This is a genomic window from Pseudomonas sp. ADAK18 (genome assembly GCF_012935695.1).
Lineage (GTDB): Bacteria > Pseudomonadota > Gammaproteobacteria > Pseudomonadales > Pseudomonadaceae > Aquipseudomonas.
Window position 1 is genome coordinate 6,182,064 of sequence record NZ_CP052859.1, and the last position, 57,671, is coordinate 6,239,734.

General features: G+C 59.9%; 43 protein-coding genes and 1 pseudogene (2 of these 44 cut by a window edge). 25 read left to right on the forward strand and 19 right to left on the reverse strand.

Annotated elements, in window-relative coordinates; all coding sequences use genetic code 11:
- The 6 genes in view from HKK55_RS27915 to HKK55_RS27940 are tightly spaced (at most 9 nt apart) and all read right to left on the reverse strand, a layout consistent with a single transcriptional unit that may run on beyond the window.
- A protein-coding gene (locus tag HKK55_RS27915) for an AMP-binding protein (RefSeq protein ID WP_169357528.1) crosses the window boundary here: on the reverse strand, positions 1-1,163 show its 5' portion. Its footprint begins 508 nt before the window's first position; 1,163 of the gene's 1,671 nt are visible here — the first part of the coding sequence; the start codon lies at positions 1,161-1,163; the stop codon falls past the left edge of the window.
- Positions 1,160-1,705, reverse strand: coding sequence for a hypothetical protein (locus tag HKK55_RS27920; RefSeq protein WP_169357529.1), 546 nt, complete (start codon positions 1,703-1,705; stop codon positions 1,160-1,162). Before HKK55_RS27920 ends, HKK55_RS27915 begins: the two co-directional genes overlap by 4 nt.
- Positions 1,702-1,956 (reverse strand): acyl carrier protein, encoded by a 255-nt coding sequence (locus HKK55_RS27925; RefSeq protein WP_003209389.1) that lies wholly within the window; start codon positions 1,954-1,956, stop codon positions 1,702-1,704. The genes HKK55_RS27920 and HKK55_RS27925 overlap by 4 nt, the downstream gene beginning before the upstream one ends.
- Before the next feature lie 9 nt (positions 1,957-1,965).
- A complete protein-coding gene (locus tag HKK55_RS27930; protein ID WP_169357530.1) occupies positions 1,966-2,235 on the reverse strand; it encodes a phosphopantetheine-binding protein in 270 nt (89 codons plus the stop codon).
- Positions 2,213-3,025 carry a 1-acyl-sn-glycerol-3-phosphate acyltransferase gene (locus HKK55_RS27935; protein WP_169357531.1) on the reverse strand — a complete coding sequence of 271 codons (813 nt, stop codon included), beginning with the start codon at positions 3,023-3,025 and terminating at the stop codon, positions 2,213-2,215. The genes HKK55_RS27930 and HKK55_RS27935 overlap by 23 nt, the downstream gene beginning before the upstream one ends.
- Positions 3,001-3,723, reverse strand: coding sequence for a beta-ketoacyl synthase chain length factor (locus HKK55_RS27940; protein ID WP_169357532.1), 723 nt, complete (start codon positions 3,721-3,723; stop codon positions 3,001-3,003). Before HKK55_RS27940 ends, HKK55_RS27935 begins: the two co-directional genes overlap by 25 nt.
- A 347-nt stretch (positions 3,724-4,070) precedes the next feature.
- Between HKK55_RS27940 and HKK55_RS27945 the strand changes: the two genes are divergently transcribed.
- Both HKK55_RS27945 and HKK55_RS27950 read left to right on the forward strand, forming a co-directional pair.
- Positions 4,071-4,841: a ParA family protein gene (locus tag HKK55_RS27945; RefSeq protein WP_169357533.1), complete on the forward strand. Its 771-nt coding sequence runs from the start codon at positions 4,071-4,073 to the stop codon at positions 4,839-4,841.
- A 460-nt stretch (positions 4,842-5,301) separates the two neighbouring features.
- Positions 5,302-5,565 carry a DUF6124 family protein gene (locus tag HKK55_RS27950; protein WP_169357534.1) on the forward strand — a complete coding sequence of 88 codons (264 nt, stop codon included), beginning with the start codon at positions 5,302-5,304 and terminating at the stop codon, positions 5,563-5,565.
- Here the strand turns inward: HKK55_RS27950 and trxC are convergent.
- Positions 5,553-5,987, reverse strand: a complete 435-nt coding sequence (gene trxC / locus HKK55_RS27955) for a thioredoxin TrxC (RefSeq protein ID WP_169357535.1) — start codon at positions 5,985-5,987, stop codon at positions 5,553-5,555. The two genes, HKK55_RS27950 and trxC, sit on opposite strands and share 13 nt — an antisense overlap.
- Before the next feature lie 84 nt (positions 5,988-6,071).
- Here trxC and HKK55_RS27960 point away from each other — a divergent pair.
- Positions 6,072-6,287 (forward strand): annotated as a pseudogene (locus HKK55_RS27960) (transcriptional regulator); the annotation flags it as partial.
- A gap of 21 nt (positions 6,288-6,308) precedes the next feature.
- Here HKK55_RS27960 and selO read toward each other — a convergent pair.
- The 4 genes from selO to HKK55_RS27980 all read right to left on the reverse strand — a co-directional run bounded on the left by selO (position 6,309) and on the right by HKK55_RS27980 (position 14,895).
- Positions 6,309-7,772, reverse strand: coding sequence for a protein adenylyltransferase SelO (selO, locus tag HKK55_RS27965; RefSeq protein ID WP_169357537.1), 1,464 nt, complete (start codon positions 7,770-7,772; stop codon positions 6,309-6,311).
- A 49-nt stretch (positions 7,773-7,821) separates the two neighbouring features.
- A complete protein-coding gene (mscK, locus tag HKK55_RS27970) occupies positions 7,822-11,160 on the reverse strand; it encodes a mechanosensitive channel MscK (protein ID WP_169357538.1) in 3,339 nt (1,112 codons plus the stop codon).
- Between the two features lie 68 nt (positions 11,161-11,228).
- The gene (locus tag HKK55_RS27975; protein ID WP_169357539.1) at positions 11,229-12,971 is read right to left on the reverse strand and encodes a potassium/proton antiporter; all 1,743 of its coding nucleotides are present in this window, start codon (positions 12,969-12,971) and stop codon (positions 11,229-11,231) included.
- Positions 12,972-13,269: 298 nt separating this feature from the next.
- Positions 13,270-14,895 (reverse strand): methyl-accepting chemotaxis protein, encoded by a 1,626-nt coding sequence (locus HKK55_RS27980; RefSeq protein ID WP_169357540.1) that lies wholly within the window; start codon positions 14,893-14,895, stop codon positions 13,270-13,272.
- 276 nt (positions 14,896-15,171) lie between these two features.
- Here HKK55_RS27980 and HKK55_RS27985 point away from each other — a divergent pair, with 276 nt between their 5' ends.
- Both HKK55_RS27985 and HKK55_RS27990 read left to right on the forward strand, forming a co-directional pair.
- Positions 15,172-15,402 (forward strand): hypothetical protein, encoded by a 231-nt coding sequence (locus HKK55_RS27985; protein ID WP_169357541.1) that lies wholly within the window; start codon positions 15,172-15,174, stop codon positions 15,400-15,402.
- Positions 15,399-15,701 (forward strand): cell division protein ZapA, encoded by a 303-nt coding sequence (locus tag HKK55_RS27990; RefSeq protein ID WP_155582855.1) that lies wholly within the window; start codon positions 15,399-15,401, stop codon positions 15,699-15,701. The genes HKK55_RS27985 and HKK55_RS27990 overlap by 4 nt, the downstream gene beginning before the upstream one ends.
- Here the strand turns inward: HKK55_RS27990 and HKK55_RS27995 are convergent, their stop codons facing one another.
- Positions 15,702-17,504: an acyl-CoA dehydrogenase gene (locus HKK55_RS27995; RefSeq protein ID WP_169357542.1), complete on the reverse strand. Its 1,803-nt coding sequence runs from the start codon at positions 17,502-17,504 to the stop codon at positions 15,702-15,704.
- A 278-nt stretch (positions 17,505-17,782) separates the two neighbouring features.
- Positions 17,783-21,736, reverse strand: a complete 3,954-nt coding sequence (gene putA, locus HKK55_RS28000; RefSeq protein WP_169357543.1) for a trifunctional transcriptional regulator/proline dehydrogenase/L-glutamate gamma-semialdehyde dehydrogenase — start codon at positions 21,734-21,736, stop codon at positions 17,783-17,785.
- A 458-nt stretch (positions 21,737-22,194) separates the two neighbouring features.
- Here putA and putP point away from each other — a divergent pair, with 458 nt between their 5' ends.
- A complete protein-coding gene (gene putP, locus HKK55_RS28005; protein ID WP_169357544.1) occupies positions 22,195-23,679 on the forward strand; it encodes a sodium/proline symporter PutP in 1,485 nt (494 codons plus the stop codon).
- An 80-nt stretch (positions 23,680-23,759) separates the two neighbouring features.
- On the opposite strand, the gene HKK55_RS28010 is transcribed toward putP, so the two are convergent.
- Positions 23,760-24,254: a DUF2165 family protein gene (locus HKK55_RS28010; protein WP_169357545.1), complete on the reverse strand. Its 495-nt coding sequence runs from the start codon at positions 24,252-24,254 to the stop codon at positions 23,760-23,762.
- A 189-nt stretch (positions 24,255-24,443) separates the two neighbouring features.
- On the opposite strand from HKK55_RS28010, the gene tssI reads away from it, so the two are divergent.
- The 3 genes from tssI to HKK55_RS28025 are packed head-to-tail and all read left to right on the forward strand — an operon-like array spanning position 24,444 to position 28,006.
- Complete coding sequence (gene tssI / locus HKK55_RS28015; protein ID WP_169357546.1) at positions 24,444-26,390, forward strand: type VI secretion system tip protein TssI/VgrG; 1,947 nt, start codon at positions 24,444-24,446, stop codon at positions 26,388-26,390.
- Complete coding sequence (locus tag HKK55_RS28020) at positions 26,387-27,136, forward strand: DUF4123 domain-containing protein (RefSeq protein ID WP_169357547.1); 750 nt, start codon at positions 26,387-26,389, stop codon at positions 27,134-27,136. Before tssI ends, HKK55_RS28020 begins: the two co-directional genes overlap by 4 nt.
- Before the next feature lie 33 nt (positions 27,137-27,169).
- Positions 27,170-28,006 carry a 23S rRNA (adenine(2030)-N(6))-methyltransferase RlmJ gene (locus tag HKK55_RS28025; RefSeq protein ID WP_169357548.1) on the forward strand — a complete coding sequence of 279 codons (837 nt, stop codon included), beginning with the start codon at positions 27,170-27,172 and terminating at the stop codon, positions 28,004-28,006.
- Positions 28,007-28,206: 200 nt separating this feature from the next.
- Here the strand turns inward: HKK55_RS28025 and msrA are convergent, their stop codons facing one another.
- The 4 genes from msrA to aceE form a co-directional block, all read right to left on the reverse strand.
- Positions 28,207-28,854 carry a peptide-methionine (S)-S-oxide reductase MsrA gene (msrA, locus tag HKK55_RS28030; protein WP_169357549.1) on the reverse strand — a complete coding sequence of 216 codons (648 nt, stop codon included), beginning with the start codon at positions 28,852-28,854 and terminating at the stop codon, positions 28,207-28,209.
- Between the two features lie 73 nt (positions 28,855-28,927).
- Positions 28,928-31,621, reverse strand: coding sequence for a bifunctional diguanylate cyclase/phosphodiesterase (locus HKK55_RS28035; RefSeq protein ID WP_169357550.1), 2,694 nt, complete (start codon positions 31,619-31,621; stop codon positions 28,928-28,930).
- 399 nt (positions 31,622-32,020) lie between these two features.
- On the reverse strand, positions 32,021-33,667 hold the full coding sequence (gene aceF / locus HKK55_RS28040; RefSeq protein WP_169357551.1) for a dihydrolipoyllysine-residue acetyltransferase: 1,647 nt from the start codon (positions 33,665-33,667) through the stop codon (positions 32,021-32,023).
- An 11-nt stretch (positions 33,668-33,678) separates the two neighbouring features.
- Positions 33,679-36,324, reverse strand: a complete 2,646-nt coding sequence (aceE, locus tag HKK55_RS28045; RefSeq protein WP_169357552.1) for a pyruvate dehydrogenase (acetyl-transferring), homodimeric type — start codon at positions 36,322-36,324, stop codon at positions 33,679-33,681.
- Positions 36,325-36,706: 382 nt separating this feature from the next.
- Here aceE and glnE point away from each other — a divergent pair, with 382 nt between their 5' ends.
- From glnE to HKK55_RS28090, 9 genes are all read left to right on the forward strand, one after another.
- On the forward strand, positions 36,707-39,646 hold the full coding sequence (glnE, locus tag HKK55_RS28050; protein WP_169357553.1) for a bifunctional [glutamate--ammonia ligase]-adenylyl-L-tyrosine phosphorylase/[glutamate--ammonia-ligase] adenylyltransferase: 2,940 nt from the start codon (positions 36,707-36,709) through the stop codon (positions 39,644-39,646).
- Between the two features lie 93 nt (positions 39,647-39,739).
- Positions 39,740-40,774 (forward strand): lipopolysaccharide heptosyltransferase II, encoded by a 1,035-nt coding sequence (gene waaF / locus HKK55_RS28055; protein ID WP_169357554.1) that lies wholly within the window; start codon positions 39,740-39,742, stop codon positions 40,772-40,774.
- 1 nt (position 40,775) lies between these two features.
- On the forward strand, positions 40,776-41,837 hold the full coding sequence (gene waaC / locus HKK55_RS28060; protein WP_169357555.1) for a lipopolysaccharide heptosyltransferase I: 1,062 nt from the start codon (positions 40,776-40,778) through the stop codon (positions 41,835-41,837).
- Entirely contained in the window at positions 41,837-42,958 is a 1,122-nt protein-coding gene (locus HKK55_RS28065; protein ID WP_169357556.1) for a glycosyltransferase family 4 protein, read from the forward strand. The genes waaC and HKK55_RS28065 overlap by 1 nt, the downstream gene beginning before the upstream one ends.
- Complete coding sequence (rfaP, locus tag HKK55_RS28070; protein ID WP_169357557.1) at positions 42,958-43,764, forward strand: lipopolysaccharide core heptose(I) kinase RfaP; 807 nt, start codon at positions 42,958-42,960, stop codon at positions 43,762-43,764. Before HKK55_RS28065 ends, rfaP begins: the two co-directional genes overlap by 1 nt.
- Complete coding sequence (locus HKK55_RS28075) at positions 43,764-44,498, forward strand: lipopolysaccharide kinase InaA family protein (protein ID WP_169357558.1); 735 nt, start codon at positions 43,764-43,766, stop codon at positions 44,496-44,498. The genes rfaP and HKK55_RS28075 overlap by 1 nt, the downstream gene beginning before the upstream one ends.
- Entirely contained in the window at positions 44,495-45,247 is a 753-nt protein-coding gene (locus HKK55_RS28080) for a lipopolysaccharide kinase InaA family protein (RefSeq protein ID WP_169357559.1), read from the forward strand. The genes HKK55_RS28075 and HKK55_RS28080 overlap by 4 nt, the downstream gene beginning before the upstream one ends.
- Positions 45,247-46,698 carry a lipopolysaccharide kinase InaA family protein gene (locus HKK55_RS28085; RefSeq protein ID WP_169357560.1) on the forward strand — a complete coding sequence of 484 codons (1,452 nt, stop codon included), beginning with the start codon at positions 45,247-45,249 and terminating at the stop codon, positions 46,696-46,698. The genes HKK55_RS28080 and HKK55_RS28085 overlap by 1 nt, the downstream gene beginning before the upstream one ends.
- Positions 46,699-47,163: 465 nt before the next feature.
- Positions 47,164-47,964, forward strand: a complete 801-nt coding sequence (locus tag HKK55_RS28090) for a hypothetical protein (RefSeq protein WP_169357561.1) — start codon at positions 47,164-47,166, stop codon at positions 47,962-47,964.
- 54 nt (positions 47,965-48,018) lie between these two features.
- Here HKK55_RS28090 and HKK55_RS28095 read toward each other — a convergent pair whose 3' ends face one another.
- Positions 48,019-50,106 carry a TonB-dependent receptor gene (locus HKK55_RS28095; RefSeq protein WP_178128866.1) on the reverse strand — a complete coding sequence of 696 codons (2,088 nt, stop codon included), beginning with the start codon at positions 50,104-50,106 and terminating at the stop codon, positions 48,019-48,021.
- Positions 50,107-50,266: 160 nt separating this feature from the next.
- On the opposite strand from HKK55_RS28095, the gene HKK55_RS28100 reads away from it, so the two are divergent.
- The 7 genes from HKK55_RS28100 to HKK55_RS28130 form a co-directional block, all read left to right on the forward strand.
- Positions 50,267-50,608 carry a YceK/YidQ family lipoprotein gene (locus HKK55_RS28100; RefSeq protein WP_169357563.1) on the forward strand — a complete coding sequence of 114 codons (342 nt, stop codon included), beginning with the start codon at positions 50,267-50,269 and terminating at the stop codon, positions 50,606-50,608.
- A gap of 153 nt (positions 50,609-50,761) precedes the next feature.
- Complete coding sequence (locus HKK55_RS28105) at positions 50,762-52,519, forward strand: carbamoyltransferase (RefSeq protein ID WP_169357564.1); 1,758 nt, start codon at positions 50,762-50,764, stop codon at positions 52,517-52,519.
- Positions 52,503-53,633, forward strand: coding sequence for a glycosyltransferase (locus HKK55_RS28110; RefSeq protein WP_169357970.1), 1,131 nt, complete (start codon positions 52,503-52,505; stop codon positions 53,631-53,633). Before HKK55_RS28105 ends, HKK55_RS28110 begins: the two co-directional genes overlap by 17 nt.
- A complete protein-coding gene (locus HKK55_RS28115; RefSeq protein WP_169357565.1) occupies positions 53,633-54,529 on the forward strand; it encodes an antimicrobial resistance protein Mig-14 in 897 nt (298 codons plus the stop codon). Before HKK55_RS28110 ends, HKK55_RS28115 begins: the two co-directional genes overlap by 1 nt.
- Entirely contained in the window at positions 54,526-55,950 is a 1,425-nt protein-coding gene (locus tag HKK55_RS28120) for a PIG-L deacetylase family protein (protein ID WP_169357566.1), read from the forward strand. Before HKK55_RS28115 ends, HKK55_RS28120 begins: the two co-directional genes overlap by 4 nt.
- Positions 55,951-56,064: 114 nt before the next feature.
- Positions 56,065-57,219, forward strand: a complete 1,155-nt coding sequence (locus HKK55_RS28125; RefSeq protein ID WP_169357567.1) for a glycosyltransferase family 4 protein — start codon at positions 56,065-56,067, stop codon at positions 57,217-57,219.
- A protein-coding gene (locus HKK55_RS28130; RefSeq protein WP_169357568.1) for a glycosyltransferase crosses the window boundary here: on the forward strand, positions 57,216-57,671 show its 5' portion. 429 nt of this gene lie beyond the right edge of the window; the window shows 456 of its 885 coding nt (coding positions 1-456); the start codon lies at positions 57,216-57,218; its stop codon lies beyond the right edge, outside the window. Before HKK55_RS28125 ends, HKK55_RS28130 begins: the two co-directional genes overlap by 4 nt.

A 57,671-nucleotide genomic window follows, 5' to 3' on the forward strand; every position in this document is an offset into this window, starting at 1 on the left:
CCTTGATTGCGCAAGGCGTACAGGCCGGGTGCGCTGAGCACCACCAGGGCACCGAGGGAGGCGCGGTTTTCCTGGACTACCCCGAGGCGGGTTTCCGCGACCCAAGGGTGATCCATCAGTGCCTGTTCCAGCATCGGCAGGGAGATGCGTTTTTCTTCCAGCTTGACGATTCGGTCCAGGCGGCCCAACAGCTCGAAGCGACCATCGGCGTGGATTTTCGCAGCGTCGGCGGTTTGTTCGATGTGCCCGGTGGGCAAGTACGGCGAGGCGATGCGCAAGGCACCGTCGGCGTCCTGGCTCAACTGCACATCGGCAAACGGCTGCCAGGGTTGTTGGCCCTGGCGCCAGGCGATGCCGCCGGTTTCCGAGCTGCCGAGGATTTCCGTCGGCCATTGCTGCAGGCGTTGCTGCAGGCTGCTGGCGGCTTCCATCGGCAAGGCACCACCGGAGGAAAACACGCGCTTGACCGCACTCAATGCCGGCCAGTCGAGGTTATCGCCCATGCGTTTGAGTAGCGCCGGGCTGGCGATCCAGGCGAAGTATGGGTGTTCGCGGCTGGCCCGCTGCAGGTCTTCCGGAAAGGCCAGTTGCTGGCGCACAAAGGTCCGCCCGGCACACAGTGGCCACAACACCCGGAACAGCAAACCGTAGATATGTTGGGTGGCGACGCTGCCGATGATGCAGGCTTCACCGAGATCAGTGCCCCAGAGGGTTTCCAGTGCCCGGACCTCATTGGCCAGTTGCCGCAGGGTTTTGTCGATGCGCTTGGGTTCGCCACTGGAGCCGGAGGTACACAGGCTTAATTGGCAGCGATCCAGGTCGAGGGCGGCGGCGGCCAATGGTGCCTGGTAGAGCGCGTCGAGATCAGCGGCCTCTGTCAGCCAACCATCCACGTCATCTGCCCAGCGTTGGCGGGTTTGAGGTTGCAGGTCGGCCGGCAACAGCACGCTGACCCCGGCACGCCAGGCGCCCAGAAGCGCAATCGCCAACACGCCGGCATCTTCCAGATGCACGGCCAGCCGCTGGATGCCCCGGGCGTGCAGCCCGGCCGCCAGGCTCAGGGATTGCTCCCACAGCTGGGCATGATTCAACGCAGGCTCACGGGTAACCGGTCGCTGCGCCACAGGCTCAAGCAGCAAGTGCTCAAGATTCAACCAATTCATACGCGGCCTCGAATCCTTTGTCGTACCAGCCATTCCACGGCAAACAACAGCCCCATCAACCCGTAGGCGATCAGGCCGTTGTACAACGTCCACCAGCTCAGCGGCGCCCACAAGGTGAGGGCGGCGGCGAGCAGGCCGTTACACAGAAAAAACACACTCCAGACCACGGTGACCTGGCGGGTATATCGAATTGCCACGTCGGGCAATTGCGGCTCGGTCATGCGCGCCAGGCGCTCGACCATCGGCGGGCCGTATTTCAGGCTCAGGCCGAACAGCACCAGCATGAAGCCGCTGACCAGGCTGGGGTACCAGCGCAACAGCAGCGGGTTATCGAACCAGGCCAGCAGCAGGCAAAACACAATCGCCACGACGGCCATCCAGCGTGCGCCCGGGTTACGGGCGCCGGTCAGCGCCCGCAGTAGCCACAGACTGGCCAGCAGCAGGCCAAACTGCCACGGTGCAAAATGCTCCGTGCCGAAATACACCGCAAAAGGGTACACAAGCCCCGCCAGCAACAGGCCAAGGCCGATCAGCCGGCTCATGCGGCCGGCTGGACCAGGCGGTAGACCGCCTCGACCACGTCGTTCACGGTGCGCACTGCCTTGAACTCTTCGGCGGCGATTTTCTTGCCGGTCTGGCGCTTGATGTGGTCGATCAGGTCGACCGCATCGATGCTGTCGATTTCCAGGTCCTGGTACAGGTTGGCGTCGAGGGTGACGCGTTCAGGTTCCAGTTCAAACAGTTCCACCAAGGCGTCGCGCAAGGTGTTGAAAATATCGTCACGAGTTTGCATGGTACGGTCTCAAGCTGCCTGTCGGGCCGTGACGAACGCCGCGAGGCTGGCCACGTTGGTGAAGTGATTGCGAGTGTCCTTGGCGTCGGCATCGATCTTGATGCCGTACTTTTTCTGGATGGCCAGGCCCAATTCCAGGGCGTCGACTGAATCCAGGCCCAGGCCTTCGCCGAACAGGGTTTGCTCGTTGCCGATGTCGTCCACGCTGATATCTTCAAGGCCCAGGGCCTCGATGATCAGCGTTTTTATGTCGTGCTCAAGGCGGTGTTGGTCGCTCATCTTCGGCGAGCTCCTTAATAAAATACTGGTGCAGGTAATCGTTGAGCTTGCGTGAAGCCTGGGGCGCGGGCCCAAGAGCTGCAAACGCCTGTGGTTCTATATCGGCACCCACCCGCAAACTGAAGTGAAAACGGCATTTTGGGATGCGATACCAGGGTTCGGCCTTGGTCAGAGTGGTGGGGCTGACCTTGATCACCACGGGGGTGATGATTGTCGCACCCCGCAGGGCAATGGCGGCGCCACCGCGATGAAAGGCAGGCATCGCGCCCGGTGAGGTGCGGGTGCCTTCGGGAAATATGATCAGGGTCTGGCCTTCCCGCAGGGCATCGGCGGCGGCATCGAGCATGTCGGCGCTGCCGTCATTGCTGATGTAGCCTGCGTCGCTCACCGGCCCGCGCGTGAACGGGTTTTGCCACAGGCTTTGTTTGACCACGCAGTTGGTCTGGCGCATCAGGCCGATCAGGAACACCACGTCGATCAGCGACGGGTGGTTGGCGACGATCATCTGGCCTGGGCGGCCAAGCCTCTCGGCGCCTTCGACGCTGTAGGTGAGAATGCCCAAGCGCTGCATCATGCGAATAAAGCACCAGAACAACCAACTGATGGTGTGGCGGGCGCGTCTTTGATGCTGACTAGCATCACCTGGCAGGCAACTGAGCAGTGGAAACACGAGCAAGCGCAGGCACAGGCCGCCGAGGCCAAACAGGGTGAAGCTGACGGCGGTGGCGAACAGGCGCCAGTAGTAGGCCTGCCGAGGTTTTTCGGTCAAGGCTTGCGTTGCCAGTTCCATACTCGGTTCTTCCAGGCATGTTGGCAGGCACCCTGCTCATTGAGCAGGGTGCGCAGCAGGTTCAGGGCATGAGGCCACTGGGCGGTGGTGGAAGGTTGGACAGTGGCGGTGGTGAGTTCCAGCTGCCATTCGTCGCCCGGTGTCAGCAACAGCCCGAGGGCGTAGGGGAATGGCACGTCGTCGATCCAGCTGGCGTAGGCCTCGGGGGGCTGTTCTTCGCTGATTACCAGCAATACGGCGGGCGCGCCTTCGTTGAGCAGGGCGGCGGCTTCCAGCATGCCGTGCTCCAGGCCATCGCCTGCGGCGGCGAGGGCGGTCATTTCGCTGGTTTCATTGCGCAGGATCGACCACAGGCCAATCACCGCGTTATGCACCGACAGGCTGAACTGGGTGGGCGACAGCGGCTGGTCGTTGGCCAGGTCGCTGAGAATATCCAGGGTGCGCGGGGTTTCGCCGTGACGGGAAATAAACACCAGCGGCAGGCGTTGCAGGCCTTCGGCCAGCGGCCAGCCGACGCTGAACGCCATCCGCGCCAGGCGACTCAGGCGCCTGCGTTGCATGGCGGGCAGGAACGACACATCGGGGGCAACGTCGCTGCTGGCCAGCACCACCGGGGCTCGACACCAGGCGCGCCAGTCGTCCGCGCTTTCGAGCCCGGGGGCCCAGGCGCGCCATTGGGCGATGTTGAAATTGATCACTGAGAAGATTTCCCGCCCCTGCGGGCTTCCTTGTGCGGCGGTTGGCCCGGATTAACGGGACAGGGAGCAATAGCCGAGTGGGGCGCATTATCCCGGTGCGACTGGGTTCTAGCAAATTTTGGTAAAAAATTGTTCACAGATCATTACAACGTTGCTGGAATTGATTGCCGATTGTCAGCTATGGGGGATTGCCTGACTTGTCGGTCTTTTCCGGTTCGCACAGTGTTCGCGCACTGCTGTTATGCGGAATCAAACGGGTGCCTTTGTAGTACATGGATGAACAAGGTAGCTAACGGGCGCTTTTGCCCTCTACACTCGATCATTCATTGATACACGGAGGTTTTTCCATGCGGCGCGTGGTGTTCAATCAGAAAGGCGGTGTGGGCAAGTCCAGCATTGCCTGCAACCTGGCGGCGGTCAGCGCCAGTGAAGGCTATCGAACCCTGTTGGTGGACCTCGATGCCCAGGCCAACTCCACCCAGTACCTCACCGGGCTGACGGGCAATGACATCCCCATGGGCATTGCCGACTTCTTCAAGCAAACCCTGTCCTCCGGGCCGTTCTCGAAGAAAAACCAGGTGGATATCTACGAAACCCCGTTCGACAACCTGCATGTGATCACGGCCACGGCGGAACTGGCGGACTTACAGCCCAAGCTTGAGGCCAAACACAAGATCAACAAGCTGCGAAAGCTGCTGGATGAGTTGAGCGAGGATTACGACCGGATTTACCTGGACACGCCGCCGGCGCTGAATTTTTATGCGGTTTCAGCGCTGATTGCCGCTGATCGTGTACTGATCCCCTTTGATTGCGACAGTTTTTCGCGCCAGGCGCTGTACGGCCTGCTGGCTGAAATCGAAGAGCTGAAGGAAGACCACAACGAAGGCCTTGAGGTGGAAGGCATCGTGGTCAACCAGTTCCAGGCCCGGGCAAGCCTGCCGCAGCAGATGCTGGATGAACTGATCGCGGAAGGGTTGCCGGTATTGCCGGTGTACCTGGGCAGTTCGGTACGGATGCGTGAGTCGCACCAGGCGAACATGCCGCTGATCCACCTGGACCCACGGCATAAGCTGACGCAGCAGTTTGTGGAGCTGCATAACCTGCTGGAAAACGCGTGATCGTTGCGGGCAACACATAACCCATGTGGGAGCGGCGGTGCGACGATTCGACTTGCTCGCGAAAGCGGTGTGTCAGTTGGTACATATTTGACTGACCCACCGCTTTCGCGAGCAAGCCCGCTCCCACATTGGATCTTTGTTCCTACAGGGAAATCGCTGTCTTGCGTCGTTGCCTACAGTTACGCCAGAATCCGCCGGCTTGTGCGTCTGGATGGGCGTCTCTAAGGTTGCTCGGTCACTGAAATCTCAGTGATCGGGTTTAGTAGCCCAGTACAGACCAGAGCATGTGCAATCGCTTCAAAAGTCAGGCGTTTTGTTGCCTGTATTTGATGGTGGCTGTGCGTAGGGCACCTTCGGGTGCGCCGGTCTTTGCTTTGTTCTCCGGTCTACTAACCTGCGTACAGTCGCCACCCTTCGTTTAGTAGCGAGAAGGTGGCGGCCCTATCAGAGAACAAAGATCATGTTCAAGGTCACCCCTAATCCCCCAGCAACCCCCGCCTCATCTGCGCTGTTCACTGTTGCCCCCGGCATCGACAAAGAAACCCTGATCCTCAACAGCTACGAAACCTTCTCCTCAGTCATCACCCTCTTGCTCGATCTTTCCGACGACCTCACCGGCAAGCAGCGCGATGTCGTGCTCGCGATTCATCAGTTGAGCGAGTTGGGTGTCTTGCTGATGGGCCGGGTCATGGACCAAGAGTTCTCCTCGGCTCAGATACCCTGACTACGCAACCAGCTCATCAACTGCGGCAACGGAAACGCACCGCTCTGGCGCGCCACTTCCCGGCCATTCTTGAACAGAATCAAGCTGGGAATCGACCGAATACCCAGTTGCGCGGAAAGTTGCTGATTGGCCTCGCTATCGAGCTTGGCCAATCGGCATTTCCCCACCAGTTGCCCGGCCGCCTGTTCAAACACTGGCGCAAACGACTTGCATGGCCCACACCACTCGGCCCACACATCCACCAACAGCGGCAGATCACCTTTGATCTGGCTGGCGTAGTCGCCCTGTTTCAGGTCGAAGGGTTTGCTCAGCAACACCGGCTGCTTACAGCGCCCGCACTTCGGCGCATCGCCAAGGCGTTCGTTGGGGATACGGTTGAGGCCGTTGCAATGCGGGCAGGGGATTACCAGAGGATCGGACATGGTGGGCTCCGTTTAAATGGGCATTGGGATCTATTTGGAGCCAGCGCTACGATTTATCAAGGAACAACCGAAAGAGGATTAAGCATGAGCGAACTCGTCAAACAAGCCATCAAGCATTGGCCTTTTGTCTCACCCCTTTTGTGCAAACCTAAAACCGAGAGTGATTATGATGTTCTGATCCAGGCTCTTGATGAGTTACTGGACCTGATTGGAGAAGATGAGTCCAACCCCCTGATGAGTCTGGTGGACATCATCGGTGATTGGATCGAAGCCTATGATCTTGAGCACTGGCCAATGCCCGGCGATGTTGTCTGATCGTCTTTAAGAGGAACAACTAATCTCCAAATGCTTACCCCAATCCGGCGGCCGCTGGGCGTATTGTTCCATTCCAGCCTGTTCTTCAAACGGCTTTGTCAGCACTTCATGCAGCTGGCGCACCTCACTGTAATCCCCCAGCTCAGCCGCCTGGATAGCATTCTGCGCCAGGTAATTGCGCAGGATATAAAGCGGGTTCACCGCGTGCATCCGTTCACGCCGCTGCTCTTCACTGCTATTGGCTTCCCGTTCGACACGGGCTTTGTACAAGTCCGCCCAGTCATCAAATCCCTTGAGGTCGACAAAGTCATCGCGTAACCGCGCCACCGCCAGCGCTGCTGATTCATCTCCCAGCCGGCGGAAGAACAAGGTGTAGTCGACGCCGCTGTTCTGCATCAATTGCAGCAGTCGTTCCACTAGCTTCTGATCATCTTCTTCGGCAGTGGTGAAACCCAAGCGGCGACGCATCAGGTCAAGGTAATGGGCCTGGAACAGAGGCAGGTACAAGCCGAGGGTTTCGCGCAGCGCTTCGACGCTGATGAATGGCGTTAACGCCTGGGCCAAAGCACTGAGGTTCCACTGGCCAATCGGTACCTGGTTGCTGAACGAATAACGCCCTTGATCATCGGAATGGTTGCAGATGAACTGCGCGTCGAAGTCATCCAGAAACGCGAACGGCCCGAAGTCGAAGGTAATACCGAGGATCGACATATTGTCGGTGTTCATCACCCCGTGGCAGAAACCGTAGGCCTGCCATTTGGCGATCAACTCGGCGTTGCGCTCGACGATCTCGCGGAACATCGCCAGGTACGGCTCGGGCTGTTCCAGGCACTCGGGGAAGTGCAGCGACAAAACGTGTTCAGCCAGTTGCTTCTGCTGTTCGGGTTTTTTGGTGTAGTAGAAGTATTCGAAGTGGCCGAATCGCACGTGGCTCGGCGCCAGGCGCAGAACCATGGCGGCCCGCTCTTGTTTCTCGCGCCACACCGGAGTCGTCGAGCCAATCACGCACAGCGCACGGCTGCTGGGAATGTCCAGGGCGTGCAGGGCTTCAGACGCCAGAAATTCGCGAATCGAGGAGCGCAGCACCGCGCGACCATCGCCCATGCGCGAGTACGGCGTCTGCCCGGCGCCCTTGAGGTGCAGGTCCCAATGCTCGCCGGCTTGGTTATAGACCTCGCCCAGCAATAGGCCCCGACCATCACCCAACTGTGGGTTGTAGGAACCGAATTGATGCCCGGAATAGATCATCGCCCGCGGCTCAGCCTCGGCCCATAGCTTGTGCCCACTAAACAGTTCGGCGAATACCGGTGTTTCGGCGACGGCTGGGTCGAGGTCGAGCAGCCCCATGGCGGCCTCGCTCGCAACCACCAGGCGCGGCTCGTCGATGGGCTCGGGCAGCACGTGGGTTGAGAACGCATCGCCTAGGCGTGCGAAGCGGTTGTCGAAGGTCAGTTCGTCGAGGGCTTTCAACGGCCATCTCCCAGCAGAATGTCCGAGCATTCTGCTGGGGATAGCGCGTTTAGTCGAGTTTGGTCGGTGGTGTGACTGGGCCTGACGCGTCATTCGCTGGCTTGTTGGGAGCGTCGACTTCCACCAGCTTGTATTCCTGGCCGTGAAGGTTTTTCAGGTAAACCTCCATCTGCCGGAACGAGATGTTGATGTGGTGATTCTTGAACTCACGATTGATGAAGCGGTTGACCTCATCGATCACCGGGTTGCGGTCGCCCAGATCACGCACGTGCATGCGCAGCTCGTGGTCGAGGGTGCTTTCGCCGAAGTTGAGGAAGTACACGTGAGGTTCCGGCTCTTTCAGCACCCTCGGATTTTCCCGGGCGGCCTGCAGCAGCAACGCTTTCACCAGGTCCAGGTCGGAACCGTAGTCCACGCCGAGCTTCAGGGTCACCCGGGTAATGGTGTCGGTCAGCGACCAGTTGATCAGTTGCCCGGTAATGAACGTCTTGTTCGGGACGATGATGTCTTTGCGGTCGAAGTCGGTGATGGTGGTGGCGCGGATGCGGATCTTGCTGACCGTGCCCGACAGGTTGCCGATGGTGATGGTGTCGCCGATCCGCACCGGGCGTTCGAACAGGATCATGATGCCGGAGATGAAGTTGGCGAATATCTCCTGCATACCAAAGCCCAACCCCACCGATAGCGCCGCCACCAGCCACTGCAACTTGTCCCAGCTCACGCCGAGGGTGGAGAGGGTGGAGACAAAACCGACACCGGCGATCACGTAAGACAGCAGCGTGGTCGTGGCGTAGGCGCTGCCTTGGGCCAGGTCCAGCTTTGATAGCACCAGTACTTCCAGAAGACCAGGCAGGTTGCGCGCCAGGGCGAAGGTGATGCCGACGATGATCGACGCTCCCAACAGGTCGCCAATGCTGATAGGTACCATGCTGATGTTGGCGCCGGTGCCGCTGGTGTATTCGTAAAGGGTGACGTTGTCCAGGTAGGAGAACACGGTGATCAGGTCTTTCCATACCCAGTACAGCGCCGCGATAAACCCACCGAGCAAGGCCAGGCGAATCAGGCGCATGGACTGCTCGTTGACCTGTTCGATGTCCAGGGTTGGTTCTTCGATCACGGCTTCACCGTCACCGGCTTCCTTGGCGGCCTGGCGTTTGGCCAGGGCTCGGGAGTAGGCCAGGCGTCGGGCCGCAACGCCCAGGCCGCGGACGAAGGTGGCTTCGATCACCAGCCAGAACATCAGCAGGTACAGGGTGTTGATCAGTCGGTCGCTGAGCTTGAGGGCGGTGTAGTAATAGCCAAAGCACACGGCGATAAACAGGGCGATGGGCAGTGCGGTGAATACCAGGCCGACGGCCTTGCGAAACAGCGAGGCCTTTTCATGGGTCGGGCTGTTGAGCAGCAGGCGACTGAGCAACCATGCCATCAGCGCATAGCAGGCCAATACCACGCCGATACCCAGCACGTCGTTTGCCAGTGCCTCCGGTTGATGTTCGGCGACGGCCACTACGGCCACCAGCGCGAGCACTACCAGTCCAAGCTTGCGTATCCAGCCCTGGAGGAACTCGACCTGGGGCTTTTCCCAGCGGAAATGCAGTTCGGCCACACCGCCGGGCGCGAGGATTCGATAGGCGGTGTAGAACACCAGCCATGCCTGGGCGATCTGCAACAAGGCCGCGCCGAGGTTGGCGTTTTGCCCTCGGGCGTCGATTTGCAGAGCGTAGCCACACAGGGCAAGGCCCAAGGCTACCGGCATCGCCAGCAGGATATTCACCAGGATCGCCACGGGCGTGTGCCATTGGCTGTCACGCTTGAAGTGGCCGATGTCCAGGTGGATTTTTTTCAGGCGGGCGTACAAGTAGCTGCGTCGCCACAGCAAGGCACCGATCAACAGCAGCAGGGGAAGAAAGAGCAATGGGCGTTGAGTCAAACCGTCGTACAGCTCGCTGACACTGGAGGCCCAGGGCAGGGTGGTGACCTGTTTGCTCAAGCGCGCGGGCACGGTTTCCAGCCATTCGGCGTCCAGTGGCTTGTTGCTGGGAATCCAGAACATCTGCTCGTCGAGGGTCGCCCGCAGGTTGGTCGCGGTGCTCAGCAGTTGCTTCTGGTTCAGTTGCAGGGTGATGGATTCGTTGAGCAGCGCGCTCAGTTCGCGGCTCAGTCGCTCCAGCAGGTCGCTGCGGGTGTCAGCCAGCTCCAGCAGGGTACGGCGCAGTTGTGGGGTGACTTGGTCGGCCGGCTGGGTGGCCAGCAAGTTGTCGACGTAGGTGCTGGGTGGATTGATCAGTTCGCGCTGTTGGTTGACTTCAAATTGGTACAGGCGAATGTTGGCAATGTCGTCCGCCAGGTTGCGATCTACGGTCAGGCGCGGCAGTGCCTGTTTCTGCTTATAAAGAATCTTCGACAACAACAGGCTGCCCTTGAGCACGTTGATCTGCTCATCCAGCGCCGAGTCGCTTTGCGTCACGGTGTCCAGTTGTTGTTTGGTTTGCAGGTTCTTCTGGGTCAGTTCGTTGAGCCGGTCAGTGCTTTTGAGCAGGTAATCGGACAGCTTGAGGTTGTCGGCACTTTCGGTGGCCAGCAAGCTGCTACCGCCGGTTTTCTGCGCTTCGATAGACTGCTGGGTCACGGTTTCCTGGGACTGGGCCAGGCGTTTCTGGTTGATCAGGGTTTGCAGGTCCTGGATTTCCTGCTCCAGGCGGCTGGTTTTTTCCAGGGCCAGGTCATGCTGGCTGTTGCCCAGGTCTTGCAGTTGGCTGTTGCCCGCCAGTTCCTGGCGACGCAGGGGGATCAGGGCATTAAGGGATGCCAGTTCGGCGTTCAGCTGATTGCGCTGGTCGCCGCTGAGAGTCTTGCCGTTGTCCTTGCCCAGTTTGAGGATGGCGTTGATCTGCTGAATGCGTGTCTGGCTGCTGCTGATTTCGGTCTGGGCGCGCTCGGGGCGGGTCTGGGCAGCGATGGTCAGGCTGTTGGCGTCGGCCAGGTCCTTTTGCAGGTCGCCTTGCTGGGTGCTGCGCTGCACCAGCAGTTGTTCAAGCTGCGGCACCGGCAGGCTGGCGTAGCGTTGGGTGACCGGAATGACCTTGGTGGCCTTGAGACGGCTTAGCTCGCGCTGGTTGTCTATGGTCCGGCGTGGTGCGTCTTCCAGTTGGCGCTTGAGATCGACCAGGCGCTGCTGGTAGTCCTGCTGGTTACCCAGGAAGGTCAAGGTCTGCTGCAGGATGCTCTGCAGGGCCTTCATGTCCGCATCCGGCAGTTTGCGGTCAGGCAGCTTGTCCAGGGTTTGCTGGATAGAGTCGGCGCTGGGTGGATCGGCCGCTTGCACGGTGCCGACACAGAGACTCAGGCCCAACAGGGCAGTAGCTAGAAAAATGCGCAGGGTTGTCATAGAGACCGGTCGAGCAAGATGAAATATAGGGGCGTCCTGACGTCAAATGCGCGCCATCGCCCCGCAGTTTAGAGGAAGAGTCCGGGACCTGGGCGACTTCCTTCGGGGAATCTGACGCCGACTTTGCCAATCTTGTTCCCGTCCATGACCGCGACGGTCCAGATGGTGTTGTTCCACTCCACCTGGTCGCCCACCACTGGTGCGCCGCCGACTTTCTGGGTGATGAAGCGGCTCAATGGCATGTCCGGATCGATACCTTCGAGTTTGAGCCCGTACAGCGCCGAGACCGCTCCCAGCTGGGCGTCGCCTTCGAGGACGAAGTCGCCGAAGAAGCGCAGGTCGAGGCCCCGCTGAGGTGCCTGGCTGAACAGCTTTCCGAGGGCTGCCAGGTTGTGTTCGTGGCCGATTACGCAGAGCAAATCGTCGACTTCCAGCACCGTACTACCCGACGGATGGAGCAGTTGTTGGCCGCGAAACAGGGCCGCGATGCGCGTGCCTTCGGGCATTTTCAGCTCTCGAAGGGCCGCGCCGATGCACCACTTCTCCGCGCCGAGTCGGTAGACGAACAGTTCCCACTCGCTGGTGACATGGACTTCCAGGGCCGCCCGGGAAATCGGTGCAGGCTCCGGCGGTACCGTCACCTTCAGCAACTTGGCGACCCACGGCAGGCTAGTGCCCTGGACCAGCAACGACACGAGCACGATAAAGAACGCCAGGTTGAAATACAGCTGGGCGTGGGGCAGGCCGGCCATCAGCGGGAACACTGCAAGAATGATCGGTACCGCGCCGCGCAGCCCGACCCAGGCGATAAAGGCTTTTTCCCTGCCGTGGAAGGCCTTGAAGGGCAGCAGGCCAACCATCACCGACAGTGGTCGGGCGAACAGAATCATCCACAACGCCAGGCCCAGGGCGGGCAGCGCGATAGGCAGCAAATCATGGGGTGTGACCAGCAGGCCCAGCACCAGGAACATGCCGATCTGTGCCAGCCAGGCCATGCCGTCGAGCATGTGCAATATGCCGTGGCGACTGCGCACCGGGCGGTTGCCGATCACCAGCCCGCACAGGTACACCGCGAGGAAGCCGCTGCCGTGCAAGGCGTTGGTCAGGGCAAACACCACCAGGCCACCGGCAATCACCAGGATCGGGTACAGGCCGTTGGCCAGATTGATGCGGTTGACCATTTGCAGCATCAACCAGCCGCCGCCCAGGCCGATGAAGCCGCCGATACCGAACTCACGGACCAAGTGCCCCAGCAGGCTCCAGTGCAGGCCGGTCTGGCCGCTGGCGAGCATGTCGATCAGGGTCACGGTGAGGAACACCGCCATCGGATCGTTGCTGCCGGATTCGATTTCCAGGCTGGCGCTGACTCGTTCATTCAGGCCCTTGCCGCCCAGGAGCGAGAACACCGCTGCGGCGTCCGTGGAGCCGACGATGGCGCCGATCAGCAGGCCCTGGATAATATTGAGGTCGAACAGCCAGGCCGCTGCCATGCCCGTGAGGCCGGTGGTAATCAACACCCCCACGGTTGCCAGCGACAAGGCCGGCCACAGTGCCACGCGAAAACTCGCCACCCGTGTTCGCAATCCGCCATCGAGCAGGATCACGGCCAGGGCCAGGTTGCCCACGAGATAGGCGGTCGGGTAGTTATCGAAGATGATGCCGCCGCCATCGACACCGGCGGCCATGCCCACGGCCAGGATGATCACCAGAATCGGGATGCCCAGGCGGGACGAAAGAGAGCTCACCAGAATGCTCGCACCTACCAGCAACGCGCCGATCAAGAACAGGCTGTTGATGGTCGTCGCATTCAAAGGCAGTACTCCATGAGCAGGAAAGACGGGCGCAAACTGACCATGCAGTCTGCGTGCCAGCGATTCTAACCTGTTGAAATGCTGCGCTGTCAAAAAGCTTTTGCGGGCGGGCGCAGAGCCAATGTGGGAGCGGCGGTGCGACGATTCGACTTGCTTGCGAATGCGCGTGTAGCCGCTGCCGAAGCATGAGGCTGCGATGGGCTTGGTGCGGCATTCCGACGAAGCGGCCCCGCGGGCGGTCCTGCGGCCCGCATCGCAGCCTCGTGCCTCGGCAGCGGCTACAGCGTTGGGGTGTCAGTCAGAGCCTGAAGCGCCCCACCATCCCATTCAAATCCACCGCCAACCGCGACAGCTCATTACTCGCCGCGCTGGTCTGGCTGGCACCAGTCGCCGACTGCACCGACAGGTCGCGAATGTTCACCAGGTTGCGATCCACTTCCCGAGCTACTTGCGCCTGTTCTTCAGCCGCACTGGCGATCACCAGGTTGCGCTCGTTGATCTCGACAATCGCAGTATTGATGGTATCCAGCGACATCCCCGCGCCCTTGGCAATATTCAGCGTCGACTCCGCACGATCGGTGCTGTTGCGCATCGAATCCACAGCGTGTTCGGTGCCGGCCTGGATACTGCCGATCATCCGCTCGATCTCGCTGGTGGACTGCTGGGTGCGGTGGGCCAAGGCCCGTACTTCATCGGCCACTACCGCAAAACCACGCCCGGCTTCGCCCGCACGCGCCGCTTCAATCGCTGCGTTCAGTGCGAGCAAGTTGGTCTGGTCAGCCAGGCCGCGAATTACGTCCAGCACCTTGCCGATGTCCCGGGACTCTTCCGCCAGGTTGCCGATCAACGTGGCGGTCGCCTGCACGTCGCTGCTCATGCGTTCGATGGCGCCGACGGTTTCCTGTACCAGGTCACGGCCATCACCGGCAGAGGCCGTGGCGTTTTTCGACGCTTCGGAAGTGCTCACGGCATTGCGGGCGACTTCTTCGACAGCGCTGGTCATCTCGTTGACGGCGGTGGCGGCTTGCTCGATTTCGTTGTTTTGCTGGGTCAGGCCACGGGCGCTTTCGTCGGTGACGGCGTTCAGCTCTTCAGCGGCTGAGGCCAGCTGGGTGGCGGACCCGGAAATGCGCTGCAAGGTATCCCGCAGCTTTTCCTGCATCTTCGCCATCGCCAACAGCAGGCGTCCGGCTTCGTCCTCACCCTCGACCTTGATCGGGCGAGTCAGGTTGCCTTCGGCAATGTCTTCTGCGGCGTTCAGGGCCTGGGCAATCGGCTGGGTGATGCTGCGGGTCAGCAGCCAGGCGAACAGCAGGGTCAGCACGGTGGCGAACACCAGCAGGGCGACGACCAAGTTGAAGGCTGTGTTGTATTGATTGGCGGCGTTCTCGTTGGTGGCGATGGCCGCCTTGTTGTTGATATCCAGCAATCGGTTCAGAACGGTGTTGACTTGCTCGGAGTTATTCAGCAACTCGGTGTTCAGCATGACCCGCAGCTCGTCCACCTGATTGGCCCGGGACAGGCTCTTCATGCGCGCTTCAATCTGATGATATTGCCCCAGCAACCGCACGTACTCGTCGTAGGCGCTGCGCTCTTCACTGCTGGTGATCAGCTTCTCGTAGATGCCCTGCGCGGCGCGGATCTGTTGATTGCGCACATCGAAGGCTTCCAGGGTCTTTTGCTGCACGTCCGGCTCGCGATTGGTCAGCAAGCGGTAGGACAGAACACGCAGGCGCAAGGTCAATTGAGTGAACTCGTCCAGGGCGCGGATGCTGGGCACGCTGCTCAGGGTGATGTCTTCGGTGGCTGCGCGGATCTTGCTCATCTGGTTCAGGGCAAACACACCGAGAAACAACATCAGGGCGCCAATTAACGCGAAACCGAGGAATGCCCGTGGCGCGATATTCATATTACGAAGAGACATGCTGTCATCCTGGGAGAAGCGCGATCCGTGCGGCTTTGAGACGGGTTGTCCCATGACCTATCGGTCATACGACTAAAGTCTTGAGGGGGTGCGCTCTTTTGTCGCAGTTGGCGCTAATCAGGGTGGGGTCAGGAACCAGATGGCCTAAAAGCAGTCACTAAGGCTCTAAAGCGCAGCCTGCCCTGTAAAATCAAGGCTGCGCGCCAGGATAACCCTGGCATCCGAGGTGAATTTTCTTTATCGTCACCGCCCTTTTAAAATGCCCGAGAAATCAAAATGTTAGAAGCATCCCTCAGCCAATTGGAACAACTGGTCAGCGACCTGGTACAGCAGAACCAAGACCTGCTGGGCACCAACGAATCCCTCAAGACAGAACTGGCCCGCGCCAAGGATGAAAACGACAGCCTGCAACTGAACCTGATGGAGCAGGAAGAAAAACAGGGCGCTACCGCGGCGCGTATTCAGGCGTTGGTTGAGCGTGTCAGCGCAGGTCCTGTCAGCGCATGAGTCAAGGCACCGAGGGGGTAAAGGTCGTTTCGATTCTCGGTGAGGATTACTCGATCAAGGCACCGGTCGGGGAAGACACTACCCTGATGAGCGCCGTGACCATGTTGAAGGCGTCCCTGGCCATCACCAAGAAAAAGTACCCGACGTTGATCGGTGACAAACTACTGGTACTGGCGGCGCTGAACCTGTGTGCCGAACAGATCGAAATGCAGCAGCGCCACCAGCAGGAACTCGACCGTTACCAAGAGCAAGTCAGCGCCACGGTCGAGGTAATTTCCAAGGCAATCGGTCAGCCCTGACTAGAACCACTCATCCTGCATGCCCAGGCACGTATCGTCCCGTGCCTCAAGAATCGCCAGTTCATGATGGCAGCTCGGTATTTCCCATGTGAGGAAGTACCGGGCGGCTTGCAGCTTGCCTTTATAGAAGGTGACATCGGCAGCATTGCCCTTGGCCAACCCTTCCTCGGCGCGAATCGCCTGTTCCAGCCAGCGCCAGCCAATCACCGTATGCCCAAACACTTTGAGGTACAGCGCCGAGTTCGCCAGGCTGCTGTTGATCTTGCCTTGGGCGAGATCGGTCAGCAGGCCGAGGGTGACGCTCTGCAGGCGTGCGACCAAGGCTTCCAGCGGCTCACGCAGTGCCGTAAGTGATGGATATTCCTGCGCCCGCGCACCGGTCTCGGCGATCAGTCGAATCAATTGCTTCAAGCCCGCGCCGCCGTTCTGCGCCAGTTTGCGGCCCAGTAGATCCAGCGACTGGATACCGTGGGTGCCTTCGTGGATCGGGTTCAGGCGGTTGTCGCGGTAGTACTGCTCCACCGGGTATTCCCGGGTGTAGCCGTGGCCACCGAGAATCTGGATCGCCAGTTCGTTGGCTTTCAGGCAGAACTCCGATGGCCAGGATTTGACGATGGGGGTCAACAGGTCGAGCAGTTCATGGGCCTGTTTGCGTTCGGCTTCGGTTTCAAGCGTTGTGGTGTCGTCGAACAGGCGGGCGGCATACAGGCCCAGGTCGAACGAGCCCTCCACATAAGCTTTCTGGGTCAGCAGCATGCGCTTGATATCGGCGTGCTGGATGATCGATACCGGCGCGGTGTTCGGGTCTTTGCTATCGGGCAGCCGACCTTGCGGACGTTCCCGGGCGTACTCCAGCGAGTAAAGGTAGCCGGCGTAACCAAGCATCACCGCGCCCATACCGACACCGATCCGCGCCTCGTTCATCATCTGGAACATGCAGCTCAGGCCCTGGTGAGGTTTGCCCACCAGATAGCCGACACAGTCACCGTTGTCGCCGAAATTCAGTGCCGTCGAGGTGGTGCCGCGCCAGCCCATCTTGTGGAACAACCCGGCCAGCAACACGTCGTTGCGCTTGCCCAGGCTGCCGTCGTCATTGACCAGGAACTTGGGCACGATAAACAGCGAAATACCCTTCACCCCGGCAGGCGCATCCGGCAGCTTGGCCAGCACCATGTGCACGATATTTTCCGACAGCGGGTGATCGCCGCCTGAGATGAAAATCTTGTTGCCCTTAAGGCGATAGGTGCCGTCAGCCGCCGGCTCTGCGCGGGTACGAATATCCGACAGGGAAGAACCGGCATGGGGCTCGGTCAAGGCCATGGTGCCGAAGAAGCGGCCTTCGATCATGGGTTGCAGGAAGCGCTGTTTTTGCTCCTCGGTGCCGAAGCTTTCGATCAGGTTGGCGGCGCCCATGGTCAGGAACGGATAGGACGTGGAGGCGGCGTTGGCTGACTGGAAGTGGGCGAAACAGGCTTGGGACAGCAGGGTCGGCAGTTGCATGCCACCGGCTTCGAAGCTACGGGCGGCGTTGAGAAAGCCGGCTTCGAGGAAGGCATCGACGGCCGGTTTCACTTCCGGAATCAGAATCGCCTGACCGTTCTCATAGCGCGGCTCGTTCTCGTCACCCTTGCGGTTGTGCGGGGCGAAGAACTTTTCGGCAATGCTGCGGGCGGTGCTGATGGCGGCGTCGAAGGTTTCGCGGTTGTGGTCGGCAAACCGCTCGCGCTGGGTCAGGCCCTCGGCATCGAGGACTTCATACAGCTCGAAAGCCAGATTGCGGGAACTGAGCAGCGACTCGGACATGGCGGCTTACCTGTGTGGGAATACGCCTGAGTCTAAGTGCGGGAATAGAGGCTGGATAGCAAGATTGATCTGGGTGATGGAGGGGCAGAACGAGGTAGTGTTGAGCGCAAGTTATTGTGGCGAGCGGGCTTGCCCGCGTTGGGCTGCGTAGCAGCCCCAGTAAAGTCACCGAGTTCTTTCAGATAAGTCTCGGTGACTGGTTTTGGGAGTGCTTCGCACTCCAACGCGGGCAAGCCCGCTCGCCACAACAGATGCCTCATGACATCGGTGTAGTGGGTTTAACCGATGGTCATCAGGCTGGCATTACCGCCCGCCGCAGCGGTGTTGACGCTCAATGCCCGCTCGATCACCAGGCGCTCCAGGGCAATCCCGGTTTCACCTTGCGACAAGCCATGCACCCCGACAATCGCCCCGCCCCGCTGGGCCACTTGCTGGCAGACAGCACGCAGTTGGTCAGAATCGCCGTGATGCAGGACTGCGTCGAAGATCGCCTCATCCTTGGTCCAGTCGGCAACGCGCTTGATCTTCGCCTGAACATCCTTCGGCAGACGTACGAACAGTGCCTTGGTCAATTCAGATTCCGGCCACACCGCCGAACTGCCCACGGCCAGTACCGCTGCCAGTTGGGTCAGCAGGTCGCCTTCCACTTCCGCCAGGCACAGCACGTGCTCGCGGGGCAAGATGGCGTAGCTGTTGCGCTCGCCAGTTGGTCCGGCTAGTTGGCGGGTGATACCGCTTTGAGACTGCGCGGCGAACTGCACGCACAGTGCGCTCAAGTCGCTGAGTTTGCTGCTGTCGGCCCAGGCTTGCAGGGCGGTCAGTGGTTTGCTCATGGCATCCCGCAGGCGTACATCCGGTGCGGTCAATGCGTCGCCGCGAACGAAGGATTGCTCGATCGCATCGGTAGGACGAGTCGACAGCAAGCGGTACAGGTACAGCGGGCCACCGGCTTTCGGGCCGGTACCCGACAAGCCTTCGCCGCCGAATGGTTGCACGCCGACCACGGCACCCACGATGTTGCGGTTGACGTAGACGTTACCGGCATGGACGTTGTCGATCACCTTGGCGATGGTCTCGTCGATACGGGTGTGCACGCCCAGTGTCAGGCCGTAGCCGGAGGCGTTGATCTGGCCGATGAGCTGGTCAATCTCTTTGCGCTTGTAGCGCACCACGTGCAGTACGGGGCCGAAGATCTCGCGTTGCAGCTCGTCGAAGCTTTCCAGTTCAATCAAGGTTGGCATCACGAATGTGCCGCGCTTGATCTCTTCGCTATCAGCAATGGCGACCTGATACACGTTGCGGCCTTTGTCGCGCATGGCCTGGATGTGTTTCTCGATGCCAGCCTTGGCTTCGGCGTCGATCACCGGGCCGATGTCCACGGACAGGCGCTCAGGGTTGCCGAGACGGCATTCAGCCATGGCGCCTTTGAGCATTTCGATCACACGATCTGCCGAATCTTCCTGCAAGCACAGCACGCGCAACGCCGAGCAGCGTTGACCGGCACTGTCGAAGGCCGAGGACACGACGTCGATGACCACTTGTTCGGTCAGCGCCGAGGAGTCGACGATCATCGCGTTCTGGCCACCGGTTTCGGCGATCAGTGGAATGGGACGACCTTGGGCATCCAGGCGACCCGCGACATTGCGTTGCAGCAGGCGAGCGACTTCGGTGGAGCCGGTGAACATCACTCCTTTGACGCGATCATCACCCACCAGTCGGGCACCGACGGTTTCGCCTTGGCCTGGCAGCAGTTGCAGGACGCCTTCAGGAATCCCTGCTTCCAGCAGCAGACGCACGGCCTGGGCAGCCACCAGTGGAGTTTGCTCTGCCGGCTTGGCCAGTACCGGGTTGCCGGCGGCCAATGCAGCAGCGACCTGGCCGCTGAAAATCGCCAGCGGGAAGTTCCACGGGCTGATACACACCACCGGACCCAGTGGGCGGTGGGCGTCGTTGGTGAAATCGTGGCGGGCCTGCACCGCGTAGTAACGCAGGAAGTCCACGGCTTCACGCACTTCGGCGATGGCGTTAGCGAAGGTCTTGCCGGCTTCACGGGCCAGCAGGCCCATCAGTGGCTGGATCTCGCCTTCCATCAAGTCAGCTGCGCGTTCAAGGATTGCGGCGCGTTCGGCGGGCGGAGTGGCCTGCCAGATCGGTGCGGCTTTCAGGGCGCACTGGATAGCGTTGTCGACGTCTTCGACGGTGGCTTCCTGGACATGGCCGACCACGTCACGATTATCGGACGGGTTCAGCACCGGCGCAGCCGCTTCATTGCTCGACGGGCAGCCGAGCATCGGCGCGGCTTTCCAGCTGTTATGCGCGGTAGCCAGCAGGGCGCAGGACAGCGACGCCAACCGGTGTTCGTTGGCCAGGTCGATACCGGCGGAGTTAGCGCGCTCGCTGCCATACAGGTCGCGAGGCAGCGGGATACGTGGGTGCGGCAGGCCGAAGCCGCCTTCCAGCGTGGCCATCTGCTCTATGCTGGCCACGGGGTCGGCCACCAGTGCCTGGATCGAGATGGACTGATCGGCGATCTGGTTGACGAACGAGGTGTTCGCACCGTTTTCCAGCAGGCGACGCACCAGGTAAGCCAGCAGGGTTTCGTGAGTGCCCACCGGTGCGTACACGCGGCACGGTCGGTTCAGCTTGCCTTCGGAAACCTTGCCTACAACCTGTTCGTACAGCGGTTCGCCCATGCCATGCAGGCATTGGAACTCGTACTGGCCGGGGTAATAGTTCTGACCGGCGATATGGTAAATCGCCGACAGCGTATGGGCGTTGTGCGTGGCGAACTGCGGGTAAATAACTTCCGGCACTGCCAGCAGCTTGCGTGCGCAGGCAATGTAGGAAACGTCGGTGTACACCTTGCGGGTGTAGACCGGGTAGCCCTCCAGGCCGTCGACTTGGGCGCGCTTGATTTCGCTGTCCCAGTACGCGCCTTTTACCAAGCGGATCATCAGGCGGTGACGGCTGCGGCGCGCCAGGTCGATCACATAGTCGATCACATACGGACAACGCTTCTGGTAAGCCTGGATCACGAAACCAATGCCGTTCCAGCCGGTCAGCTGCGGCTCGAAGCACAGGCGTTCCAGCAGATCCAGTGACAGCTCCAGGCGATCGGCTTCTTCAGCGTCGATGTTCAGGCCGATATCGTATTGCTTGGCCAGCAGGGTCAGGGACAGCAGGCGCGGGTACAGCTCGTCCATGACGCGCTCGTACTGGGCACGGCTGTAACGCGGGTGTAGGGCCGAGAGCTTGATGGAAATGCCCGGGCCTTCATAAATCCCACGGCCGTGGGAGGCTTTGCCAATCGAGTGGATGGCTTGTTCGTACGAGGCCAGGTATTTCTGGGCATCGTGTTCGGTAAGGGCGGCTTCACCGAGCATGTCGTAGGAGTAGCGAAAGCCTTTGGCTTCGAACTTGCTGGCGTTGGCCAGGGCTTCGGCGATGGTTTCGCCGGTGACGAACTGCTCGCCCATCAGGCGCATGGCCATGTCGACGCCCTTGCGGATCATCGGCTCGCCGCTTTTGCCGATGATGCGGCTCAGGGACGACGTCAGGCCGGCTTCGTTGTGGGTCGCGACCAGTTTGCCGGTCAGCAGCAAGCCCCACGTGGCGGCGTTGACGAACAGCGACGGGCTGTTGCCCAGGTGTGGCTGCCAGTTGCCGGTGCTGATCTTGTCGCGGATCAGTGCATCACGGGTGCCTTTATCCGGGATACGCAGCAGCGCTTCGGCCAGGCACATCAGTGCCACGCCTTCCTGGGACGACAGGGAAAACTCTTGCAGCAGGCCCTGGACGATACCGGCACGGCCGCCGGCGCTCTTCTGGTTGCGCAGTTTTTCGGCAATCGAGGCGGCCAGCTTATTGGTGGCTTCGGCCATTTGTGCTGGCAGGCGAGCCTGCTCGATCAGCATCGGCACCACTTCCGGCTCAGGGCGACGGTAAGCGGCGGTGATCGAAGCGCGCAGGACCGATTGCGGGAGGATGCTCTCGGCGAACTCCAGGAAGCACTGATGGGCATGGTCGCTCTGAACCTCGCCGGCATCCTCTGCGTCCTTGCTGCTCGAGCCGTTGAGCTCGTTCAGGGTTGCACCACCCTCGAGTTTCTCCAGGTAATTGAAAATTGCCTGCTTGATCAACCAGTGCGGCGTGCGATCAATGGAGGTCGCGGCCGCCTTGAGGCGTTCGCGGGTCGGGTCATCGAGTTTGACCCCAAGGGTGGTCGTAGCCATATTTTTATCCTCATGGGTGCCACGACTGCGTGGCATCAGCTGGCGGCAAGATTAGCTTTGCGCTTGAAGAGGTGCAACCGGGTGCAACCCTTTTTTTGCCGGAAAAGAACGCAGCTCATCAGGAAAAAAATTCCCCTCGACCGATTCGGCTTCGTGTCGGTGCATTTGCTTCTGAGTTTTGCTGTTTTTGCTCCGAAAAGGAGCAAAAACAGGCTGTTTTCCGAAAAACACACCTAGGTGCAACTTAATCTCAAGAAACTGGTTGCACCTTATTTGCTTTGTTGAATAGCATTCGCGCACCAAGGTGCAACCACCTCTACCGGTTCGGTTCATCGGCTGATGGCTTTCCTGGGGAAACGTCAGTCATAAATGCGCGGCATTCAGCTTCGTCTTCCCATTAGTGGGTGGCCGTCCTGACAGACCGCTGCTACATAAAAACAAAGCCAGGGCGTAACTCAATGAGCGTAAGCAATCCCACCCTGATCACGTTTGTGATCTACATCGCGGCAATGGTGCTGATCGGCTTCATGGCCTATCGCTCCACCAACAACCTTTCCGATTACATTCTTGGCGGTCGCAGCCTCGGCAGCGTGGTTACTGCGCTTTCGGCCGGCGCCTCTGACATGAGCGGCTGGTTGTTGATGGGCTTGCCGGGCGCGATCTACATGTCCGGCCTCTCGGAAAGCTGGATCGCCATCGGCCTGATCGTCGGTGCTTACCTCAACTGGCTGTTCGTGGCCGGTCGCCTGCGGGTGCAGACCGAGCACAACGGCGACGCCCTGACCCTGCCGGATTACTTCTCCAGCCGTTTTGAAGACAAAAGCGGCCTGCTGCGGATTATCTCTGCGGTGGTGATCCTGGTGTTCTTCACCATCTACTGCGCCTCCGGCATCGTGGCCGGTGCCCGTTTGTTTGAAAGCACTTTCGGCATGTCCTACGAGACCGCGCTGTGGGCCGGTGCTGCGGCGACCATTGCCTACACCTTCGTCGGTGGTTTCCTGGCGGTGAGCTGGACCGACACCGTGCAAGCCACGCTGATGATCTTCGCCCTGATCCTGACCCCAATCATCGTGTTGCTGGCCACCGGCGGCATCGACACGACCTTCCTGGCGATCGAAGCGAAGAACCCCGACAACTTCAACATGCTGAAAAACACCAGCTTCATCGGCATCATCTCGCTGATGGGTTGGGGCTTGGGTTACTTCGGCCAACCGCACATCCTCGCGCGTTTCATGGCGGCGGATTCGGTGAAGTCGATTGCCAAGGCACGTCGCATTTCCATGACCTGGATGATCCTGTGCCTGGGCGGCACCGTGGCAGTGGGCTTCTTCGGCATCGCCTACTTCTCGGCGCACCCGGAAGTCGCCGGTCCCGTGACTGAGAACCACGAGCGTGTGTTCATCGAACTGGCCAAACTGCTGTTCAACCCATGGATTGCTGGTGTGTTGCTGTCGGCGATCCTGGCGGCAGTGATGAGTACCTTGAGCTGCCAGTTGCTGGTGTGCTCCAGCGCCCTGACCGAAGACTTCTACAAAACCTTCCTGCGCAAGAATGCCTCCCAGATTGAGCTGGTGTGGGTCGGTCGTGCCATGGTGCTGCTGGTTGCCTTGATCGCCATCGCCATGGCGGCTAACCCGGAAAACCGCGTACTGGGACTTGTGAGCTACGCCTGGGCCGGTTTCGGCGCCGCCTTTGGGCCTGTGGTACTGATCTCGGTCATGTGGAAAGGCATGACCCGCAACGGTGCACTCGCCGGCATCCTGGTGGGTGCAATCACCGTGATCGTTTGGAAGCACTTCAGCCTGCTGGGCCTGTACGAAATCATCCCGGGCTTTATCTTTGCCAGCCTGGCGATCTACTTCGTGAGCAAGTTTGGCGCACCGACTGCCGGCATGGTCGAGCGTTTTGATGCCGCTGAGGCAGACTACAATCTCAACAAATAATCAGCGGGGCCCTGATGGCCTGCTGAACTGAAAACGGCCCGCATCCTTTGGATGACGGGCCGTTTTTTTTGCGCGGCGATTCAGTCGCGATCAACGTCCGGTTGATTGAGAAAAATCAGCACTCCCAAAATGGCCATATAAAACTTGAAGGCCGCCTCTTGGCCATTCCACTGATGGGATTGCCACATCAGAAACCACTCGCCGCCAATCACCATGAAGCCGAAGAACCACACCACGAAACCGAGGGTGAGGCCGACGGTGGCGTATTTTTTAGCCTGGTTGAACTCACCGGCAGTGGCATGCCGGGCTCGCCACAAGGCCAGCGCGCCACGGGCCAGGAGCACGGCGGTCAGGGTTTCGCCGGCGATAATCAGCCAATACGCGGCGTGCCACAGCCACGGCGTGGTGATCGACCGGTACAAGGCGGCGTTGTCGGGAAAGAGGGTGTCCATGCTTAACACGTGTTTGACGAAGGCGAAGTTGGAGCCGTAGTCAGTCATGTTGTTGAAGGCGACTAGCGCGGCGAACGCCGCCAGCGCAAGGGTCAGGGTGATTTTTGCGTAGCGGTTGGCCATATTGTTTTCCATTGTTGTGGCGAGATTGATGACGATTACGCTAACACGACGCTGACGTAGGTTCGACGCTGGGTATTTGAAGATAAACGACCCGTTCGCGTAGGGATTTACTGATTTGCCTGCGGCGCGTTCAGCTCGATAAAACGCTGGTGCAGAATCGATCGCCCACCACTTGCAGAGAAACACCGGATGTTCGCTCCTGCCAATCAAAGTGCTTTCACCCTGAGCCTCGAGGGTGTGCCCAGTGAACTCAAGGTCCTTGAGTTCTGCGGCAACGAGGCCATCAGCCAGCCTTACCGTTTTGACCTGGAACTGGTCAGCGAGCAACCTGACCTGGACCTGGAAAGCTTGCTTCACCGCCAGGCATTCCTTGGGTTTGATGCTCGAGGCCGTGGGATTCACGGCCAGGTTTATCGGGTGGCCCAAGGCGACTCTGGAGGGCGCTTGACCCGATATCAGATCAGCCTGGTGCCGCAATTGGCGTATCTGCAACACAGTAGCCATCAGCGTATTTTCCAGCACAAGAGCGTCCCGCAGATCATCGCCCAGGTGCTGGAGGCGCAGGGGATCCAGGGGGATGCCTTCGAGTTCCGACTGGGCAGCGAATACCCCAAGCGTGAGTACTGCGTACAGTTCGATGAGACGGACCTGGCGTTTATCCAGCGGCTGAGTGCCGAGCTGGGTATTCACTATCACTTCCAGCACAGCGCTGACGGCCATCGACTGGTGTTTGGCGATGACCAGACGGGTTTCGTCCGGGTTGATCAACCCACCGATTATGCGCCCGGTTCCGGGATGGTCCCTGAGACGCCGGTGATCAAGCGTTTTACGGTGCGCCTGGAGACTCGCACTACCGGGGTGAACCTGCGGGATTACGATTTCCGCAAACCAGGCCTGCAACTGGAAAGTGCGGTCCACGGTGAGCAGTTGCCATCCCTGGAAGGGCATGACTACCCCGGTCACTTCACGGACCGCCCTCATGGCAAACACTTGGCACAGCGCGCCTTGGAGCGTCATCGAAGCGACTACCGGCAGGCCCACGGCAGCAGTGATCAGCCGGCGCTGGTGAGCGGGCAATTCCTCACGCTGGCAGGGCATCCAAGAGAGGAGTGGAATGACTTGTGGCTGGTGACCCAGGTGATCCACGAAGGCAAGCAACCGCAGGTGCTGGAGGAGGCTGTTACCGAAGCGAGCGATGAGGGTTTTCGCCAGGGTTATCGCAACCATTTCGTTGCGACACCCTGGGACGTAGTGTTTCGAGCGCCTTTGCCAGCACCCCGCCCACTGATGGGTGGGTATCAGAACGCAGTGGTTACCGGGCCCGTGGACAGTGAAATTCATTGCGACGAGTTCGGGCGGGTCAAGGTGCAGTTGGCCTGGGATCGCCTTGGGGAATACAACGATCATTCCAGTTGCTGGCTGCGTGTTACCAGTGGCTGGGCCCACGAACACTACGGCGCGGCCATGATCCCGCGTGTCGGCATGGAGGTGTTGGTTGGTTTCGTCAACGGCGATGCCGACCTTCCGGTGGTGGTCGGCTGCCTGGCCAATGCGGCGACGCCGCTGCCCCTTGACCTGCCAGCAGACAAAACCCGCAGCATCTTGCGCAGCCAGAGCAGTCCCGGCGGTGGCGGCTACAACGAACTGCGCATCGAGGACCGCAAGGATGCCGAGGAAATCTACCTGCGCGCCCAGCGCGACTGGACCCAACATGTGCTGCACGATCAGCGCCTGCAAGTGGGCAACCTGCGCCGGGTAGAAGTGGGCGGCGAGGAGCAACACATCATCCATGGCAACCACTCTTTGCAAGCGGGCCAGCAGGTCAGCTTCAGCGCCGGGCAGCAGGTTGTCGTGGAGGCCGGCGCCAGTGTGACCCTGCAGGCGGGTGGGCAATGGATCAACATTTCTGGCGCCGGGATTTTTTGCAGCACGCCTATTCAGATTGGCGGTGCGCCCAAGACGGTGTCGACTTCATCGCTTGCGGGGCCGCAAACGCGGCTGGTGCCGTTGAGCGTGGCGCAAATTTTCAGCCTCAAGCGCAGCGCGCCCTTCTGTGAAGAATGCGAGCGTTGCAAGGAGGGCGTGTGCAACAACTTGCAGCACAGTGGGCCGTTGTTGGCCGGAGGTTCACGATGACTTGCCTGCATGAGTGGCTTGAACGCGAACCCTTGCGGCTCGATGAGCAGTTGTTTGCAGTAGTGGGCAGCACCAGTGATTGCGAAGCTTTGGCGGCCTGGCGCCAGACCGGTGGAGGATCACCCAGCCCCATCTGGGCCGGCAGCGAGTACGCGGGCTGGCAAGAGGTGATGCCTTATGTCGCCGTAGTGGCTGTCGATAGCGCTTTTCTCGACTGGGTGGCTGAATGTGAGGGCGATGACTGGGGATGGCTGGCCGTCTCGACCTGTCCTTTGCAAACAGTTATCGAGCATTTACGCGGCCTGACCAAGGTTCTTCTGCCCGAGGGGCAAGCGGTGTTTTTCCGTTTCTGGGACGGGGCCTATCTGCTGCCAGTCCTGCAGGCGCTCGGGCCTCAGGCGGGGGAAGTGATCCCCGTGTTTCGGCGCTACTGGATCAATGGTCAGCCTCATGAGGTGGCGGGAGCCGTGGTCGGGGTCGCGCGCAACAGCCCATGGTGGAAGGTGCCTGAGCCGGTTCTCAAGCGCCTGGAGGAGCAGTCGACGGTCACGCTTGTCGACAACCTGCTGCAATGGCTGGAGGAGCAACGGTCGGATCTGCACAGCGCCTTTGCACTCACGACTTTGAGGCACAAGGTCGCCTACTTCGTGCGCGGGCCAAATGAAGGCCATCAGGCGCTGGCGGCCTACCTGACCTCAGAGCTGGGCAAGCCTTCTGACCACGGCCCTGCACCTTTGCCTGTGTAAAAGGTAAACTTCGCCTCCTGCGCAGGAGCAATCATGAATTATCGTCACGCCTTTCACGCCGGCAACCACGCCGATGTCTTCAAACACCTGACCTTGACCCGCCTCATCGCCTTGATGTCGCGTAAGGAGCAGCCGTTTGCCTATCTCGACACTCACGCCGGGATTGGTCTGTATGACCTCCAGGGTGACCAGGCCAACCGCACCGGTGAATACCTGGAAGGCATCGCCCGGCTGTGGGGGCAAACCGACCTGCCGCCGCTGACGGCTGATTATATGCGCGTACTGCACGAGATGAACCCGGATGGCCAATTGCGCTACTACCCCGGCTCGCCTGAGTGGGCACGACGCCTGACCCGTCCCCAGGACCGTGTGTTGCTGAACGAGAAACACCCGGAAGACGGCGTGCTGCTCAAGGACAACATGAAGGGCGACCGTCGGGTAAAAGTGCATCTGGGCGAGGGTTGGCACGTGCCACGGGCCTTGCTGCCGGTGCCGGAAAAGCGGGCGCTGATGTTGATCGATCCGCCGTTCGAAAAACTCGACGAGATGCAGCGCTGCGCCGCGTCGCTCAAGGAAGCTGTCAGCCGCATGCGCCAGACGGTGGCCGCTATCTGGTACCCGGTCAAGGACCAGCGCATGTTGCGCCGCTTCTACCAGGACTTGGCCGGCACTGGTGCGCCGAAGTTGTTGCGGGTGGAATTGCTGGTGCATCCGTTGGATACGCCCAACAGCCTGAATGGCTCGGGCCTGGCGATTGCCAATCCGCCGTGGGGGCTTGAGGAAGAATTGCGTGAACTGCTGCCGTGGCTGTCCAAGCAGCTTGGCCAGACCCAGGGCGGGTGGCAGATGGATTGGTTGATCGCTGAATAATCAGGTCTCAAGATAAGCGCAGAACCCCTGTGGGAGCGGGCTTGCTCGCGAAAGCGGTGGGTCAGTCGATTTATTCGGTGGCTGACACTACGCATTCGCGAGCAAGCCCGCTCCCACACAAGCCCGCTCCCACATTTGATCGGGGTCTCATGTGGGAGCCGGCGGTGCGACGATTCGACTTGCCAGCGATGCGTTTGGCGTCAGATCGGGCAGGTCACGCCTGTCCCGCCAATCCCGCAATACCCCTGCGGATTCTTCGCCAGGTATTGCTGGTGATACGCCTCGGCGAAGTAAACCGTCGGGGCCTCTTCGATTTCCGTGGTGATGCTGCCCAGGCCGGCCTTGGTCAGTTCTTCCTGATAGGCCTGTGCACTGGCTTGCGCCGCGGCCAACTGCTCTGGCGTGGTGGCATAGATCACTGAGCGATACTGGCTGCCAATGTCATTGCCCTGGCGCATGCCCTGGGTTGGGTTGTGCAGTTCCCAGAACATTTTCAGCAGGTCTTCGTACTTGATCTTGGCTTGGTCGTAGACAACCAGCACCACTTCGCCGTGGCCGGTCAGGCCCGAGCAGACTTCTTCATAGGTCGGGTTCGGCGTGAAGCCACCGGCATAACCGACCACCGTGCTGACGACGCCATCGCGCTGCCAGAATTTGCGCTCCGCGCCCCAGAAACAACCCAGGCCAAAGATCGCGAACCCTACGTCGTCGAGGAAAGGGCCCAGCAGCGGGTTGCCATTGACGAAGTGTGTCTGCGGCAAGTTCATCGGAGTTTCACGGCCAGGCAAAGCTTGTTCTGCAGTAGGAAGCACGTTTTTGTTCACCAGAATTTCCGAGCGCAAGACCATGATCAGTCCTCTCAGTCAGATTAGTTATCGGTAAGAATTCAGACAGCCAGTGTGCCCGAGTGTTACAGCGATGTCAGGCGATTGGCCCGCGCGGATAGCGTTTAAGCTTCTCAAGCAGCTCGGAGCCCGGAATGGGGCGGTCGAACAGGTAGCCCTGGCCGACGTCGCAGCGATGGCGACGCAGAAAGGCCAATTGCTCAGCCGTCTCGATTCCTTCGGCGACTACCTTGAGCTTGAGGTTGTGAGCCATGGCGATCACTGCCGAAGTGATTTCCATGTCGTCCTGGTTGTCCGGGATCTCATGGATGAAGCTGCGATCGATCTTGATGATGTCGATGGGGAATTTTTTCAAGTAGCTGAGCGACGAGTAGCCAGTGCCGAAGTCATCCATGGCCAGGGTCAGGCCGAAACTCTTCAACTGGTCCAGCTGCAGCCGGGTGTCTTCGGTGGCTTCCAGCAGCAGGCCTTCGGTCAGCTCCAGTTCCAGCAGATTGGCCGGGAGCTGTTCTTCCTTGAGGATGGTGGCAATCGAAGCCACCAGGTCCGGGTCGGAAAACTGCTTGGGCGACAGGTTGATCGCCACCTGCAGATTGCCCATGCCGGCGGCGCTCAGCTGTTTGCTCATGCGACAGGCCTGGCGGGCGATCCATTTGCCGATGGGAATGATCAGGCCGGTTTCTTCGGCCACGCTGATGAACTGGTCCGGGCGGATCATGCCTTTTTCCGGGTGGTTCCAGCGTAGCAGCGCTTCCATGCCCAGCAATCGGCCGCTGCGCAGGCACAATTTGGGCTGGTAGAACACGTCCAGTTCGTTCTGGGTCAGGGCGCGACGCAGGTTGTTCTCGACGAACAGTTTGTAACTGGCTTCGGCGTTCAGCGCTTCGGTAAACACCTGGACCTGGTGCTTGCCGTTGGCCTTGGCCTTGTGCAGCGCCAGACCTGCGTTGCGCATCAGGGTTTGCGGGTCGCGCCCATGCAGCGGCGCGCAGGCCAGGCCCACGGAGCCGGTGACACTGATCAGTTGGTTATCGACGAACATCGGCTTGTCGAGGGTCATCAACAGCTGGCTGGCGACCTGCTGGCCGGTCTCCAGGTCGGTGTCGTCCAGCAGCACCGCGAACTCGTTACTGGCGAAGCGCGCCAGGCTGCCACTGCTGCTCAGGCTGTTGCGCAAGCGCCGGGCCAGGCTGATCAGCAGCTTGTCACCGGTCTGGTGGCCGAGGCTGTCGTTGATCCGCTTGAAGTTGTCGATGTCCACCAGCAGCAGGCTGATAGGGGTATCGCTGTCCCGGGCAAAACGCTCATCGAGGTTGCGGATGAACGCGGGGCGGTTGCCCAGGTTGGTCAGGTTGTCGGTGTAGGCCAGGCGCTCGATGCGTTGCTGGGCCAGTTTGGTCTGAGTGATGTCTTCGTAGATACCGATGTAGTGGGTCAGCTCGCGGTTGTCGCCATAGACCTTGGAGATCGACAACTGGCCCCAATAGGGTTCGAGGTTTTTGCGGCGGCTCTTGAATTCGCCCTGCCAACTGTTGCTCTTGGCCAGGCTCGACGGCGCGTCGAACAGCAGTTCGCTGAGATTCTCCAGGGCCGGCAGCTCCGACAGCTTGTGGCCGTGGACTTCTTCGGTGCTGTACTGGGTGATCGCGGTAAAGCTGGGGTTGACGTATTCCACCACGCCGTCGCAATTGACCAGCAGAAAGGCGTTGGCGCTTTGCTCCACCGCCCGTTGGAACAAGTGCAGGGCGCTGGTGGCGGTACGGCGGTTGTGGTTGTTGATGACTTGGGCGAACTGGTCGGCCAGCTCACCGGCAAAGGCTATTTCATCGGACTGCCAGGCGCGGGTGCTGTCCCGTTGTTCCAGGCACAACACGCCGACCACCTGGCCATCGACGCGGATGCTGGCGTCGAGCATCGCGTGGACATTATTGGCCCGCAGACTTTCGGCCATTTCCCGGGTGCGAGGGTCGCGCATGGCGTTGGTGGCGTCGATGGCACGGCTAGTGTGCAGGGCTTCCAGGTAATCCGGGAAGTTGCTGGCATCAATAGGCGCTGGCAAGTGGTGTTGCTGCTCGGCGCGCTGGTAGGCGGAAATCGGTATCAGGTGCTGATCTTCCAGGTTCCAGATGCTGGCGCAGTCGATCTGATAGATGTCGCAGGCACTGCGGGTGATCAGCTCGGCGGCTTCTTGCAGCGAATTGTTGGTGCTGTAGCGCTGACGGGCCAGCAGCAGGATCAGCTCCTGTTGGGCGCGCACGCGTTCAAGATGCAGTAGCTGTTCCTGTTGTGCGCGCTGGTTGAGCTCCAGGGCGATCTGCAGGCGACTGTTCTGGTTTTCCAGGTCGGCAGCAGGCGCTGCTGGGGCAGTCCCGCTGAACAGGCCGTCAACCACCATCAGGTAGCCGCGCAACAGGTGACGGTTGTGTTGTTTGTAGGCTTCACCCAGTTCCAGCAGGCTCAGGGGGCCGTCGTGGGTGTGCAAGGTGTAGCGCACCAGGTAATGGGGGCTGACGCTCAGTTGCTGCTGGATCGCATCATGCAACTGATAGCGGGCCTGGGGTTCCATCAGGCTGGCGTAGGGCGAACCGATCAAGGCACACAGCTCTACCGCAGGCAGGCCGAACTGGCGTTCGCAATTAGGATCTAGGTACAGCAGGGCCCAGCTTGCCTCATTAAGCCGTTCGAAACGCAGCATACCGAGGCGCGAGGGCACCGGTAATTGCGTCACTACCTCGGCCGCCGTTCGGGCGACATCGGGTTGGCTTTTCATGGGGAAACTCGCTTGGAAAAATGCGCACGGCGCTGGGCTCACGCCCTCTTTACTGTTGCCTGCGGCAAGGTTGCATCATGCGGCACGGGCTGACAAGTGAGGATGAAGGCTAAGTGCTATAAGTGTGTTATCGGCCGCGCAGGCGATTTCTGCAGCCGGGGTGATGGATGGTTGTAGCCGCTGCCGAGGTACGAGGCTGCGATGGGCTGCGTAGCGGCCCCCTCTCTGGCGGTCCTGCGGCCCGCATCGCAGCCTCGTACCTCGGCAGCGGCTACAGGGATTTGCGGGTTAAAAAATCTAAAAAAAGCCCCGCCAAATTGGCGGGGTTGAGGTACGAGCGTGGCGCTCGGAAATCGATGTAACCAGGCCTTCTCGGTGAAAAAGGAGGCCTGTTGAGGCTTACAGCAAGATGGTGCGGATGTCGTTCAACAAGCTGCTCAGGCGCTGAGTGAAGCGTGCAGCAGCGGCGCCGTTGATCACACGGTGATCGTAAGACAACGACAGCGGTAGCATCAGCTTCGGCTGGAACGCTTTACCGTCCCACACAGGCTGGATAGTCGCCTTGGATACACCGAGGATCGCCACTTCCGGCGCGTTGACGATTGGCGTGAAGCCAGTACCGCCAATGTGCCCGAGGCTGGAGATGGTGAAGCAGGCGCCCTGCATGTCGTCAGCCGTGAGCTTCTTGTCGCGGGCCTTGGCAGCCAGTGCAGCAGCTTCAGCGGCAAGCTGCAGCAGGCTCTTCTGATCAACGTTCTTGATCACAGGCACCAGCAGACCGTCCGGAGTATCGACTGCGAAGCCGATGTTCACGTACTTCTTGCGGATGATCGCTTTGCCGCTAGGCGCCAGCGAGCTGTTGAAGTCTGGCAGTTCCTTGAGCAGGTGCGCGCAGGCTTTGAGCAGCAGTGGCAGCACGGTCAGTTTCACGCCAGCCTTCTCGGCGACGGCTTTCTGCGCAACGCGGAAAGCTTCCAGGTCGGTAATGTCGGCCTGGTCGAACTGGGTCACGTGCGGGATGTTCAGCCAGCTGCGGTGCAAACTCGACGCGCCGATTTGCATCAGGCGGGTCATCGGCACTTCTTCGGTTTCGCCGAAGCGGCTGAAGTCCACGACCGGGATTGGCGGGATGCCCGCACCACCGGTAGCAGCGCCGGCAGCTGGAGCTTCCTTGGCTTTCTGCATCATGGATTTGACGTAGACCTGCACGTCTTCCTTGAGCACACGACCGTGAGGACCGCTGGCAGTGACGGCGTTCAACTCGACGCCGAATTCACGGGCCAGTTGGCGCACGGCAGGGCCAGCATGAACCTTGGCACCGCTTGGTACTGGTGCAGCGGCCGGAGCCGGTGCGGCCGGAGCTTTTGCAGCAGGCGCAGGCGCGGCGGCCGGAGCAGCCTCAGCTTTGGCAACTGGAGCGGCGGCGGCAGGAGCTGCGGCAGCAGGGGCCGCAGCGCCCGCAACCTTCAGCTTGAGGATGAAGTCGCCAGTGCCGACTTCGTCTTCCAGCTTCACAGCAATGCTTTCCACCACGCCGGCAGCCGGCGATGGGATTTCCATGCTGGCCTTGTCGGACTCCAAGGTGATCAGCGACTGGTCGGCTTCGACGGTGTCGCCGACTTTGACCAGCAACTCGATGATCTTGGCCTTTCCCGACGAACCGATGTCCGGAACATGAATGTCCTGAACAGTAGCCGCAGCCGGTGCAGCGGCCGGGGCCGCAGGGGCCTCGGCAGCAGCAGGCTTTTCAGCTGGAGCTGGAGCTGGTGCAGCAGCAGCAGGAGCGGCTGGCGCAGGTGCCTCAGCAGCAGCGCCTTCGACTTCCAGCTCCAGCAGTTCGTCGCCTTCTTTCAGGCGATCGCCCAGCTTCACTTTCAGGCTTTTGACCACGCCAGCCTTGGGAGCAGGGATTTCCATGCTCGCCTTGTCCGACTCCAGGGTCAGGATGCTCTGGTCGGCTTCGACACGGTCGCCGACCTTCACAAACAGTTCAATTACTTCACCTTCACCGCTGCCGATGTCAGGTACGCGAATGAGTTCGCTCACAGAAAATTTCCTCAGCAGTCCAGTGGGTTGCGTTTTTCCGGGTTGATCCCGAACTTGACGATAGCCTCGGCCACCACCTTAGGTTCGATATCACCACGGTCAGCCAAGGCTTCCAGGGCTGCCAGCACCACGAAATGACGGTCGACTTCGAAGAAGTGACGCAGCTTCTTGCGGCTGTCACTGCGACCGAAACCGTCGGTGCCCAGGACTTTGAATTCCTTGGACGGGACCCACTGACGAATTTGTTCAGCAAACAGTTTCATGTAGTCGGTGGAGGCGATAACCGGACCTTTACGGCCAGTCAGGCACTCTTCGACGTAGCTCAGCGCAGGCTTCTGACCTGGGTGCAGACGGTTGCTGCGCTCCACGGCCAGGCCGTCGCGGCGCAGTTCGTTGAAGCTGGTAACGCTCCACACGTCAGCGCCAACGTTGAACTCTTCACGCAGGATCTTCGCCGCTTCACGTACTTCACGCAGGATGGTGCCGGAGCCCATCAGTTGTACGTGGTGCGCCGCTTCCTTGGTGTCTTCTTCGAGCAGGTACATGCCCTTGATGATGCCTTCTTCAACACCGGCCGGCATGGCTGGCTGCTGGTAGGACTCGTTCATCACGGTGATGTAGTAGAAAACGTCCTGCTGCTGTTCGGTCATCTTCTTCATGCCGTCCTGGATGATCACCGCCAGCTCATAGCCGTAGGTTGGATCAAAGGTGCGGCAGTTCGGGATGGTGCCCGCCAGGATGTGGCTGTGACCGTCTTCGTGTTGCAGGCCTTCGCCGTTCAGCGTGGTCCGCCCGGCGGTGCCGCCGATCAGGAATCCACGGGTACGGCTGTCGCCGGCAGCCCAGGCCAGGTCGCCAATACGCTGGAAACCGAACATCGAGTAGAAGATGTAGAACGGCAGCATTGGCTGGTTGTGGCTGGAGTACGAAGTACCGGCAGCGATGAAGGAGCTCATGGCGCCTGCTTCGTTGATGCCTTCTTCGAGAATCTGGCCCTTCTTGTCTTCCTTGTAGAACATCACCTGGTCTTTATCGACTGGCTCGTAGAGCTGGCCGACGGAGGAGTAGATGCCCAACTGGCGGAACATGCCTTCCATACCGAAGGTACGGGCTTCGTCCGGGATGATCGGCACGATACGCGAGCCGATTTCCTTGTCCTTGACCAACTGCGCGAGGATCCGCACGAAGGCCATGGTGGTGGAGATTTCACGGTCGCCCGAGCCGTCCAGGATAGCCTTGAGGGTATCGAGTGGCGGAGTCGGGATGTTGAAGCTCTTGGCGCGGCGCTGTGGCACGAAACCGCCCAGTGCAGTGCGACGCTCGCTGAGGTAGCGGGCTTCGGCGCTGTTCGGCTCCGGCTTGAAGAACGGCAGGTTTTCCAGCTCTTCGTCCTTGACCGGAATGTCGAAGCGATCACGGAACAACTTCAGGCTGTCGACATCGACTTTCTTGGTGTTGTGCGCCGTGTTCTTCGCTTCGCCAGCACCGGTGCCATAACCCTTGATGGTCTTGGCCAGGATGACGGTCGGTTGTTCTTTGTGGTTGACCGCTTCGTGGTAGGCCGCATAGACCTTGTACGGGTCGTGACCACCACGGTTGAGCTTCCAGATCTCGTCGTCGGACAGGTCTGCAACCATCGCCTTGAGTTCTGGCGAGTTGAAGAAGTGTTCACGTACGAACGCGCCGTCTTTGGCTTTGTAGTTCTGGTACTCGCCGTCGATGACTTCGTCCATGCGACGTTGCAGGATGCCGTCGACGTCCTTGGCCAGCAGTGGGTCCCAGAAACGGCCCCAGATGACTTTGGTTACGTTCCACTGAGCACCACGGAACACGCCTTCGAGTTCCTGGATGATCTTGCCGTTGCCGCGAACCGGGCCGTCGAGGCGCTGCAGGTTGCAGTTGATGACGAAGATCAGGTTGTCCAGCTTCTCGCGGCCGGCCAGGGAGATGGCGCCCAGGGATTCCGGCTCGTCGCACTCGCCGTCACCCAGGAAGCACCAGACTTTTTGCTTGCCTTCCGGGATGAAACCACGGGCTTCCAGGTACTTCATGAAGCGTGCCTGGTAGATCGCCTGGATTGGGCCCAGACCCATGGACACGGTCGGGAACTGCCAGAAATCAGGCATCAGCCAAGGGTGCGGGTAGGACGAAAGGCCCTGGCCGTCGACTTCCTGGCGGAAGTTGTTCATTTGTTCTTCGGTGATGCGGCCTTCCATGAACGCACGGGCGTAGACGCCTGGCGAGGTGTGGCCCTGGAAGTAGATCAGGTCGCCGCCGTGTTCTTCGGTCGGGGCCTGGAAGAAGTAGTTGAAGCCGATGTCATACAGGGTTGCGCTGGAAGCGAAGCTGGAGATGTGACCGCCCAGGTCAGAATCTTTCAAGTTCGTGCGCATAACCATCGCCATGGCGTTCCAGCGTACCAGCGAGCGAATGCGGCGTTCCATGAACAGGTCGCCAGGCATGCGTGCTTCGTGGGTAACTGGGATGGTGTTGCGGTACGGCGTGGTGATGGCGTAGGGCAGTTGCGAGCCGCTGCGGGTCGCGAGTTCGCCCATACGGGTCATCAGGTAGTGAGCACGGTCTTCGCCTTCTTTGTCGAGAACCGATTCCAGGGCGTCCAGCCATTCCTGGGTTTCGACGGGATCGAGGTCTTGCATGGCTTGCTCCAGGGCGGAAAGGCTACCAGAATCGGTTGCCTGAGTTTGCGACTGGCCTTGTGGGCAGACGACATAAATTCTTGGATGACCGGAGGTTGCTCCGGCGTCCTGTAGTTTTACTACAAATCGTCGGCCATTTCAGCCTTTCGAATGTATATACGAGTAGTAAAACTACACAAGATCGAGTTGATGACTCGGTCTGGCTGGTGAGCATAATCGTTATTGTTGATCTTTTGCGAACAAGAAAAGGTAGAGAGTTAATGTTGCCTGCCAAAAAATATAAATTTTCAGCTATTTCTAACTTTTGTTCGACAGTCCTTCACCGAGCGTGGTTCTTGCGTTCACAGCGACAAGCCATTTACGCGCCGATCAAGGATAGACCATGAGCCTTCCAATGCTGGCCGAACTACCGGCCGTTCTCCTGCCATTTGCCAAGCGGGCCGAGCAGTCATTTCGTGACGCGGCGGCCAAGTTGGAGGGCGATAATGGCCTTTCTGAGTGGACGCCGCAACGCTGGGCCGACTTCGCCCGGGTGTGCGCCGCCAGTGATTTCGTCATTGAGCAGAGTGTTCGTGACCCTTTGATGTTGCTTGAGTTGGTGGCCTGGGGTGAACTGGATCGCGGTTTTGCACCCGATGAGCTGTGCGGGCAGATTGCCGCCGCTGTGCAACAAGCGGAAACAGAAGATGAGCTGGGCCGCGTCCTGCGTCGCCAGCGTACTCGCCAGCAAGTACGGATCATCTGGCGCGACCTGACCCGACAGGCGGATCTGGTTCAGACCTGTCGCGACCTGTCAGATATGGCCGACGCCTGCATCGACCAAGCCTATCAATGGCTGTACCCGCGCCATTGCGTGCAATTCGGCACGCCCACCGGCCGTCGCAGCGGCGAGCCGCAGCAGATGGTCATCCTCGGCATGGGCAAGCTCGGCGCCGTGGAATTGAACCTGTCTTCGGACATTGACCTGATCTTTGCCTACCCCGAAGGCGGCGAAACCGTAGGCGTCAAGCGCTCCCTGGATAACCAGGAGTTCTTCATTCGTCTTGGTCAAAAACTGATCAAGGCGTTAGACCCAATGACAGTCGACGGTTTTGTGTTTCGCGTCGACATGCGCCTGCGGCCCTACGGTTCGGCCGGCGCACTGGTGCTCAGCTTCAATGCATTGGAGCAGTACTACCAGGATCAGGGCCGTGACTGGGAACGCTACGCCATGATCAAGGCGCGGGTGGTGGCCGGCGATCAGGTGGCCGGTGCACAGTTACTCGACATGCTTAGGCCGTTCGTCTACCGGCGCTACCTGGACTTTTCCGCCATCGAAGCGCTGCGCACCATGAAGCAGTTGATCCAGCAGGAAGTGCGACGCAAGGGCATGGCCGAGAACATCAAGTTAGGCTCGGGCGGCATTCGTGAAGTGGAGTTTATCGCCCAGGCATTCCAGTTGATCCACGGCGGACGGGACCTGAGCCTGCAGCAACGTCCGCTGTTAAAGGTCCTTGGCACCCTGGAAGGGCAGGGCTATCTGCCGCCGACGGTGATCGCCGAGTTGCGCAACGGCTACGAATTCCTGCGCTACACCGAGCATGCGATCCAGGCGATTGCCGACCGGCAGACGCAAATGCTCCCGGGTGGCGCCGAAGATCAGGCGCGGATTGCCTTCATGATGGGCTTCCCGGACTGGGCATCGTTCCATGAGCGCCTGATGTACTGGCGCGGCCGCGTGGATTGGCATTTCCGCCAGGTGATTGCCGACCCGGATGAAGAGGAAGGCGCAGAAAGCGAACTGGTGGTCGGCGGTGAGTGGTTGCCGTTGTGGGAAGAGTCCCAGGATGAGGAAGCCGCTTGCCGCCAATTGCAGGAGGGTGGTTTCACCGATGCCCCCAAGGCCTTGAAGGCCTTGGCAGGGCTGCGCAGTAGCCCACAATTGCGGGCCATGCAGCGTCTGGGGCGTGAGCGACTGGATGCGTTTATTCCGCGTTTGCTGGCCCAGGCGGTGGAACATGCCAACCCCGATCTGGTGCTGGAGCGTGTCTTGCCGCTGGTGGAGGCGGTGGCCCGGCGCTCGGCCTATCTGGTGCTGCTGACGGAAAACCCCGATGCCCTGCGTCGGCTGCTGACCTTGTGCGCCGCCAGCCCATGGATTGCTGAGCAGATCACTCGTTTCCCACTGCTGTTGGATGAGTTGCTTAACGAAGGTCGCCTGTTCAAGCCGCCGCAGGCGCCGGAACTGGCCGCCGAGTTGCGCGAGCGCCTGACGCGGATTCCTGAAGACGACCTTGAACAACAGATGGAAGCCCTGCGTCACTTCAAACTGGCTCACCGTCTGCGTGTGGCGGCCTCGGAAATTGCCGGCAGCCTGCCGTTGATGAAAGTCAGCGACTACCTGACCTGGCTGGCCGAAGCCATCCTTGAGCAAGTGCTGGCCCTGGCCTGGCGCCAGACCGTCGCCCGCCACGGCTCGCCGCAACGGGTAGACGGTACCCTGTGCGATCCTGGGTTCATCATTGTCGGTTATGGGAAAGTCGGCGGTATCGAATTGGGGCATGGTTCGGACCTGGACCTGGTGTTTATCCATGACGGTGACCCGCAAGCCGAAACCGACGGCGCCAAGCCCATCGATGGCGCGCAGTTCTTTACGCGTCTGGGGCAGCGGATCATTCACCTGTTGACCACCCAGACCAACTCCGGGCAGTTGTATGAGGTGGACATGCGCCTGCGGCCGTCAGGCGCTTCCGGATTGTTGGTCAGCTCATTGGGCGCCTTTGCCCGCTACCAGGAAAACGAAGCCTGGACCTGGGAACATCAGGCGCTGGTACGGGCTCGGGTGTTGGTAGGCAGCCAGGATGTGGGACGCGCGTTCGAGCAAGTACGGGCCAAAGTATTGGGCCGGGAGCAGGACCTGGCGAAGCTGCGCCAAGAGGTCAGCGAGATGCGCGCCAAGATGCGTGACAACCTGGGGACCAAGTCCACCGCAGCCGGCACGGCGGCCAATGCCTTTGAAGCCACGGCCACCTTCGATCTCAAGCAGGACGCCGGAGGTATCGTCGATATTGAATTTATGGTGCAATACGCGGCTTTGGCGTGGTCTGCGCAACATCCATCGTTGCTGCGCTACACCGACAATATCCGCATCCTGGAAGGCCTGGAGCAGGTCGGGCTGATGCCCGCTGCCGATGCCGACCTGCTGCGCGAGGTGTATAAGGCCTACCGTTCCGCCGCTCACCGCCAGGCCTTGCAGAACGAGGCTGGGGTGGTTACTGGTGACCAGTTCGCAGACGAGCGGCGCCAGGTGAAGCGCATCTGGCATGAACTGGGGTTAAGCTGAAACAACTTTAAGGTGGGAACGGGTTGTGCCATTCCCGCACAGACTATCGAGGCGGGGAGGCGTGAGCCTCCCCGTATCGTTTGTGGAAACTACATGAATATTCTGATCGTTGGGCCCAGTTGGGTCGGTGACATGGTGATGGCGCAGACACTGTTCCAGTGCCTGAAACAGCGTCATCCCGACTGCGAAATCGACGTGCTCGCCCCCGAGTGGAGCCGGCCGATCCTCGAGCGCATGCCCGAAGTGCGTCAGGCCCTGAGCTTTCCACTCGGCCACGGCGCCCTCGAACTGGCGACCCGTCGACGTATCGGCAAGTCCCTGGCCGGCCAGTACGATCAGGCGATCCTGTTGCCCAATTCGATGAAGTCGGCGCTGGTGCCGTTCTTCGCCGGTATCCCGAAGCGCACTGGCTGGCGTGGCGAGTTTCGCTACGGCCTGCTCAATGATGTGCGCAAGCTGGACAAGGCCCGCTACCCGCTGATGATCGAGCGTTTCATGGCTCTGGCCTACGCGCCAGGCGCCGAGTTGCCGACACCGTATCCGCGTCCTAGCCTGCAGATTGACCCGGTCACCCGTGACGCAGCCTTGGCCAAATTCGGCCTGACCCTCGATCGCCCCGTGCTTGCGCTGTGTCCGGGTGCCGAGTTTGGCGAGTCCAAGCGCTGGCCGTCGGAGCATTACGCCAAGGTCGCGGAGATGAAGATCCGTGAAGGCTGGCAGGTGTGGCTGTTCGGCTCGAAAAATGATCACTCGGTGGGCGAAGACATCCGCCAGCGCCTGATCCCCGGCCTGCGTGAAGAAGCGGTCAACCTCAGTGGCGACACGTCCCTGGCCGAGGCCATCGACTTGCTGTCGTGCGCCGACTCGGTGGTGTCCAACGACTCCGGCCTGATGCATGTGGCTGCCGCGCTCAATCGCCCGTTGGTGGCGGTGTATGGCTCGACGTCTCCGGGCTTCACTCCACCGTTGGCCGACAAGGTCGAAGTGGTTCGCCTGGGCCTCGATTGCAGCCCCTGCTTTGACCGTACCTGCCGTTTCGGCCACTACAACTGCCTGCGCCAATTGTTGCCGCAACCGGTGGTCGATGCCTTGCAGCGGTTGCAGGGCTCCGTGGTCGAGGTTCGTTAAGTTGCGGGTACTGGTAATCAAGACCTCATCCCTGGGCGACGTGATCCATGCCTTGCCGGCCTTGACCGATGCGGCGCGGGCGATCCCGGGGATTCGCTTTGACTGGGTGGTGGAAGAAGGTTTTGCCGAAATCCCCACCTGGCATCCTGCTGTGGATAACGTGATTCCGGTGGCGATCCGCCGCTGGCGCAAGAACATCTGGCAAACCATCAAGAGTGGCGAATGGCGGCGCTTCAAGCAGCGTATCCAGTCCACTAAATACGACTTGGTGATTGACGCCCAAGGCCTGCTGAAAAGCGCTTGGCTGACCCGTTATGTGCGTGCACCGGTGGCCGGTTTCGATAAGCAGTCCGCTCGCGAGCCCCTGGCTGCGCGGTTCTATTCCCGACGTCTGGCAGTGGCCCGCGGACAACATGCGGTGGAGCGCCTGCGCCAATTGTTCGCCGTCGCCCTGGGTTATGACTTGCCCAAGGGCTTGGGGGACTACGGCCTGAACGTCGACAAACTGCTGGGGCTGCCGCCGAAGAAGCCTTTCGTGTTGCTGCTCCACGGCACTACCTGGGACACCAAGCACTGGCCGGAAGCCTACTGGCGCGAGCTGGCCGAGCGCATGGACCGGCAGGGGGTCGACGTGAAGCTGCCCTGGGGCAACGCCACAGAAAAAGCCCGTGCCGAACGATTGGCCCAAGGCCTGGGTAATGCCGAAGTGCTGCCCAAGCTGAACCTGGCGGGTGTGGCGCGAGTGCTAGCCAGCGCCAAGGCCTGTGTGGCGGTGGACACCGGTCTAGGTCACCTGGCCGCCGCCCTGGATGTGCCGACCATTTCCCTGTTCGGCCCCACCAACCCTGGCCTGACTGGCGCCTACGGCAAGGCCCAGATCCATCTGGCGAGCGACTTCCCTTGCGCGCCATGCCTGCAAAAGAAATGCACCTATCAACCGACCGCTGATGATCAGCGCCGGTTTGACATCAAACGCGAGTGGCCCCTGTGTTTCACTCGTCTGAACCCTGAGCGTGTCGCGAGCCGATTAAGCACGTTGTTACTGGCTGAGGAGCTGCGCTGATGCAACTGGCTTTTGTTCTGTACAAATATTTCCCCTTCGGTGGCCTGCAGCGCGACTTCATGCGCATTGCACTGGAATGCCAGCAGCGCGGCCATCAGATCCGGGTCTACACCCTGATTTGGGAAGGCGACGTACCGCCAGGCTTCGAAGTGCTGGTGGCGCCGGTCAAGGCGTTCTTCAATCATCGGCGTAACGAGAAGCTGAGTGCCTGGATGGAAGCCGACCTGGCCAAGCGGCCGGTGGACCGACTGATCGGGTTCAACAAGATGCCGGGCCTGGACGTGTACTACGCCGCCGACGGCTGCTTTGAAGACAAGGCGCAAAACCTGCGTCATTCGCTGTACCGCAGCTTTGGCCGCTACCGGCACTTTGCCGAATATGAACGCGCAGTATTCGCCAAGGACGCCAAGACCGAAGTTTTGATGATTTCTGAAGTCCAGCAGCCGCTGTTCATCAAGCATTACGACACCCCGCTGGAGCGTTTCCATTTGCTGCCGCCGGGCATCGCCCAGGACCGTCGGGCACCGCCGAACGCGGCTGAGATTCGCGCTGGGTTCCGTGAGGAATTCAACCTGGGCGAGGACGATTTGCTGCTGGTGCAAATCGGCTCCGGCTTCAAGACCAAGGGCGTGGATCGCAGCCTTAAGGCGCTGGCGGCACTCCCGGCTGAACTGAAAAAACGTACGCGGCTGTTTGTAATTGGCCAGGACGACCCCAAAGTATTCCAATTGCAGAGTGCTGCCTTAGGGCTCGGCGATAATGTGCAGTTCCTCAAGGGACGCAGCGATATCCCGCGTTTCCTGCTGGGCGCCGACTTGCTGATTCACCCGGCCTACAACGAAAACACCGGGACTGTGCTGCTCGAAGCCCTGGTGGCCGGGCTGCCGGTGCTTGTCACGGCGGTCTGTGGTTATGCCCATTACATTGCCGAGGCCGACAGCGGCCTGGTGCTGGATGAACCTTTTGAACAGGCCCAGCTCAATCAATACTTGGCACGGATGCTTAACGATCCACCACAGCGCGCGGCCTGGAGCCGTAATGGTCTGGCTTTCGCCGAGACGGCCGACCTCTATAGCATGCCGCAGCACGCTGCTGATGTGATTCTGGCGGAGCAACACTGATGAAGTTGATTCTTGCCGAGCCGTTCAAGACCCTTTGGGCCGGACGCGATGCGTTTGCCGAAGTCGAGTTGTTGGACGGTCAGGTTTACCGTGAACTGGAAGCCCGGCGCACCTTGCGCACCGAGGTGGACGGACGCGGCTACTTTGTAAAAATCCACCGTGGCATCGGCTGGGGCGAGATCTTCAAGAACCTGCTGACCGCCAAGCTGCCGGTGTTGGGCGCGGGCCAGGAATGGCAGGCTGTTCAACGCCTGCAAGAAGTCGGCGTACCGACCATGACGGCAGTTGCCTACGGCGAGCGCGGCAGCAATCCGGCAGACCAGCATTCTTTTATCGTTACCGAAGAGCTGGCGCCGACCGTCAGCCTGGAAGACTTCAGTATCGATTGGGTCAAGCAGCCGCCAGAGCCTCGGCTCAAGCGTGCATTGATCGCTGAAGTGGCGCGCATGACCGGCATGATGCATCGCGCCGGGGTCAATCATCGTGACTGCTACATCTGCCACTTCCTGTTGCACACCGACAAACCGGTGACCGCCGATGACTTCAAGTTGTCGGTAATCGACCTGCACCGCGCCCAGACCCGGCCGGCCATCAGCCAGCGCTGGCGCAACAAGGACCTGGCGGCGCTGTACTTTTCCGCCCTGGACATCGGTCTGACCCAGCGCGACAAGTTGCGCTTTCTCAAGGGCTACTTCCAGCAGCCATTGCGTCAGATTCTGGCAGAGGAGCGCGCATTGCTTTCGTGGTTACAGCGCAAGGCGGAAAAGCTCTATGACCGCAAACAGCGTTACGGGGATGCGCTCTGATGGCGGGTTGGAACCTGGAACCTGCTTATGCCGCCCTGGCGGACGACTTTGGTAGCCTTGAAGCGGTGTTCGCCTTGCAAGGTGAACAGCTGACGTGCGATCCATTGTCCGAAGTCATCCGTGTCGAGCGCAACGGGGTCAATTATTACGTCAAGCGTTATGTCGGTGCCGGCAAAGGCTTACGTCGTTATCTGGGCAAACCTCGGGTCAGGTCCGAGTGGCAGAACCTCAAGCGCTTCGCCAAGTGGGGCATTCCCACCGCTGAAGTGGTCGCTTGGGGGCTCAAGCGCAAGGGCCTGGCTTACGACCGTGGGGCAATGATCACCCGCGAGCTGCCCAAGACAACTGACCTGTCGGTCCTGGCCGAGCGCAAGGACCCGCAATTGCGTGACCCAAAGTGGGTGGATAAGGTCAGCCGCCAGCTCGCCGAATACACCCGTACGATGCATGACCACCGGTTTACCCACAACGATTTGAAGTGGCGCAACCTGTTGGTCGATCAGCAGCAAACCCTGTATTTGATTGACTGTCCCAACGGCGATTTCTGGCGTGGGTTCTGGCTCAAGTACCGTATCACCAAGGACCTGGCCTGCCTGGACAAGGTCGCCAAGTATCACTTGTCGGCCACCCAGCGCCTGCGGTTCTACCTGCAATACCGTCAGCGCTCGCACCTGAGCGCGTCGGATAAACAGCGAATTCGCCATGTGGTGAAGTTTTTCGAGGGGCGCGAATGAGTGACTTCCTGGCGGCCGAAGACCGTACTCTATTGGAGCGCAACGGCCTGGGTACCTTTGACGCTTTGTGGGCTAAACAGCTTGAGGCCGTGGACGAGCCGAACACCAGTGGCGATGGCTGGAGCAGCGTGTTCCGGCTGGAGGTTGAGGGCCAGGGCTACTACCTCAAGCGCCAGAGCAACTATCTGACTCGTACCCTGCATCGGCCCTTTGGTGAACCGACGTTTTCTCGCGAGTTTCGCAATATCAGCCGCTATCGGCGGCTGGCGATCCCGGCGTTGCAGGCGGCTTTTTTTGGCGAGCGCAAGGTTGGCGGCGAGCATCGAGCAATATTGCTGACCCGTGCCCTGGACGGCTGGAATGACCTGGATTCGCTGCTGGAACAATGGCCGCAACTGAGCGACGCCGAGCAGCAAGCGATCCTGCGGGCCTGCGGCCAGCTGGCGCGCAAGGTACACAGCGTGGGCCAGGTTCATGGCTGTTTTTACCCCAAGCATATTTTCCTGAAGGCGTCGGGTGACGGCTTTGCGGCGCAATTGATCGACCTGGAAAAGACGCGTCCGCTGATGTTCGGCTGGCGGGATCGCATCAAGGACCTGGAACCGTTGCTCAGGCGTGCTCCGCAATGGTCTGACGAGCAGATTCGACAGTTGTTGGCGGCTTACATTGATCAGCCTGAAGACGGCTCACTGGTTGCCGCCTGGGGCCGGCGCCTGGCAGCCCGCCGCAGTCAAAAGGAGACGCGTTGATGCGTTTGTCCGATCTGAAAGGCGCCGGTCGTACTCCCAGCCTGCCCCTGAGCGTGGAACTGGCCGATGCGGCTGGACCTGGTCAACTGCAATTGCTCAGTCTGCTGCGGGTATTGCCGGGGCAGCGCTATGTGGGCGCGGCGGTCTGGCGCGGGCGTCCGGTGCTGGCCAAATTGTTGGTTGGCAGTAAGGCTGCGCGGCATTTTCAGAGTGAGTTGCAGGGTGTACGCCTGCTGGCTGAGCAAGGCCTGACGACTCCGCAATTGTTGGCCGATGGCCTGAACGAAGGCGAGGGCGGCTGGCTGTTGTTCGAACTCCTGGATGGAGCGCACAGCCTGGCTGACGCCTGGCAGGCCGTCGAATCCTTGCCGCCGTTGGCGGATGAGCAGCAGGAGGTTCTCGCTGAGGCCTTGACGGCCATTGGGCAAATGCACGCCAAGGGCCTGTGGCAGGAAGACTTGCACTTGGACAACCTGCTGCGTCAGGACGGCAAGTTGTATTTGATCGATGGTGCAGGGATCCGTGTTGAGCAGGCGGGCAAACCGCTGTCACGCAACCGGGTGTTGGAAAACCTCGGTGTGTTTTTCGCCCAGTTGCCGAAAAACCTTGAACCGTACACCGAAGAATTGTTGGTGCACTACCTGCTGAGCAATGGTGAGCACGCATTGCCGCTGGAAGCCCTGCAAAAGCAGGTGCGTAAAGTCAGTGCCTGGCGCCTGCGGGATTTCTTGAGCAAGGTTGGCCGTGAATGCACGTTGTTCAGTGTGTTGCGTGGGCCCTTCGCCTTGCGCGCGATTCGCCGCGAGGAAGAAGCGGCGATGCTGCCGGTGCTGGAGCAGGCTGACGCTTTGCTCGATCAAGGGCATCTGTACAAGACCGGCGGCGCGGCCAGTGTGGCCAAGGTCGAAGTTGCTGGCCGCCCGTTGGTGATCAAGCGCTACAACATCAAGGGTTTCGCCCATTGGCTCAAGCGCTTCTGGCGGCCGAGCCGTGCCTGGCACTCCTGGCGCGAAGGCAACCGCCTGGCCTTCCTCGGCATTGCTACGCCCAAGCCGCTGGCTTTATTGGAAAGGCGTTTTTTCTGGCTGCGTAGCCGGGCCTATCTGATCACTGAGTACCTGCCAGGCCCAGACATCATCGAGCGCTTTGCGCCGTATGTAGAAAACGGTGAGGCTCCTGACGCCGAGCTGTTGGCGCTGGACCATTTGTTCGCTGAGTTGATTCGCGAGCGCATCAGTCATGGTGATTTCAAGGGCCATAACCTGTTCTGGCACGAGGGTCGCTGGACACTGATTGATCTGGACTCGATGTGCCAGCACGGCAGTGTCAGCAGTTTCGCCCCGGCCTATGCCAAGGATCGGGCGCGGTTCATGCGTAACTGGCCAGAGAGTAGCGCGTTGTATCGACTGATTGATCAGCGGTTGCCCAGGCAGGTGGAGCTTGTCAGCTGATTGAGCGTTTCGGGGAGGAGCATTGCAACCACAGGTGCTCACCCCGAATGCAGGCAGCGAGCTGAAGTTATCCATCGTGTTTAATTATGCTGATATGTTTGGAAAGTTGTACTTCTCAGGCATTGTTTTTTGCATTTGCTTGTTGTCGTTTTGGCCTGTCCTCTTTCGTTGATTTCCAGTTGTTAAATTATTTTTACTTGCGGAATGGATCGCCCTGCCCGGGTGGGGGTTTTCTACGATTTAACAAACTGAATACTCTTGTGTTCTTCTGTTTTATTTTTCTGTGTGTGTTTTGTTTATTGACGGCAGGTTTCCGCTTTTTGCTGTTTTGATGGATACATTTTATTGGAAAAGTAGTGTGTGTTGTTTTTCTGTTTGGCGGTAGTTTTGTTGTCGGCTAGCAAGTGTGGTTTTTTGTTGGTTAGTTTTCTTTGTCTTGTTTTTAAAAACACGAGGAATGTATATATGTTTTCAGTCGGCAATGCATTTTTGGCAAATTTTTCTGCGTGGATCAACCCGCGAGATATGGACAGTCCCGGACACGATTCAAGTGCTCGCGTGGATAGGGGGGGCGGTGGCAACTCAGACCCATTCGACCTGCCCGATGATGATGGGCCCGGCGGCGTTCTGCATTCGATGTTTCCTAACGCAAATATAGACGCGTCGGCGGGATTGTCGGCCCGAGACCTGCGTGCAGGGAAATTTGATCCGCTCCCTCTTCACATTGCTAAAGATCTGGAGTCCTTGCCAAAAGACCAGAACTACTCGCTGCGCAGTTACTTGGGGGTGAGCGGCGAGGAGGAGTTGGTGTGGGAGCCTGAAGACCCTTCTGGTAAAACCTATGATGTAGGTGATCCGCCTTTTGTGACTGAAGCGCTGAAGCGAGTGACTTTGGAGTTGGGGGGTATTGAAAGTGCATCGGTTACTGCTTCGCGCAACTTGAAAGCCCTTTTTCCTAATGTGCATGTCGACCCTGAAGAAGGTATCTCAACAGATGATCTACGTGCGGGTAAGTTTGGCTCGCTGCCGCTTCAAGTAGCTAAGGATCTTGAGTGTCTACCCAAGAATGAAACATATTATCTGAAGCACTTGGTGAATATGGGGGCGGAGGGGTTCAGTTTAGGCTGGGAGCCAGAAAGCGATAGGCTCCCGACGCAGACTCTCGGTGAGCCCCGTATTGGTGCTGAGGTGAAGAGGCTACGTTCGCAAGCTGCGACGATAATGCCGGATGGCGTGAGCTCTTTGAGAGTCAGGCAATTCATTTAAGAGCGCTGGAGACGACTCTCATCGAGAGCCGTCTCCAGCCTGTACGACCGTCGCTTAAAATTGATATTGCGCACCGGCTCCCATATACCAGGAACGACCAGGCGCGGCCTCGTAATAGCGGCCGTTGCCATCTCCGACAATCACCGACCCGACATACTGGCGATCCAGCAAGTTATCCAGGCGCAAGGTCTGGTGAAAGGTCCAGTGTTCCACTTTCTGCTCAAACCGCGCCCGCCAGTTGAACACGCTGTAGCCCGGTGCTGGGTGGGCCTGGTTGGTGTCTTCGACATAGACCTTGCTGCGGTACATGCCCTCGATGGCGGTGCTGACCCAATCCCGAGGTTTCCAGTTCAGTTCGGCAAACAGTGTGGTTTGCGGCACACCAGGCAGGTAGTTGCCTTTATCCACCGGTTTCCCGCCGCCCACGAAATCGCTGTCGTAGGTGGCCTGCAGGCGGGTGTAGGCGATGTTGGTGCTCCACTGCTCGCTCAGTTGGCTTTCGATGCCCAACTCAAAGCCTCGGCGCAGGGTGCGGCCAGCGTTTTGGTAGGTGGTGCGGCCGCCAATGGATTGCTGCACGACCAACTCGTCGTCGGTGGTGATCTGGAACAGAGCTGCATTGACCCGAGTGTCTTGGCCGATCCGTGCTTTCAGGCCGACTTCGTACTGCTTGCTGACCGAAGGCTTGAGGGCAAAGTTGAAACCATTTGAGGTCGTCGAATAGGCCGACTCTGCCTGGGTCGGTGTTTCGAAACCCTTGCCAGCGCTGACATAGCCATGCAGGTCGGGAGTGAAGGCGTACATCACGCTGACCGACGGGGTGTTTTTCTGGTAGGTCTTGCTGCCGCTGTCGTTGCCGTCGCTGAGGAAGTGGTCATCCACGTCCATCTTCATGGTGCTGTGGCGCAGGCCCGCTTGCAGGGTCCAATCCCCCAGCAGCCAGTTGGCCTGTACGAACGGGTCGAGGCTGGTGGCGGTGTCGATTTCATCGCGGCCCAGCGCGCCTTTTACGCCATGTTCGCCGTTCAGGGTGTTTGAGTAGCCTTGGCGATCATCCTGGCTGCGGTCGTAATCCAGGCCGCTGATAATCGTCAGGTCGCCTGGTGCACCAGCGATGGGCTGTAGCCAGTGGACCGAGCCGCCGTAGAATTTTCGGTCGAAATCCACCACGCCGCCGCGTTTGTCCGAAGGTGTGCCGCCTGGAATCGACAGATACTGGATGACGCTCCGCCGGCCGGTATAGGCATTGACCTGCAACGTTGCATCGCCGAAGTACCGCTCGTAATTCATCCCCAATTGTTGATGATCAATGCTCTTTCGGGTGTTGTATTCCAGGGCTTTGCTGCTTACCGAGCGTGGATCCGCTTTATACGCCTCCCACTCCTGCCCCAGAGGATCCTGGGTACCATTCTGCTCCAGGCTGCTGTAGATCAGCGCCAGTTTGCTGTCGTCATCGGGGTTGAGGTTGAGCTTGGCGAAGGTCTGATCGCGGCGGGCGCTGCTGTGGTCGCGGTAGCCATCGGTGTCCATGCGCGAGGCGTCGAGGACGAAGCCTACGCCGTTCGCTGAGCCTTCGGCGGTCAGGTGGTTCTTGCTCAGGCCGTCGCTGCCGATCAGGGTTTCAGCGCCGATGCGCGGTGGGCCTTCGCCGTCCCGGGAAAACATCTGGATCACCCCGCCGGCATTGCTGCCATACAGGGTGGCGGCCGGGCCGCGAAGTACTTCGATACGGTCAGCGGTGTCTAGATTAAAGGTGGCGGCCTGGCCCTGGCCGTCCGGGGTGCTGGCGGGGATGCCGTCGGCAATCAACTTGATACCGCGTACGCCAAACGCCGAGCGCGCGCCGAAGCCGCGAGAGGAAATCTGCAGGTCCTGAGCGTAGTTCTGACGGTTCTGCACCACCAGCCCCGGTACGCGGGACAGGGCTTCGGAGGCGTTGATGCCCAATTGGCCGTCGCTGATCTGTTCGCGGCTGATGCTGTCCACGGAGTACGGCAGGTCGAAGCTGGGGCTGGCGTTGCGCGAACCGATGACCACGCTGGGGTCGAGGACCAGTGAGGATTCGTCGGCCTGGGCGTTGTTGCACAACCCCAAAAGGCCGGGAAGCAACATTGCGAAACAAGTGGGGGTAACAGCTTTCATGAGCAGGCCAACATCCATGACGCGCAGCGCTGGCGCGGGAAATGCGCAAGTTTAACGATTCAGCAAGCGTTTGCCGATTGATCTTCCAGCCGTTTGCCTGCGTACCCGCATTGCGCGGCCCTGGGTTAAGCTGCCCGCCCTATGTCAAAAGGTGCTACTCGTGAATCCTGTAAAGAACCTCTTTCTCATCGTGATTGCCCTTTCGACTGCAGGCTGCGGCACCCTCAATACTGTATTTAGAGAAGACGCGGTAGCGAGCCAGAACCTTAAGGACTTGCGTAGTCACTGTGAGAATGTGCCGCGTGTTTACAGTGGTGTGGTGTATGACTTCTGCTCCCTCAATGGCGAACCTAACAGCAACGGGAATATGGCTGCTCAGCACGTTAACTCGGTTCCTTGGGTTGCTATTGATTTTGTCGCCTCAGGCGTCCTGGATACGTTGGTGCTGCCTTATACGATCTACCGGCAGAGCAAGGACGGCAGTATCGAGATCTTCCGCTAGGGTGCAGTGACAACCGGTCGCCATAAACGCTAGATCATCACGGGACGTCTTTACGCTATAATCCCGCCCTTTAGCTGTTTCTCGCCCAGGCGGGGAGCACACTTTTTTCAGGCGTGACGCGCCTGCATGCAGACTAAAAGAGGCTAGACCCCTGTGGCATTGACGATTCTTGGCCTGTCCGGCGCCCTTAGCCATGATCCTTCCGCAGCCTTGTATATCGACGGCAAGCTGATCGCGGCCGCCGAAGAAGAGCGCTTCGTACGCGACAAACATGCAAAGAACCGCATGCCCTACGAATCGGCGAAGTTCTGTCTGGAACAGGCCGGCATCAAACCTTCCGACGTTGATGTGGTAGCGATCCCGTTCGCGCCTATCAGCTTGTTCGGTGAAGCGCGCTGGCACTACGCCAAGCGTTACTGGTACGCCCCGGACCGCGCCCTCGACGCGATCCTGATGGGCAACCGTCGTTACAAGCGCTATCGCAACAAGATCGTCTGGTGCCTGGAGCAACTGGGCTTCGATCCGAAGAAAATCAAGATCGAGCCGGTTGAGCACCACCTGGCCCACGCTTCCAGCGCTTACCACTGCTCGGGCTTCCAGGAGAAGACCGCGATCCTGGGGATCGATGGCAAGGGCGAGTACGCCACCACCTTCTTTGGCTATGGCGAGAACGGCAAGATCCACAAGATCAAGGAATTCTACGATCCGGACTCCCTGGGCGGCCTGTACGGCGCGATCACCGAGTTCCTCGGTTTCGAGATGCTTGACGGTGAGTTCAAGGTCATGGGCATGGCGCCGTATGGCGATGCCAGCAAGTACGATTTCTCGCGCCTGGCCTCCTTTGAGAATGGCGAACTGGTGATCAACACCGACTACGCCAACGTCATCGGCCTGCGCCGTTATAAAGAGAAGGGCAAGGGTTTCTACTTCTCGCCGAAACTGATCGAGTGGCTGGGTCCCAAGCGCGAAGGCGACATCGCCGACGAGCCGTACATCCACTACGCGGCCAGTATGCAGGCGCTGTTCGAGAAGCTGGCGTTGCAGATGATCGACCATTACCTGGGCGACATCCTGAAAGACACCGGCAAGCTGGCCTTCGCCGGCGGCTGTGCGCTGAACGTCAAGCTGAACCAGAAGATCATTGCCCGCGATGACGTCAAGGAGCTGTTCGTGCAGCCGGCGTCCGGCGATGCCGGCACCGCCGTGGGTGCGGCCGCCTATGTGTCCCACGCCCGTGGTGTGCCGGTGGAGAAGATGGAACACGTCTATCTCGGCCCGTCCTACAGCAACGAAGACGTGATCGCTGCCTGTGCCAAGCACCCGAGCAAACCGGTGTGGCGCCAGATCGAAAACACCCCGCAGCGTATTGCCAAGATCATGGTCGACGGTAACCCGGTGGCCTGGTTCCAGGGCCGCATGGAGTTTGGCCCGCGTGCGTTGGGCGGTCGTTCGATCATTGGTTGCCCAAGCGCCACTGGTGTGGCTGACCGGATCAACCACCAGATCAAGTTCCGCGAGCGCTGGAGGCCTTTCTGCCCGTCGATGCTCGACACCGTCGCGCCGCAGATGATCAAGGTCGATCACCCGGCACCGTTCATGACCTTCACCTTTGAAGTGTCGGAAGAGTGGAAGACCCGTGTGCCGGAAGTGGTCCATGAAGATGGTACTTCCCGTGCCCAGGTGCTCAAGCGCGAATACAACCCGCGTTACTACGACATGATGAAAGAGCTGGAAGTGCTGACTGGCAACGGTGTGTCCCTGAACACCTCGCTCAACCGTCGTGGCGAAGCGATGATCTGCTCGCCGACTGACGCACTGAACATGTTCTTCGGCTCGGATCTGGAGTACCTGATCATGGAAGACATCCTGGTGGTCAAGGATGGCGTGGACCCTTATGACTCGGTCGGCTGATCGCCACGTCCTGCAGTTCTGCCACGGCTATGACGGGCCGTTCCTAGACTGCGCGCGGCAGTACGCCAGCTTGTTCGCAGGCTCCGGCTATAAGGTGACCACGGTGTTCCTCACCGGGGTTGCCGATCCCGAGGTGGCGGCGGGCTGCGGGTCTGACGAAGTATTGTTCATGGAGTTCAGCTCGAAGGCCATTCGTGGGCTCAAGCTGGCGGCCATCAATGAGCTGCACAAGATTGCCGCTTCGCGCAATTTCAGTTTCTGTATCGCCCACCGCTTCAAGCCGATCTACATCGCGATATTGGGTACCAAGCTGCCGGTGATCGGTGTGCACCATGCATTTGGTGACTACCAGCGCCGCAGTCGTCGGCTGTTCGCAACGCTTTTCCGCAAGCGTTTGAGCTTGCTCGGTGTGTCCGATGCGGTGCGTGATGATATGCGCCGCTGTTTGCCGGCGTGGCCGGCGGCGCGGATTCAAACCTTGTACAACCGTATTGATGTCGAGGCCTTGCAGGCCAGTCAGGTGCCGGTCGATGAGGCGCGTGATGCCTTGGGATTGTCGCCGGATGAGTGGGTGGTCGGTAACGTCGGCCGTCTGCATCCGGACAAGGACCAAGCCACGTTGCTCAAGGGCTTTGCCTTGGCGCTGCCGTATTTGCCAGCCGAGAGCCGTCTGGCGATCCTCGGTACCGGGCGTCTGGAGCAGGACCTCAAGGAATTGGCGCGCGAGTTGAATATCGCCGGGCAGGTGCTGTTTCTTGGTCAGGTGCCGGATGCGCGTCGTTATTTCCGTGCGTTCGACGCCTTTGCCCTGAGCTCCGATAACGAACCTTTCGGCATGGTGTTGCTGGAGGCCATGGCCGCTGGTGTGCCGTTGCTGGCGACTGCCTGCGGCGGGGCGCGAGAAGTGGTCGAGGGTGTGGGGATTCTGTTTCCCTTCGGCGATGCTGAGCATTTGGCCAAGGGGCTGCAACATTTGGCCACCATGGACCGTAGCCAGCGCCTGCAATGTTCCGAGATGATGCTGGAACGCTTGCATGAGCGCTTTTCGGACCAGGCCGTGCGCGACACTTTCTGGAGCTTGCCTCAAGTGACCGAACTGGCTGCGAGGGCCTGATGCTCAACCGATTCCAAGGCTGGCGCGAACGTGGCTGGTCCGTCGTTGACGCGCCTACTTATAGTGAGGCGTGGCAGCGTTTTGGCGGCAGTGTCGCGACCCACCCGTTGGTGGTCGAGCGCCTGGCGCAGTTGGCCAATATTCCGGTGCGTTACCTGGCTTGGGAGCAGGGCGGTGAGCTTAAGGCGTCCGTTGCTACCTGGGGGCGGGACTTGGCCTTGTCCAAGGATGTGCTCAAGCGCCACGGCAAGAAAGGTTTGTTCGACTTGGGCAATGCCGAGCTGATTTTGCCGGCCGCGGCTGACACCCAAGCGCCGTTACGCCACCGCGCGCGTTATCTGTCGGGGCTGAATGAAGGCCGTTTTTCCGGCCTCAAGCCACAGGCCGAACAGCTGGCCATGGCGCGTACCCCTGAAGAACTGTCGAAAAAGTTTCGCTACAACCAGCGTCGCGAACTACGTTTGCTGGAAGAGGCGGGCGGCGTCGTGCGGGCTGTGGGAGAGTTTTCCAGCCCAGAGCTGGCGGCGATTTATTGCGATCTATTCCAGCGCCGCTGGGGCTTTCCGGCCACCGGTGCCGAGCGGATGGCCGAGGTCATCGAATTGCTGCGCGAACTGTTAATTGGCTCGGTGATTTTCCTCAATGACGCGCCGATTGCGATTCAACTGGTCTATCGCGTCGAGGCGCCGGAGTGGATCAGCGTCGAATACATCAATGGCGGTGTCGACCCTCAAACCCGTGAGTTCAGCCCGGGCAGCGTACTGAGTTTCCTCAATACCCAAAGCGCCTGGGAACAGGCGCGAACGCTGGGCAAGCCGCTGCGCTTTTCATTCGGTCGGGCTGACCGCGAGTACAAGGACCGTTGGTGCAATCCTGTGCCGGTGTTCAAGGTATGAGTCAGTCTCCGAGCCGCAAGCAGATATTGCTCAAGCGTCATCGACGCAATAAACGTATCGGGCTGCTGGTCGGTTTGTTGTTGCTGATTGGCGTTGGCGTGTTGGTGGCCTGGTGGCTGCCATTGTTGCTGGCGGTCCTGGCCTGGGTGGCGCATGAGGCCTGGTTTGCCGATCATCTGTTTTACTCCCCCGCGGACGACTATCAATACCACTTCCCGACCGATACCGAGCAGCCCAAGGTGCGCCTCGACAACGGGCGACTGATGTTGGAGCAACCGCTGGAGCTGTCAGGCGACGAAACACTGATTCTGGCGTTGCGGATCAGAAGTGGCTGGCTGGGCCGCTTTATCGACCCTTTTATCGAGTTGTCCGATGGTGAGCATCTGGATCGCCAGACGTTCGAGCGTGGCGTTGACGGCCTGCGCTATCTGAACCTCAGTGGTCAGGCGAAAGCGCTGGCCGATGGACAACTGCAACTGCGTGGTCGTTTCTGTCGGATGCAGGGTGATCCGGTGCTGTCGGTGTTCCGCCAGCCCGATGTTCGTCGTCAGCGAGTGATGGTCATTGCCCCTCATGCCGATGATGCTGAGCTTGCGGCCTTCGGCTTGTACAGTCAGGCGGCGGAGTCCTGGATTGTGACCTTGACCGCTGGTGAGATCGAAGCCGAGCACTATCAGCAGATGGGGCTTGGGAAAGCTGAAGCCGCGCGTCTCAAAGGGCGCCTGCGGGCCTGGGACAGTCTCGCGGTTCCGCGCTGGGCGGGGGTGCCGCAAGAGCACTGTGTCCAACTAGGATACTTCTGCCTGCAACTGGCGGCGATGAAGGCCGAGCCGGATCGTGCAGTGGCCTCCAGGGAAGCCGAGATGACTGATATCCGTCCGTTTCGGCAACTGAACCCGTTCCCGTTGCCGGCAGACGCCGATGGTCAACCGACCTGGAATAATCTGCTGGCCGACCTGCGTATGTTGCTGCTCAAGGCTCGTCCTGAAGTCATCGTGCTGCCACATCCGATGCTAGATCCACACCCCGACCATATCTGCGCTCAAGAAGCGGTACTTGAGGCATTGCAGGGACTGGCGTGGCAGCCAACCACGTTGCTCGGTTATGCCAACCATCTGCATGACAACGATCGCTGGCCGATGGGCGATACGGGTATGGGGATCGCTTTACCGCCCTCTTTTGATCCCGCGTACACGTTGCAGCCCTATTGTTTGCCCCTGTCCGAGGAGCAGCAGCGTGACAAGGCGATGTCGTTGGGCATGATGCATGACCTGCAGCCAAGGACGCCCTTCAAGCGCCGGCTACGCCGTTTGATACAGCGTCTGCTGGCGGCCCGGGCTATCTCGCCCTGGGGTGAAAACGAGTTTTTCCGCAAGGCCGTCCGGCGGCATGAGCTGTTTTGGTTCATCAAACACAAGTAAAAGTAATGCAAGCCGTTGACCACTGGCAGCGGAGCCTGGCCCTCAGGACGTGATCGCGTTAGCCAGAGAGTCGTCCTGGGCCGTTGAGGCAACAGGTTTCCATCGAGGAGAGTTATGAGTCGGCCGTTCAAGGTCCTGCAATTGCAGCCTGACTACAATGTTAAATCCCATGACTTTGCCGACCTTGCCGAGCAGATCGTCAAGGCCTTGCCAGCGGACCGCTATGAAGTCACCGCCGCTTTCCTGCGCGGACGGCCGGGGCCTGCGGGCCCGGTCAGTCGTGCTGCCACGTCGGTCTACTTCGACTTCTCCGACAAGTCCCTCAAGGGTCTGAGGCTGCGGGCCATGTGGCGGCTCTATCAGTTCTGCCGCAAGGAAAAGTTCGACGTCGTCATTTGCAACCGCTTCAAGCCGGTCAACATGATGTTGCAGCTTAATCGCTGGTTGAAAGTGCCGCTGTGTATCGGTATCTCTCACGGCTTTGGCGAATACGACCGACTTTATCGGCGTAAACAGGCACAGCGCCTGATTGATGAACACTGGCGCTTTGTCGGTGTGTCTCCGGCGGTGAAACAGTACCTGCTGGATTGCCGCTGCGGGTTTACCGACGCCAATACGTATGCAATCACTAATGCCATCGACATCGAGCAGGCAGAGGCATTGCAGCATTCCCGCGAGCGTTCGCGGGAACTGTTGGGGATTGATCCTTCGGTTCGCCTGATTGGTGCGCTGGGACGTCTGGTTCCGGTGAAAGGGCATACGTATTTGCTGCAGGCGTTTGCCGCGCTCAAGGACAAGTACCCGCACGTGCAACTCGCCATCATCGGTGCGGGTCGTGAAGAGTCCAGCCTGTCGACGCAAGTCCAGCAATTGGGTCTTGGCGGACGTGTCCATCTGTTGGGCTTCAAGGAAAATGCCCTGCAGTACGTACGGGCCTTTGACATCTGGACCATGCCTTCCCTGGCGGAGGGGCTGGGCCTGGCGTTGCTTGAGGGCATGAGCGGGCGTTTGCCAGTCATTGCCTCTAGTGTGCCGGCGATGCTGCCACTGATTGAAGGGGCGGGCGGCCTGGCGGTAGAACCGGCGAATGTGCCTGCACTGGTGCAGGCGCTGGACACTTACCTGGGGCTTTCGGATGAAGACCTTGCCGCCAAGGGCGAGCAGGCTTATCGCTACCTTCAGGAGCAGCACGACATCGAGGTGTTCCGTCAGGAGTATCTGGATTTGATCGATTCGGGACTGAATCAAGCACACAGGAACGCTGTATGAACGAACATCAGCCATTGGTCACCGTGATCATTGCGTCTTACAACCATGCTCCTTATATCGAAGAGAGCATTCTGAGTGTGTTGAATCAGACGTACCCAAATATCGAGCTGTTGGTGATTGATGATGGTTCGACGGATGACAGTGTTGAGCGCATTCGTCGGCTGCAGGAGGCTCATGCTTTCGATTTCCAGGTTCAGCAGAATCAAGGGCTTACCAACACGCTCAACGGTGCGATAGCCCGGTCCAAGGGGACGTTGATCGTGCCGTTTGGCTCGGATGACATCATGTTGCCTGAGCGGATTGCGGTGCAGGTGGCCCATATGGATGGCAAGCCGGAGGTGGGCATCTGCGCCGGCAATATTGAATTGATCGATTCTGAGGGCGAACTGTTTCCTGAAAAGCGCCAGCGGCGTGATGTGCCTTTCAGGCGTCTGGATTTCGATGACATGTTT

Coding starts and splice junctions, on each gene's coding strand:
- HKK55_RS27920 (WP_169357529.1), bottom strand. CDS start 1,705: ATGAGCCGGCTGATCGGCCTTGGCCTGTTGCTGGCGGGGCTTGTGTAC.
- HKK55_RS27925 (WP_003209389.1), bottom strand. CDS start 1,956: ATGCAAACTCGTGACGATATTTTCAACACCTTGCGCGACGCCTTGGTG.
- HKK55_RS27930 (WP_169357530.1), bottom strand. CDS start 2,235: ATGAGCGACCAACACCGCCTTGAGCACGACATAAAAACGCTGATCATC.
- HKK55_RS27935 (WP_169357531.1), bottom strand. CDS start 3,025: ATGGAACTGGCAACGCAAGCCTTGACCGAAAAACCTCGGCAGGCCTAC.
- HKK55_RS27945 (WP_169357533.1), top strand. CDS start 4,071: ATGCGGCGCGTGGTGTTCAATCAGAAAGGCGGTGTGGGCAAGTCCAGC.
- HKK55_RS27950 (WP_169357534.1), top strand. CDS start 5,302: ATGTTCAAGGTCACCCCTAATCCCCCAGCAACCCCCGCCTCATCTGCG.
- trxC (WP_169357535.1), bottom strand. CDS start 5,987: ATGTCCGATCCTCTGGTAATCCCCTGCCCGCATTGCAACGGCCTCAAC.
- mscK (WP_169357538.1), bottom strand. CDS start 11,160: ATGACAACCCTGCGCATTTTTCTAGCTACTGCCCTGTTGGGCCTGAGT.
- HKK55_RS27980 (WP_169357540.1), bottom strand. CDS start 14,895: ATGTCTCTTCGTAATATGAATATCGCGCCACGGGCATTCCTCGGTTTC.
- HKK55_RS27985 (WP_169357541.1), top strand. CDS start 15,172: ATGTTAGAAGCATCCCTCAGCCAATTGGAACAACTGGTCAGCGACCTG.
- HKK55_RS27990 (WP_155582855.1), top strand. CDS start 15,399: ATGAGTCAAGGCACCGAGGGGGTAAAGGTCGTTTCGATTCTCGGTGAG.
- HKK55_RS27995 (WP_169357542.1), bottom strand. CDS start 17,504: ATGTCCGAGTCGCTGCTCAGTTCCCGCAATCTGGCTTTCGAGCTGTAT.
- putA (WP_169357543.1), bottom strand. CDS start 21,736: ATGGCTACGACCACCCTTGGGGTCAAACTCGATGACCCGACCCGCGAA.
- putP (WP_169357544.1), top strand. CDS start 22,195: ATGAGCGTAAGCAATCCCACCCTGATCACGTTTGTGATCTACATCGCG.
- HKK55_RS28010 (WP_169357545.1), bottom strand. CDS start 24,254: ATGGCCAACCGCTACGCAAAAATCACCCTGACCCTTGCGCTGGCGGCG.
- tssI (WP_169357546.1), top strand. CDS start 24,444: ATGTTCGCTCCTGCCAATCAAAGTGCTTTCACCCTGAGCCTCGAGGGT.
- HKK55_RS28020 (WP_169357547.1), top strand. CDS start 26,387: ATGACTTGCCTGCATGAGTGGCTTGAACGCGAACCCTTGCGGCTCGAT.
- HKK55_RS28025 (WP_169357548.1), top strand. CDS start 27,170: ATGAATTATCGTCACGCCTTTCACGCCGGCAACCACGCCGATGTCTTC.
- msrA (WP_169357549.1), bottom strand. CDS start 28,854: ATGGTCTTGCGCTCGGAAATTCTGGTGAACAAAAACGTGCTTCCTACT.
- HKK55_RS28035 (WP_169357550.1), bottom strand. CDS start 31,621: ATGAAAAGCCAACCCGATGTCGCCCGAACGGCGGCCGAGGTAGTGACG.
- aceE (WP_169357552.1), bottom strand. CDS start 36,324: ATGCAAGACCTCGATCCCGTCGAAACCCAGGAATGGCTGGACGCCCTG.
- glnE (WP_169357553.1), top strand. CDS start 36,707: ATGAGCCTTCCAATGCTGGCCGAACTACCGGCCGTTCTCCTGCCATTT.
- waaF (WP_169357554.1), top strand. CDS start 39,740: ATGAATATTCTGATCGTTGGGCCCAGTTGGGTCGGTGACATGGTGATG.
- HKK55_RS28065 (WP_169357556.1), top strand. CDS start 41,837: ATGCAACTGGCTTTTGTTCTGTACAAATATTTCCCCTTCGGTGGCCTG.
- rfaP (WP_169357557.1), top strand. CDS start 42,958: ATGAAGTTGATTCTTGCCGAGCCGTTCAAGACCCTTTGGGCCGGACGC.
- HKK55_RS28075 (WP_169357558.1), top strand. CDS start 43,764: ATGGCGGGTTGGAACCTGGAACCTGCTTATGCCGCCCTGGCGGACGAC.
- HKK55_RS28080 (WP_169357559.1), top strand. CDS start 44,495: ATGAGTGACTTCCTGGCGGCCGAAGACCGTACTCTATTGGAGCGCAAC.
- HKK55_RS28085 (WP_169357560.1), top strand. CDS start 45,247: ATGCGTTTGTCCGATCTGAAAGGCGCCGGTCGTACTCCCAGCCTGCCC.
- HKK55_RS28090 (WP_169357561.1), top strand. CDS start 47,164: ATGTTTTCAGTCGGCAATGCATTTTTGGCAAATTTTTCTGCGTGGATC.
- HKK55_RS28095 (WP_178128866.1), bottom strand. CDS start 50,106: ATGAAAGCTGTTACCCCCACTTGTTTCGCAATGTTGCTTCCCGGCCTT.
- HKK55_RS28110 (WP_169357970.1), top strand. CDS start 52,503: ATGACTCGGTCGGCTGATCGCCACGTCCTGCAGTTCTGCCACGGCTAT.
- HKK55_RS28115 (WP_169357565.1), top strand. CDS start 53,633: ATGCTCAACCGATTCCAAGGCTGGCGCGAACGTGGCTGGTCCGTCGTT.
- HKK55_RS28120 (WP_169357566.1), top strand. CDS start 54,526: ATGAGTCAGTCTCCGAGCCGCAAGCAGATATTGCTCAAGCGTCATCGA.
- HKK55_RS28125 (WP_169357567.1), top strand. CDS start 56,065: ATGAGTCGGCCGTTCAAGGTCCTGCAATTGCAGCCTGACTACAATGTT.